General features: G+C 46.1%; 41 protein-coding genes, 1 pseudogene and 1 CRISPR repeat array (1 of these 43 running past the window's edge). Of the genes and pseudogenes, 17 read left to right on the top strand and 25 right to left on the bottom strand.

Features of this window, described 5'->3' with window-relative positions:
- The 3 genes from HC752_RS08780 to HC752_RS08770 all read right to left on the bottom strand — a co-directional run.
- Nucleotides 1–206: the beginning of a glycoside hydrolase family 88 protein gene (locus HC752_RS08780; RefSeq protein ID WP_190334768.1), read on the bottom strand. Its footprint begins 2,119 nt before the window's first position; only the first 206 of its 2,325 coding nucleotides appear in the window; the start codon lies at nt 204–206; its stop codon lies beyond the left edge, outside the window.
- A gap of 44 nt (nt 207–250) precedes the next feature.
- Entirely contained in the window at nt 251–2,641 is a 2,391-nt protein-coding gene (locus HC752_RS08775) for a BNR-4 repeat-containing protein (RefSeq protein ID WP_190334767.1), read from the bottom strand.
- Nucleotides 2,642–2,949: 308 nt separating this feature from the next.
- Nucleotides 2,950–3,651: a FadR/GntR family transcriptional regulator gene (locus tag HC752_RS08770; RefSeq protein ID WP_190334766.1), complete on the bottom strand. Its 702-nt coding sequence runs from the start codon at nt 3,649–3,651 to the stop codon at nt 2,950–2,952.
- Nucleotides 3,652–4,132: 481 nt separating this feature from the next.
- Here HC752_RS08770 and HC752_RS08765 point away from each other — a divergent pair, with 481 nt between their 5' ends.
- The 5 genes from HC752_RS08765 (at nt 4,133) to kduD (ending at nt 8,786) form a co-directional block, all read left to right on the top strand.
- A complete protein-coding gene (locus tag HC752_RS08765) occupies nt 4,133–5,128 on the top strand; it encodes a sialic acid TRAP transporter substrate-binding protein SiaP (RefSeq protein ID WP_190334765.1) in 996 nt (331 codons plus the stop codon).
- A gap of 70 nt (nt 5,129–5,198) precedes the next feature.
- A complete protein-coding gene (locus HC752_RS08760; protein WP_190334764.1) occupies nt 5,199–5,828 on the top strand; it encodes a TRAP transporter small permease in 630 nt (209 codons plus the stop codon).
- A complete protein-coding gene (locus HC752_RS08755) occupies nt 5,825–7,102 on the top strand; it encodes a TRAP transporter large permease (RefSeq protein WP_194717321.1) in 1,278 nt (425 codons plus the stop codon). The genes HC752_RS08760 and HC752_RS08755 overlap by 4 nt, the downstream gene beginning before the upstream one ends.
- Before the next feature lie 88 nt (nt 7,103–7,190).
- Nucleotides 7,191–8,021, top strand: coding sequence for a 5-dehydro-4-deoxy-D-glucuronate isomerase (gene kduI, locus HC752_RS08750; protein WP_190334763.1), 831 nt, complete (start codon nt 7,191–7,193; stop codon nt 8,019–8,021).
- A 9-nt stretch (nt 8,022–8,030) separates the two neighbouring features.
- Nucleotides 8,031–8,786, top strand: a complete 756-nt coding sequence (kduD, locus tag HC752_RS08745) for a 2-dehydro-3-deoxy-D-gluconate 5-dehydrogenase KduD (protein ID WP_190334762.1) — start codon at nt 8,031–8,033, stop codon at nt 8,784–8,786.
- A gap of 443 nt (nt 8,787–9,229) precedes the next feature.
- On the opposite strand, the gene HC752_RS08740 is transcribed toward kduD, so the two are convergent.
- The 3 genes from HC752_RS08740 to HC752_RS08730 form a co-directional block, all read right to left on the bottom strand.
- The gene (locus HC752_RS08740) at nt 9,230–10,882 is read right to left on the bottom strand and encodes a sensor histidine kinase (RefSeq protein ID WP_190334761.1); all 1,653 of its coding nucleotides are present in this window, start codon (nt 10,880–10,882) and stop codon (nt 9,230–9,232) included.
- A 5-nt stretch (nt 10,883–10,887) separates the two neighbouring features.
- Nucleotides 10,888–11,628: a substrate-binding periplasmic protein gene (locus HC752_RS08735; protein WP_190334760.1), complete on the bottom strand. Its 741-nt coding sequence runs from the start codon at nt 11,626–11,628 to the stop codon at nt 10,888–10,890.
- Between the two features lie 574 nt (nt 11,629–12,202).
- Nucleotides 12,203–13,150 (bottom strand): helix-turn-helix domain-containing protein, encoded by a 948-nt coding sequence (locus HC752_RS08730; protein WP_190334759.1) that lies wholly within the window; start codon nt 13,148–13,150, stop codon nt 12,203–12,205.
- Between the two features lie 182 nt (nt 13,151–13,332).
- On the opposite strand from HC752_RS08730, the gene HC752_RS08725 reads away from it, so the two are divergent.
- The gene (locus HC752_RS08725; RefSeq protein WP_190334758.1) at nt 13,333–13,728 is read left to right on the top strand and encodes a rhodanese-like domain-containing protein; all 396 of its coding nucleotides are present in this window, start codon (nt 13,333–13,335) and stop codon (nt 13,726–13,728) included.
- A 460-nt stretch (nt 13,729–14,188) separates the two neighbouring features.
- On the top strand, nt 14,189–14,398 hold the full coding sequence (locus tag HC752_RS08720; protein WP_190334757.1) for a cold-shock protein: 210 nt from the start codon (nt 14,189–14,191) through the stop codon (nt 14,396–14,398).
- 441 nt (nt 14,399–14,839) lie between these two features.
- Here HC752_RS08720 and HC752_RS08715 read toward each other — a convergent pair whose 3' ends face one another.
- From HC752_RS08715 to tssB, 18 genes are all read right to left on the bottom strand, one after another.
- Entirely contained in the window at nt 14,840–15,841 is a 1,002-nt protein-coding gene (locus tag HC752_RS08715; protein ID WP_238930470.1) for a S1 family peptidase, read from the bottom strand.
- A 1,863-nt stretch (nt 15,842–17,704) separates the two neighbouring features.
- Nucleotides 17,705–19,264 carry an EAL domain-containing protein gene (locus tag HC752_RS08710; protein WP_190334756.1) on the bottom strand — a complete coding sequence of 520 codons (1,560 nt, stop codon included), beginning with the start codon at nt 19,262–19,264 and terminating at the stop codon, nt 17,705–17,707.
- 655 nt (nt 19,265–19,919) lie between these two features.
- Nucleotides 19,920–20,249: a CRISPR direct-repeat array (repeat unit 30 nt; unit sequence GTTCACTGCCGCACAGGCAGCTTAGAAATT).
- A gap of 53 nt (nt 20,250–20,302) precedes the next feature.
- Nucleotides 20,303–21,304 carry a hypothetical protein gene (locus HC752_RS25415; RefSeq protein WP_446751429.1) on the bottom strand — a complete coding sequence of 334 codons (1,002 nt, stop codon included), beginning with the start codon at nt 21,302–21,304 and terminating at the stop codon, nt 20,303–20,305.
- Nucleotides 21,301–22,611, bottom strand: a complete 1,311-nt coding sequence (locus tag HC752_RS08705) for a type VI secretion system ImpA family N-terminal domain-containing protein (RefSeq protein ID WP_190334755.1) — start codon at nt 22,609–22,611, stop codon at nt 21,301–21,303. The genes HC752_RS25415 and HC752_RS08705 overlap by 4 nt, the downstream gene beginning before the upstream one ends.
- A gap of 202 nt (nt 22,612–22,813) precedes the next feature.
- Nucleotides 22,814–26,359 carry a type VI secretion system membrane subunit TssM gene (gene tssM, locus HC752_RS08700; RefSeq protein WP_190334754.1) on the bottom strand — a complete coding sequence of 1,182 codons (3,546 nt, stop codon included), beginning with the start codon at nt 26,357–26,359 and terminating at the stop codon, nt 22,814–22,816.
- A gap of 15 nt (nt 26,360–26,374) precedes the next feature.
- On the bottom strand, nt 26,375–27,829 hold the full coding sequence (gene tssA, locus HC752_RS08695; RefSeq protein ID WP_446751433.1) for a type VI secretion system protein TssA: 1,455 nt from the start codon (nt 27,827–27,829) through the stop codon (nt 26,375–26,377).
- Nucleotides 27,830–27,831: 2 nt separating this feature from the next.
- Nucleotides 27,832–28,461: a type VI secretion system-associated protein VasI gene (gene vasI / locus HC752_RS08690; RefSeq protein ID WP_190334753.1), complete on the bottom strand. Its 630-nt coding sequence runs from the start codon at nt 28,459–28,461 to the stop codon at nt 27,832–27,834.
- Between the two features lie 59 nt (nt 28,462–28,520).
- Nucleotides 28,521–30,071 carry a sigma-54 interaction domain-containing protein gene (locus tag HC752_RS08685; RefSeq protein WP_190334752.1) on the bottom strand — a complete coding sequence of 517 codons (1,551 nt, stop codon included), beginning with the start codon at nt 30,069–30,071 and terminating at the stop codon, nt 28,521–28,523.
- Between the two features lies 1 nt (nt 30,072).
- The gene (gene tssH, locus HC752_RS08680) at nt 30,073–32,670 is read right to left on the bottom strand and encodes a type VI secretion system ATPase TssH (RefSeq protein WP_190334751.1); all 2,598 of its coding nucleotides are present in this window, start codon (nt 32,668–32,670) and stop codon (nt 30,073–30,075) included.
- A 67-nt stretch (nt 32,671–32,737) separates the two neighbouring features.
- Nucleotides 32,738–33,517, bottom strand: coding sequence for a type IVB secretion system protein IcmH/DotU (gene icmH, locus HC752_RS08675; protein ID WP_190334750.1), 780 nt, complete (start codon nt 33,515–33,517; stop codon nt 32,738–32,740).
- 2 nt (nt 33,518–33,519) lie between these two features.
- Nucleotides 33,520–34,854 (bottom strand): type VI secretion system baseplate subunit TssK, encoded by a 1,335-nt coding sequence (gene tssK, locus HC752_RS08670; protein WP_190334749.1) that lies wholly within the window; start codon nt 34,852–34,854, stop codon nt 33,520–33,522.
- A 2-nt stretch (nt 34,855–34,856) separates the two neighbouring features.
- Nucleotides 34,857–35,318 carry a type VI secretion system lipoprotein TssJ gene (gene tssJ / locus HC752_RS08665; protein ID WP_194717325.1) on the bottom strand — a complete coding sequence of 154 codons (462 nt, stop codon included), beginning with the start codon at nt 35,316–35,318 and terminating at the stop codon, nt 34,857–34,859.
- Nucleotides 35,319–35,329: 11 nt separating this feature from the next.
- Entirely contained in the window at nt 35,330–36,931 is a 1,602-nt protein-coding gene (gene tagH, locus HC752_RS08660; protein WP_190334747.1) for a type VI secretion system-associated FHA domain protein TagH, read from the bottom strand.
- A gap of 80 nt (nt 36,932–37,011) precedes the next feature.
- On the bottom strand, nt 37,012–38,025 hold the full coding sequence (gene tssG / locus HC752_RS08655) for a type VI secretion system baseplate subunit TssG (protein WP_190334953.1): 1,014 nt from the start codon (nt 38,023–38,025) through the stop codon (nt 37,012–37,014).
- A 32-nt stretch (nt 38,026–38,057) separates the two neighbouring features.
- A complete protein-coding gene (gene tssF / locus HC752_RS08650) occupies nt 38,058–39,821 on the bottom strand; it encodes a type VI secretion system baseplate subunit TssF (protein ID WP_190334746.1) in 1,764 nt (587 codons plus the stop codon).
- Entirely contained in the window at nt 39,821–40,261 is a 441-nt protein-coding gene (gene tssE, locus HC752_RS08645) for a type VI secretion system baseplate subunit TssE (protein ID WP_190334745.1), read from the bottom strand. Before tssE ends, tssF begins: the two co-directional genes overlap by 1 nt.
- Nucleotides 40,261–41,739, bottom strand: coding sequence for a type VI secretion system contractile sheath large subunit (gene tssC / locus HC752_RS08640; protein WP_190334744.1), 1,479 nt, complete (start codon nt 41,737–41,739; stop codon nt 40,261–40,263). Before tssC ends, tssE begins: the two co-directional genes overlap by 1 nt.
- A gap of 35 nt (nt 41,740–41,774) precedes the next feature.
- Nucleotides 41,775–42,296 carry a type VI secretion system contractile sheath small subunit gene (gene tssB / locus HC752_RS08635; protein ID WP_190334743.1) on the bottom strand — a complete coding sequence of 174 codons (522 nt, stop codon included), beginning with the start codon at nt 42,294–42,296 and terminating at the stop codon, nt 41,775–41,777.
- Nucleotides 42,297–43,574: 1,278 nt separating this feature from the next.
- On the opposite strand from tssB, the gene HC752_RS08630 reads away from it, so the two are divergent.
- The 10 genes from HC752_RS08630 (at nt 43,575) to HC752_RS08585 (ending at nt 56,962) form a co-directional block, all read left to right on the top strand.
- Complete coding sequence (locus HC752_RS08630; RefSeq protein ID WP_190334742.1) at nt 43,575–44,093, top strand: Hcp family type VI secretion system effector; 519 nt, start codon at nt 43,575–43,577, stop codon at nt 44,091–44,093.
- Nucleotides 44,094–44,270: 177 nt separating this feature from the next.
- Entirely contained in the window at nt 44,271–46,319 is a 2,049-nt protein-coding gene (locus tag HC752_RS08625) for a type VI secretion system Vgr family protein (protein ID WP_190334741.1), read from the top strand.
- On the top strand, nt 46,319–47,806 hold the full coding sequence (locus HC752_RS08620) for a PAAR domain-containing protein (RefSeq protein WP_190334740.1): 1,488 nt from the start codon (nt 46,319–46,321) through the stop codon (nt 47,804–47,806). Before HC752_RS08625 ends, HC752_RS08620 begins: the two co-directional genes overlap by 1 nt.
- Before the next feature lie 77 nt (nt 47,807–47,883).
- Entirely contained in the window at nt 47,884–48,642 is a 759-nt protein-coding gene (locus HC752_RS08615; protein ID WP_190334739.1) for an ankyrin repeat domain-containing protein, read from the top strand.
- A gap of 110 nt (nt 48,643–48,752) precedes the next feature.
- Nucleotides 48,753–49,346 carry a hypothetical protein gene (locus tag HC752_RS08610; RefSeq protein WP_190334738.1) on the top strand — a complete coding sequence of 198 codons (594 nt, stop codon included), beginning with the start codon at nt 48,753–48,755 and terminating at the stop codon, nt 49,344–49,346.
- Nucleotides 49,346–50,347, top strand: coding sequence for a DUF4123 domain-containing protein (locus HC752_RS08605; protein WP_190334737.1), 1,002 nt, complete (start codon nt 49,346–49,348; stop codon nt 50,345–50,347). The genes HC752_RS08610 and HC752_RS08605 overlap by 1 nt, the downstream gene beginning before the upstream one ends.
- Nucleotides 50,340–51,278: a DUF4123 domain-containing protein gene (locus HC752_RS08600; protein ID WP_190334736.1), complete on the top strand. Its 939-nt coding sequence runs from the start codon at nt 50,340–50,342 to the stop codon at nt 51,276–51,278. Before HC752_RS08605 ends, HC752_RS08600 begins: the two co-directional genes overlap by 8 nt.
- A complete protein-coding gene (locus tag HC752_RS08595; protein WP_190334735.1) occupies nt 51,275–56,107 on the top strand; it encodes an RHS repeat-associated core domain-containing protein in 4,833 nt (1,610 codons plus the stop codon). The genes HC752_RS08600 and HC752_RS08595 overlap by 4 nt, the downstream gene beginning before the upstream one ends.
- A 12-nt stretch (nt 56,108–56,119) precedes the next feature.
- The gene (locus HC752_RS08590; protein WP_190334734.1) at nt 56,120–56,536 is read left to right on the top strand and encodes a hypothetical protein; all 417 of its coding nucleotides are present in this window, start codon (nt 56,120–56,122) and stop codon (nt 56,534–56,536) included.
- Nucleotides 56,537–56,767: 231 nt separating this feature from the next.
- A complete protein-coding gene (locus HC752_RS08585) occupies nt 56,768–56,962 on the top strand; it encodes a hypothetical protein (protein WP_190334733.1) in 195 nt (64 codons plus the stop codon).
- A gap of 215 nt (nt 56,963–57,177) precedes the next feature.
- Here the strand turns inward: HC752_RS08585 and HC752_RS08580 are convergent.
- Nucleotides 57,178–57,671 (bottom strand): annotated as a pseudogene (locus HC752_RS08580) (alpha-amylase family glycosyl hydrolase); the annotation flags it as partial.

Here is a 57,671-nt window from a genome sequence, read left to right as displayed (position 1 = left end):
TCGAACTCACCGATATGGTACGCACCATAAACCCAGTTTGTATCCGGTGTATATTGGCTATCATAAAACCCATTGTCTACCCAGTAGTCGTGAACCAACCTTGATGTATTTAACATATCATTTGGGGTGAATTTATAAGCCCCGAAAGCTGTCCCGCTTAGAAATAGCGCGCCGAGCAGGGATAACTTCGTCATCGTTGTTTTCATTTCAACTATCCTTAGTTAAAGATTTGTCGTAAGGTCCCAGCTCCTTAAAGCGCAGGATCACAGCGATCATCGATCAGGTTTCCATTTGCATCATCAAAGACGCGAACATGACGAAAAACGGACTCACCATTCCTTGCGCCATTGTCATGATCGGCAATGAGCACTAGGTATTTTGTCCTTTCAGAGGTCGCGAATTGACCGACAGGAATAGTGAAATGTTGAAATTCTCCACTTCCATCATAGGTCTTATAGCGTTCAATGGAATTGGCATCGCCTTGAGTTCCATAAAGGGAAAAGCGAGTTTCACCATTATTCTGAGTCTTATCTCTATCCAGAGCTATACCGTGAAATTCACCTTGCTGAGTACTTTTAAAATCAAATGTGATCACAGTATTGGGCGTGATGTCATACGGCAATTCGACCACCCGCCAAGCGTTGTTAGTCAGTGATAAAGTGCTACCGTCTGGGGATACCTGATATGTTCCACCATCCCCTTGATTTGGATCGTAAACATCAACCTGATTGCGGCTAAAGTAAACGTCACTGTAGTCTTCAAATATGGCGATATTTCGGAAGGTAGAATCACCTTGTGCAGTCGCATCATCATCGGCATTAACGACAAGATAGTTCGCATTAAAGGGCTGATTACCAATCGATTTTCCTAAAGGGGCTATAAAGCGAGAAAAAGAGCCAAGGGTGTGATAAGTATCGTACCTGCCTTCAATATAGGCGTCTTTCTGCGTACCAAATAAACGGGCTCGTAATTGGTTGCTTACGGACAGGTTGCTATCTAGCCCGATTGCGTGTTCTTCACCTTGAGTATCCGATTTAAATTCAAAAGAGACGGTGGTGTTCGGTGTCACGCGATAGTCAATATTGATGGCTTTCCAGCTATTCCCAGTCAGTGAAATACCGTTGTTCGCAAATGTCGCGGATCCCTTATCTTGGCTGCCACCATAAGCGGTCGTATTGGATGAGGAAGGAGAAACATTCACTGCTTGGCACGTTCTTGCTATGTAAGCACTCTGACTATTAATGTATTTCCCAACAATTTTCGTGTCATACCCTTTGAAATAATAGGGCTCTCCCGTGCTTTGAAGGTTTTTATACCCATTAATAAAAGACTCATACTTGCCAGTAAACCAAATAACGACCTGCTCACCCGCACTTTCCGCACCAAACGGGACAAACGGGCGGTAATTATTATCGGGAGAGTTTGAGGTTAAGGCTTCCCAAGTAAAACTCGTTCCGCTTAACACACCTTTATAGATTTCAAACTTATCCGTATCTAACCCCGTCGCTGGATTAACATTAGCGGAAATGAATATTTCGTTCGGGTTATATGGGTTAAGGGTAATACCACCAGCGTAATCTATTTGAGCCCCTCCGTACGTTGTTCCATCTGATGCTGTAATCGGCTGAGGTATCAGAGAATCTCCGGCGTCCGCCACCCAAATTTTATTCCATTGTTTTGTCGATGCATTCCATGTAGCCATGTAATAATCAAGGGTATATTTGTCTTGTTGATGGCTATAAAGAAGGACAGGGTTACCTGATGAGTCGTAGCGAATTTCATGATTCCATGGGGAACGGTTGGTTCCATCTTCACCTTGTTGATAAACCACCGTTCCATCCGACACAGAAAATGGCGCGTCACTCAGATTTCCGATTAGTGTGCCATCTGTTTTGTATGTTTTTCCGTTTTTGATATAGAGGTGATATAAGCTGGTTCGCTTTTGAGTCGGATGACCGTCGGTGAAGAAAAAGTCGATTCGATCCACACCGTTTGATGCGTATTTTGCGTACGCCCTCTCCCACCACCGACTGCCGTTTTGAATAAAGTGTTTTGCTTCAGTGGGGTTGTCACCATTGGCATCAAAGGTCACGTAGTACGGATCACGGCCACCAACACGGAAGAAATTGTAAATTTTTCCGTTTTCCGCAGAAAGCTGATACGCATTATTGTAAGTAGCGGATCCCGGAACAGAATAGGCTCTCTCTGCCCCCCAATCCTCTAATGTCAACGGCAGAGATTTGTTAGAAACTCGATAGTACTGTCTTCGCCTAGCGTCATGCAGCGTGTAAAGCGACATCATTTTTCCATTTTGCAGAGGAAGAATGGCGCCGTTGTTGTGATCATCTGCCTGCCGAAAACTGCTGAGATCGATGTCATCACCGATTCTAGAACCTGATTCCAAATCCAGTGTAGACATACCCGTAAAGCCATCAATTTTTACATAGGATGTGTAAAGCACACCGTCGTTGATTCTGGCTCGTTCGTCAATAAACCAGATATATGTGCCATCTTCTGTAATCACAAAATCGTAGTCATTCGATACTGGGGCAGCACTTAGGTATTGGGGTAGCGCAATCATCAAAGGAAAGAGCACAGCGCCACTAAACCTACGAAGAGTATATTGTATTGAGGAGTGCATCGTTGTTACCTCTCAATCATTTGATCCACCTAACTAAGGTAAAATCAAAGAACAAATCGAAAAGTAAACGACATAAAAAGAAGCCAAAACTTTCACTTTCTTTCTTTGTCGAATACCACATAGAACAACCTCAAAATCCATTGAAGTTGTCGACAAAGAATGAACAACGCATGACGATTCTTATTGGCTCACAGCTAAATCTGTCAATACAATCAAATAAAATAGTATTATTTATTTAGCACAGATCACAATTAGAAATATACTTGAAAGAAAAATAAAGAAAGAATGAAATAAAAACGGCTCAACGTCTAATTAATAGATTCGGAATCCAGTTTCTTATACCTTGAAATACCCTTCTCTAAATGGAAAGCCATTGTCTTACCTGCATTTTCACTGTCTCTTTCTGCAATATACTCATACATTTTCTTATGTTCTAAATATACACGATCAAGGAAGTCGGCTTCATCATCTGGCAGCTGATATAAATCAATACGAGAGTGGGGAATAATTTGAGGGCCTAAATGCTCCAGTAACTTTAGGAAATAAGGGTTTCCCGATGCCTCTGCAATCGCGATATGAAATTGAAAATCCGCGATGGACACTTCACTGTAGTCGTATTCCGCTTTTTTGAAGGCATCCAAAGCGGCAGCAATTTTAGCGAGCTGGATGTCCGTATGATGCTCTGCGGCTAGCTGCGCTGTTTTTGTCTCTAGGCATAATCTCAAATCGAGCACATGCAAAATGTCTTTTAACGTGGTCGGGTTAAATAACTCTAACTTACTCACAGGGTTTTCGGTTACAAAAGCACCGATGCCTTGACGTGTTAGCACCATTCCGTCAGCCCTTAACCCTGCAATTGCTTCACGGACAACGGTTCGGCTAACACCATACTGATTAATAAGACTTTGTTCTGATGGCAACTTATCTCCAGGTAGCAAAATACCGTCAACAATGTCTTTCTTTAATTTTTCAATAAGTTGAGATGCCAGTGTTTTTCTCTTGCCTAACATTTTAGTAAATAGCCTCCACCAACTTTCATTATTTCTATTTATGGTTCCGTAGCTTCAAGCGGTAAGCTGGTTTAACGTCGCTTGGCTGTATCATCCTAATTCAATTTCACAGCAATAAACAACACTCATTAAATCTAAAATGCATATGCTTGTATATCTGTCGTTTTATTTTGCCCTCTTAATCGTGTCTTAAAAAATAATAAATATTGATATTGCGCACAATAAATAGAATTCAATTTACCTCACACACCATTCAAATTAGGGGTTGCCCGCATTTTAAACCCCTTTTTTTTCAGAAAGTTAAATAGAGCCTCCACATCAAAAATGAAGTTCATTGCATACTAAACCCAGTCAAAATCGATCAAAAAAACAACTTGTATGATGACATACGTGTGTTAGATTTTTAGTCGAAAGGATGACAACGCATACAGTTCAAAACAGAAAAACAGCAAGAACACGTTTCAATTTTAAGGAGCAAAAAATGGACAAAAGGAAATGGCTAAAACGTGTAACCCTTAGCTTTACAGCGACCACACTGGCACTTTCTGGCTTATTCTCCCCTGCAGTCGTTTCGGCAGAAAAGCTGAAATGGGCACACGTATATGAAACGTCTACCCCGTATCATAAATGGGCGGTTTGGGCAGCGGAAGAAATTGGCAAGCGCAGCGAAGGAAAATTCGACATTCAGGTTTTCCCCGCCGCATCGCTTGGTAAAGAAAATGAAATCAACGAATCTTTGAGCTTAGGGACAATTGATATTATCTACACAGGCTCAACATTTGTTGGTCGCTCATACGGCCCACTTGCGATACCTAGTGCACCATTTATGTTGCGAAACTTTGAACATTTTAATGCTTACGCCAATAGTTCACTGTTTGCAGATTTGAGTAAAGGGTATGAATCGGTAACAGGACACAATATTCAATCTCTTACTTACTATGGTCAGCGCATGGTGACATCGAATAAGCCAATATCTAAACCTGCTGATATGAAAGACATGAAACTTCGTGTCCCGCCGGCCCCGCTCTTCCAGATGTTTACAGACTCCGTTGGGGCAAATGCTACACCTATCGCATTCTCTGAAGTTTACCTAGCGCTATCGCAAGGCGTGGTTGATGGACAAGAAAATCCCCTACCCACGATCCAAGCTAAAAAGTTTTACGAAGTACAAAAGTACATCAATTTAACGGGTCATATCATTGATAGCTTAGTGACGGTGGTTGGCGGTCCTACATGGAACAAATTATCTGACAGCGATAAAGCCATGTTCAAAAAGGTATTTGTCGAAGCTTCGGCTGGTGCCAGTAATGATATTCGCCAATCAGAACAAGATTTGGTTGCTTGGTTTATTGCGCAAGGTGTCAAGGTAAACGCCGACATTGATCGTGAAGCATTCCGCAAAGCTGCAATGGCAGTCCACAACGGTAAACACGCTTCTTGGTCGGAAGAAGTCTACAAACGATTCCAAGAACTTTAACTTCAAATCAAAATGGTTCGTTACGCATAAACATAGCGAACCATTTTGTATAAACCTCTAGGAGCGTGAAATGTTAGACGCAGAGAACACGGGTACCTCTCAAAATTTCCGAGAAATAAAAAAAGAAATGAATAGACCTGATAAACAAAATAAAAAACAAAACATCGCACAGACAGAAGAAGAGGTAAGCGGGTTCATAGAAGACGAAGATAAAAATTTTACGTGGAGCAGTATCGGCATACTCGAATGGTTTTGCATTCTGGCTTTCTGGATATTGGCTTTTGTTGTCTTTTACCAGTTTTTTACTCGCTACTTTCTTAACGATTCAGCCGTTTGGACAGAGGAAATTGCTCGAAATATTCTTATTATTCTCACCTTTTTTGGCGCTGCGTTAGCACTAAAAAGACACGCACACATTAGCGTGCAGTTTTTTGTTTCCAAGCTCCCAGCGGTTTATCAGAAAAAGGTGGTTTGGCTTAACTCGATATTACAGTCCCTCTTTTTTGCCAGTGCTATCTACTTGTGTTTAACGGTAGCGGACGCCATGAAATTTCAAAAGCTCATGGCTATCGATTTATCCAGAAGCGTTATATATCAATCCGTTGCTTTATCTTTTGTCGCGATGCTGATCATCGAAATCTATAGGTTAATCAAACGCCTAAAAAATAACGATGACCATTCTTCGGAGGATCCATCATGATCGCAATTTTATTTATTGCTGCCGCCATATTTATTTTAATTGGTTTGCCTGTGGCGGTTGCGTTAGCGGGCGCGTCTTTGTTGTTCATTTTGATCGACGCCAATTTACCAAGCATGGTGGTACTGCACCGAATGGTCAGTGGCGTGGACAGTTTCCCTCTTCTAGCGGTGCCGTTTTTTATTCTCGCAGGGAATTTAATGAACTCGGCAGGGATAACGAATCGTATTTTCGACTTTGCCAAATCTCTTGTGGGTTGGTTACCTGGTGGCTTGGGGCATGTAAACGTTGGCGGTAGTGTCGTGTTTGCAGGCATGTCTGGTGCCGCGGTTGCCGATGCTGGCGGCCTTGGCGCTATCGAAATAAAAGCCATGCGTGAGGCAGGATATGACAGTGAATTCTCTGTTGGAATTACCGCGGCATCTTCCACCATTGGCCCCATTATTCCGCCCTCTTTGCCTATGGTTATTTATGGCGTTTTAGCGTCCGCATCTATAGGTAAGCTGTTTGCCGCAGGGCTGATTCCCGGCCTTATGATGGCCGTTGCTCTGATGGTCATGATTGCATGGTACGCCAAGCGCCGGAATTACCCAGTAGACAGTGCATTCTCTATCAAACGAGTCGCCTCAAGCAGCAAAGGGGCATTCTTGTCCTTACTCACACCCATTATTGTTGTGGGTGGAATTACCACTGGGGTACTCACTCCAACAGAGGCCGCCATTGCTGCCGTAGTTTGGGCGCTATTTTTGGGTTCTGTCGTTTACAAGAGCTTGAACTTAAAAAGATTAGCGGTAGTTTCATTAAAATCGATAGAAACAACGGCTGTCGTGTTGTTTGTGGTTGCTTCGGCTTCGATATTTGCTTGGTTACTCACCAATTATAATATTGCGACCGCCATGGCTGATGGGCTCATGACCATCTCCGACAACAAGTACGTGGTTCTCAGCATCATTCTACTTTTACTGCTGGTGATTGGGTGTTTTATGGAAACCATTGCCGCCATGACCATCTTAGTCCCTGTGCTGCTTCCGGCCGTGACACAACTTGGGGTTGATCCTGTGCACTTTGGCGTAATTATGGTGCTCACTCTAATGATAAGCTTATTAACGCCTCCCGTTGGGGTCGTGCTTTATGTTTTATCAAGCATATCCAAACTGAGTTTCGAGCGCTGTGTTGTGGCTACCATGCCATTTTTGGTACCGCTGGTTTTCGTTCTACTCATCGTCACTTTTATGCCCGGTTTGGTGATGTGGCTCCCTAACCTTCTCTACCCTTAAAGCCATCAATTAAACAAAAAATGGTATTCAACCCATAAGAAATCTATGGGTTGGGTTCACTCGTTTCAAATTTAACGGATTAAGAAATATGAAAAGCTATTATTCGACTCATGCCGAGGATTACAGCAGTTACGATACACAGACGTTGCGCGACCGCTACCTAATAGAATCGATATTTGAGCAAGGAAAAGTGCTGCAATATTACTGCCACGATGATCGGCTGATTATCGCCGGCATTTCCCCTGAAAGCACACCGCTAAAACTCGCAGAGGGCAAAGAACTGGGAGGGCTGACCTTCTTTAAGCGTCGCGAAGCGGCCACCATCAATTTAGGTGGTAAAGGGCGGATCCGAGTTGGAAATGACATTTATTCTTTAGAATATAAAGATGCCTTATACATTGGCCAGGGAGAGCACCCTGTTTCATTCGAAAGCGTTGATGAAAGCCATCCCGCTCGCTTTTATCTATGCAGCGCACCCAGCCATCACTCTAAACCTACGACTCTAGTGAGATGTTCGGAAGCCATTCAAATTCATTTAGGCGATCCAAAAAACTCAAACGAAAGAATCATTAATCAATACATTCACCCAGAAATATGCTGCAGCTCTCAGCTCGTGATGGGGTTAACAGAACTCGTTAACACCTCCAATTGGAATACGATGCCTTGTCATACCCATGCTCGTCGTATGGAAGCTTATTTTTATTTTTCGGATTCCAAAGATTCTCAGGTTTTCCACTTTATGGGCAAACCTGACGAGACTCGTCATATCGTCATCTCAAACGAACAAGCCGTTATCTCACCGAGCTGGTCAATTCACAGTGGGGTCGGGACTCATCCTTACAGCTTTATTTGGGCAATGGCTGGGGAAAATCAAGAATTCAATGACATGGATTTTGTCGATCCACAAGACATGCGTTAAGAGGCCATCATGGAACTATTCAATTTGGAAGGGAAAACCGCTTTAGTCACAGGCGCTTCAAAAGGCTTGGGGCAAGCAATGAGTATCGCTCTGGCAAAAGCAGGCGCCGACATTGTGGGCGTTGCTCGAACGTCCACACTGGAGACACAAGCAAAAATAGAAAAGCACGGTAAAAAATTTATTGGTATCGAAGTCGATTTAGGTGAAAAAAATTCGATTAACTCAATCGTCGACACACTTGCCACGGTTGATATTACTCCAGACATCTTAGTGAACAACGCCGGCATTATTAGAAGAAATGACAGCATTCAGTTTTCTGAAGAGGACTGGGACAGCGTGATGAACATCAACCTCAAATCCGTTTTTTTCCTCAGTCAAGCCATGGTTCAACAGTGGGTTGCGCAAAAACGTCCTGGAAAAATCATCAATATCGCTTCCATGCTGTCTTTCCAAGGTGGCATACGTGTCCCTTCATATACCGCCAGTAAAACTGGCGTTTTAGGCTTAACGCGCATCGGCGCTTGTGAATGGGCGCCCTTTGATATCAACGTGAACGCCATTGCGCCGGGTTATATGGCAACCGACAACACCGAGGCGCTAAGAAAGGACAAAGTCAGAAACAGTGAAATTCTAAACCGGATCCCCGCAGGTCGATGGGGCGAATCGGAAGACATGGAAGGGGCAGTGGTATTTCTGGCATCTGGGGCGTCTAACTATGTTAACGGTACTGTACTCACCGTAGATGGCGGTTGGCAAGCGCGATAGCCATTACCACCTCAACGTTGCAGAGCAAAGCTGAGGTGGTGCGCTGTGTTCATACTATGTTAAAAAACAAGGAGGTTTAAAAACAAGGACGTAAGAGAAATAAAGTGACCTGTACTATCTGACTTCAAGTCATTGGAATATTAAGCGATTAAACATTTCCAAGTTTGCCCGATGACATCGGGCTTTTTTTTTAAATAAACCATCACACCGTGCACATCGAAGCCTTTTCGAAAAAGCGCGGGGAAGTCCTGTTTCGTGCTGTTGTTAATGTCGATTATCAGTACGAATCCAAAGACAGCTAGCCTGTCCCATTTAACGGCTCTCATTCAATCAACGCTCATAGGAAACAACAAATCCGACATAAAACGGACAAACCGAGCCATTAAGCTCGGTTTCTCTTCACGATGTTTTACCCATCACTGTGTGGCGTTCTTAACAAAACCTCAAGATTTCGACACCAAATCTAACGGAACGGAGATAACAAACCGCGCCCCAGATTCAATATCATTCATGCTTTCAATTTGCCCTTTAAGCAACTGCGTAACAAGGTTATAGACAATGTTCGCCCCCAACCCCGTTCCACCCTGACCCCGTTTTGTTGTAACAAATGGCTCAAAGATTCGGTCGTTTACTTCGCTTGAAATGCCTTTCCCCGTATCGCAATAATCGATAACCAAATTACCCATTTCCGATGTAATGGTCATCGAAATGCGCCTTTCCCCCTCCCAACCATCGAACCCGTGTTTCAAGCTGTTTGTAATTAGGTTCGTGAAAATTTGCACATAAGCACTGGGATAACTTTCGATACTTAAATGGTCTTCACACTGAACGTCTATTTTAGCGTCATACCGTTTAAGCTCATGCGAAAGCGAAACAATGAGCTTCTCTAAATGCTCTTTAAATAAAAATGGATAATAGGACTGATCGGATTGATCGACCGCCACTTGTTTAAAGCTCGAAACCAACGTTTCTGCCCTTTGCAAATTCGACGTTAAGATAGAAACTGATTCAAAAATGCCCTCCAACGATGCCGAGAACTTTGAACGCGTAAGCTTTCCAGACTCAAACTCCTCTGCTAACCTTTTTATCTGATTTTCAAGAAATGAGCTTGCCGTAATACTGATCCCAAGGGGCGTATTGATTTCATGAGCGACCCCTCCCACCAAGCCACCTAGCGACGCCATTTTCTCTTTCTCGACAATGCTTTTTTGCGCGGCTTTTAGCTCATCCAATGTCGATTCTAACGTGGCCGTTCTATCTTGAACCATCACTTCTAGGTTTTCTTTAAAGCGGATTTCTTGATCCAAAAGCTTCTGCTTATCGTCGAGAGCTTCGGCTAATTGTTTTCTGGATTCCATCACCACATCGTAGGAACACGTAAGTTCCGTGCACATTTTGTTGACGATGGTAACCATAAAATCAATTTCATCACCGTATTGCTTATTTCTGTCGATCACCATTGGCGGGTTAACTTGCTTAAATTGATACTCTCTAAAGTACTGGCTCATTTGGTTAAGGGGGTTGGTGACAAGGCGGCTCACAATAAAAATAATGAACCCTGCGACAAAGAAGGTTTTTAAGCCATTCGACATTAATATTAGTAAGCCTTTGTTTATCAGCTTTTGGTAGACAACACTCAAGTCGGACTGAATGGTCAATGTGCCAATATCGATCACCTTGCCGCCAATATACTCATGTTGCAAGACGACCGATTGTTTGATGACGTGCTTGTCCAAATGAGTGCCGGATCGCCAAACATCGCCATCTTTACTTTCAACCTGAACATACGTTATTTCAGGAATGCTCATAATCCCATTGACTTGAGATTCAATGAGATCACTATTTAAAACCCACAAGCTGGCTGCCAAGGCACTTTTGTAAGACGTAAATATATACTCTTGGCTAGATCTAATGTCTTTTTTATCAATCACATAGTCTGTATACAGCTGAAAGATCGTAATAAAAACAGTTACTAACGAACTAAACATCACGATCCTAAACGCTAACCGCTTATTTATAGATCGAACCCTTGGAAGACGAGATTGAACCGTCTCTTCTTTCGCTGTCCCTTCCTTCGCCATACCTTCTTTAGCCATAAAAGCTATCTGTAGTTATCTAACAGTTCATCAAGCGTCCCATCTCTTCTCATGCTGTCGAGGTTAGAAGAAATAAGTTGGATATACTTTTGATCGCGACCGACAACGTAAATGGCATTTTTTAGAGGGAATATTTCGTGGAAAACCAACCCTTCCATATTTTCCACGCCTGCCTGACGAGCGTAGTAATACGCCATACTTCGATCTAACAGAATCACCTGCGCACGATCTTTCATCAACATCTCAAATTGCGCCTGCTGATTTTCTATTTCCTTGTATCCTTCCCAGTTTTTTAGCTCTTGATTATAAAAAGTGCTAAACGGCTCTTTTAAGTGTTGATTGGCATTGTTAAACCCAACAATATACTTACCTTTCAGGTCAGAAATTCTGTCGATTTTGAGTTGGCTAGAAGCTTTAGAAACGGCCACATTATCAAACTCATAAATCTTTCCGTAAGAATAGTCGACTCTGAAGTTAAGTGGTGTACCGATAAATATATCAAGCTCTTCAAACGCGTTAAGAGGATCTTGATCGAACTGCTTACTTGGGAATTCATAATTCACGACGTTATACCCCGACCTCCCCAATGCCTGAGTCACCAAATCCACTAAAATACCCGAATTACCCACAACGAAAGGCGGGATCCCCACGACAAACCCGACGTTAACGGTGTTTTCCTTAGCCATACTCACATTGGTCAATAAATTGCATAATATTGCAAATACAATCACGGTCCACTTTTTCATTATTCTTATCTCTCTAATTGACATAAAGCGCTAACGTGCTCCATGTGCTCTTTTAAAGTGACTTCATGTTCAAAAAGTATAGAAGCTATACAATTTAGCTGCTTAGACAAGGAGTACATAAATCAAAAATGGGGCATATCATTTTGATATAAATAGATAAAAAATACGGGGGAGAAAGGGAATTTGACTAAATACCGACCACTCTAAGGCCATTTGGAATATGCCAGATATTCTGGGTTCGTACCTTTTGCAAGACTCCCCGTTACTGTACAGAACGTTCGCGATAGAACGTTCGCGATAGAACGTTCGCGATAGAACGTTCGCGATAGAACGTTCGCGATAGAACGTTCGCGATAGAACGTTCGCGATAGAACGTTCGCGCTAGCTCAATCACGTTGGTGCTGTCTGCGAGATTGACCATGGACCCCGCAATAAAGGCTCCCTTCCGGCTGCCGCCTACTCGGAAAAGAATTCATATAACATCCTCTCAACATGATTACCCATAGAAAGAAGCAAATACGATTTTACTTCCTCAAGATACACGCCAAGTATCATATTGAATGTAATAAAAATATTAGGGAGCGAAAAACTGGCTCCGATATTGATTCGGGGAAATGCTGAGCTGCTTTCTAAAATGGTGACGCATGGTAATGGCATTTTCAAACCCACTAAGCTCTGCGACTTTCTCGACACTATAGCTTTCGTTTTCCAATAACGCTTTGGCTTTCTCAAGCCGTTGCCGCGTAAGCCACGATTTAGGGCTTAAATGAAAACTGGTACGAAATTTACGGTCGAATGTTCGACGCGACATGCTAGCGCGTGATGCGAGATCATCGATCTCAATATGTTCATTTAGATGTGAAAGCGCCCAGTCTATGGCTTGCGAAAACTGATTGGGAACGGCCAAAATAGGGGTTTCCACAAACTGGGATTGCCCTCCCAACCGATGAGCCGATACCACCAACCTTCTCGCCACTTGATTCGCAATGGCGTAACCATAGTCCCGCCGAATAATTTCTAGCCCAAGGTCAATCGCCGATGCGCTTCCAGCGGAACACCCGATGTGCCCATCGTATACGTACAACACATCGTCAATATAATGAAGATGCTTGAAACGTTGCTGGAATACGTCGGCATATCGCCAATGCGTTGTCGTATTCCGTCCATTCAATACGCCTAACTCCGCCAATAAAAAAGCACCAGAACAGAAAGAGACCAAGCGCTTTCCCGCTTGATGACACTCGACAACAGAGGCCTTTAAAATGGGTGGGATCGCCACACCATGTACAGGCCAACTTGGCACCACCAACATATCGTAGTCTTGCAAGCTGCCCACCTGCTTGGCATGAAGAAGTAATCCAGCCGTAGAAGCAAATGGCTCAGGCTCAAATGACACAACATCACATTGATACCAGTCATCGAAATCCGGCCTTGGCAAACCAAACAACTCAACCGCACACGCCAGTTCAAACAACGCCACATTGGGATAACTTAATATCGCAACACGTATACCCTTCCGCATCCTTTACTCCCCTATTTTTGGGTTAAATAACCTGAACTCGGGATAAGAGATTAGGTTAAATATCATTTTGGCTGGAAATTATCGAACTATGACTTACAAGCCAATAGTAAGCCAACGGAAAGCAACTCACAATGATGACGACCTTGACACACTGGAAACAACCAATAAAAAAGGAGAGGCTTATGTCATCAGCGGTCACAAGAACACCAGCAGCACCAAGCAAAGACGCCCTAGCGCATTTCGAGTCGCTATTAAGGTTCGAAACAGATTGTTGGGATGTGCACCACGCCTTAACCAACAGCCGACAAGATTTTGTACTGCTTGATGTGCGCGGTGAATCGGTTTTCGACACTGGCTATATAAGTGGCGCCATCAATTTACCTCACTCGCGCATTAACCCAAAAACCCTATTAGAGTATCCAGAAGATACGTTATTCATTGTCTATTGCGCCGGACCACACTGTAACGCGACGGAAAAGGCAGCCATTCGACTCGCCAAATTAGGAAGACCAGTCAAGAAAATGATTGGAGGCGTAACAGGTTGGGTGGATGAAGGGTTTACTCTTACTCAGCCATAAAGCTATAAATCTATAAATCTATAAATCTATAAATCTATAAATCTATAAATCTATAAAGCTATAAAGCTATAAAGCTATAAAGCTATAAAGCTATAAGGGTACGTGTGTACCCTTTTGGGCTGCTTATTTCAGAGCAGAACATCCCCTACCAACTCGCCGGATTCGCCTCAATGCATACGGGTGTAAAACCACATCGACTTAATGCGCGTTCTCATACACACGACCAAAAAAAAGCGACTTGCCCAATACCTGAGCAACCTCAACCTGCATTCCAAAAAATAATGTCTTTTGTGTAAAAGCCATTGCTCTTTTTGGAGCAAATAAATATAAAGCAAATTATCACTAAAATATTTCAAGCAGTAATACGCGTTAATGTGATTTTGTCCCTTGCTACCTTTCTTTTTTATGGTAATTTCCTATTCAACCACACATAAACGAATCTTTTAACTAGGAAAACATCATGTCAGAAAAAGTAGTGGGTAGCGTAAAATGGTTCAACGAATCTAAAGGCTTTGGTTTTATTCAGCAAGAAAATGGACCCGACGTATTTGCGCATTTCTCAGCAATTACAGGTGACGGCTTCCGCACCTTAGTAGAAGGTCAGAAGGTCGAATTCAAAGTCACTCAGGGAAATAAAGGTCCTCAAGCAGAAGAGATTTCTGTTCTTTAATGCGTTGGATTTATAAAAAATAGCCAGATGATTCTGGCTATTTTTTTGGGGTCATAGGCTCAAACGCCCCTTCATGCTTTTCGTGCTTCAAACCTACCTTTCATGCCCTCAACCATGTAGAGTTGCCGTTTTTATTCGCAAAGAACGTGTAAAAAAGACACACCTACATTTTCGCCACTCTGCGGCATTTTCTCGTTGCATACCTAAGCCATTTTTACCTGAGCACCAAGTTTGATTGAATGCCCTTTAGCTTATTTTAAATATGAACTTAAGGTTATTTTAAATATGAACTTAAGGTTATTTTAAATATGAACTTAAGGTTATTTTAAATATGAACTTAAGATTATAATGAAAATCGGCTTCCGAAGAAGCCGATAACGTAAAGATCCGCAAGCCTTAAACATAAACTGTCTCGCTTGCGTATGTAAGAGCTAAGGCGACCTAGTTACAAGTTTTGACTAAGCTCCAGAAATTCCAGTGATCACTGAATGGATTCACACCCCAGTTAGTCTCGTTAGCCTCAAACATAGAACCTTCTGAAATCACGTTCTCACCTTGATTGTACACCTTGTAAAGATCCCAATCAGCCACGCCTGTACACGCATCCGCTGGCGGTGTTGTTACCCCCCCATCTGGAGAGATCCCCGATATCTTATTGATCCATGGGAGATATGTCGTTACATCAGTAAATGCTTGTATACCAAAGCATTCTCTTGGACCCCAAGCTACCACCCCAAATACATAAAAATTGTTATCCGATTGTTTAGCAAACGGACCACCACTGTCACCGCTGCATACCGATGCATTCACGTCGATAGCACATAAATGGTCGCTTGAAATGTCCTTCCCAGGAGTACCATAGTTAGCAAGGAATGCATTACACTCATCATAAGTGACTACCTTCATGTCTCCCTCTCTCATAACAGGACTAGATTTCCTAATTGAACGATCATATTGCCCCCAACCAGATGCTTTCAGGATACTGCCAGGTGAAGCGAATTGTGACTTCAACTCAGAAGTCGGCAATTTCGCTACTTGGTATTTAGAGTTCACAGGTGTAGAGAGTTTTATTAAGCCAATGTCGTATCCCGTTTTGGGTGCGTCAGTATAACCCTCATGTGCATAAATGTTGGATACGTTGTGAGTCTCCCCCTGATCCGTACGCAAGTCAGTTACACCAACTCGAATTTGTATTTGCTCTGGTGTCTTTTTAGCTAAACAGTGTGCTGCAGTCAGTACCCAATCTGGCGCGATCAATGTTCCACCACAAAACATTCTGCCCTTGCTGGTTAGCGCAACTTGATAAGGCACCGTTGAATGAGACGCCACTTCTTTGCCCCCAATAATCCTTGGTTGTGCGACATCTTCTGCTGCGTAAGCTTGTGATCCCCCCAGAGCTCCTAAAACTAAAGCGGTAAGCAATTGCATTTTACCTTTCATCATTAATTACCTTCTAATTAATTGTCTAATTGATTGTGCTCTTTCGAGCGTCTGGACAAGATTTAGGTCGCCAACCTCTTAGCGAAGCTGGCTCAGATAACTTAGTTACCGACTTAAATCATGCCTTGATAATCACATAATGCGTTGATACCTCAGTGGTAGACGTTTGCTTAAAATAAAGCGCTCTGAATATAAATAGAGAATTTCAGACATAAAAACGCCTTAAGAATATCAATGCTTAAGTGATTTATTACTGATTTATAGTGAGTGTTAATATAGAAAAAGTAACAAAAAGACCTAAAGCTCACCCCTAACAAGTTAAACTAAAAGAATATAATTGATACTTAAATCCATTGATTAATCACTTAAAGAAAACACTATTAAAATTTAACCACACCTCCTTTCATTAAATTTATAAATTAAATCCTTATTTAAATTATCTAAATTTAAATCTAAGTACATAAGAAAATCGTCACTCGTTAATTTGATGAGATCACCATCACATAATAATGACCAGCATTAAAAATAGGCGGAATACGAATCACATATTTTTGTCAAGCAGACCTATTCCTCTTTATAACAAAAAGAAAATAATGACCTTAACTTATTGTATTTTATGGATTTATTTATTTTATTTACTTAAAAGCTCAAAATATTAATAAAAATACAGCCTATTACTATACGAATAATCATAAAAGGAAAGCCCGACAAATCTGTTTAAATTTTGCGCGTATCGCTTTTAAATCACACTAAAAAAACCATTAGTTATTGAAATTGTTAGCTTTTATTGAAATTAGACCAATATCATATTATGCTATGAAATTTCATCGTTCTATCATATTTTTAAGAATGTAAACTATTACATTCATGTTTTACTCCCTATCTTTTTTTTTATGACTTTCCTCATAAATATTACTAATATCATACATATTAATCACATTAATCCGCATATTACGTCGCAATTTTCATTTATTAAACATGGAAATATAGAACCAAGAACAGACAAATGATAGCCGCATAGAATCAAGGCTATATAGACTCCGTCTCTATCTCCAATTGACTTCTATTGTTGTTCTTAAAAAAATGAGAGATAAAAAATATGATGATCATCCACTAAATAAGGAAACAAGATGAGAATTAAGTGATTAACATCTGAATTAATCGCACTATTTAGCTTCCCAGTATTTACTCATAACGGCTCAAGCTTTAGTAAATAAAACAACATATGAATGAAGAAACATTCAGAAAGACGGTAATATTTACAGCCCAATAAAATACACGGATGCCAATCCGTACCTATTTTTGGAAAAGCATCCCAGAATATCGTAAAGATCGACAACTGTATTACACGGCCATCCTCAGCAATTATTTAATAACGTCACATCCCAATGTATTCTTTCTGGCGATGAAATAACCCATTACACCGAGATAACCCAAACACTGTCTATGTCGCCAATAAAAGAGAAGGTCATCAGCATGGGGAGAAAGCGACGGATAGGACACTGAAGCGCCCATTTTCTGTAGAACATACCGAAACGTCTCTGAAAGCAAGTCGCCTTAAATTTGAAGAGGTTATTGATGGGAAGCAAAGTTCGATAGCGGTGGAAGCGAAATCGGCAACCACCTCACAGATCGAAGCGAATGCTATGGTGATACACCTATGGGGGGGTTATAGGCGGCAGAAACGTCATGGCTTACCTACCACCGTTAGAAGCTCGAATGGCTAGCCTTGCGCGCAAAAATAGCGATTGCGCTTTTAAAGTGCAGCTGACCTCAGCTTTCTACGACAAAGCTGAGGTTAAAGTTGAAGCTGAGGTTAAAGTTGAGGTTGAGGTTGAGGTTGAAGTTGAGGTGAAAATTGTTGAATCATGTTTGAGAAGCTTCCATGTTCAAATATTCAATCAATTCGGCTAATGGCAGTTCTTTTGAAAATGCCCAGCCTTGACCATATTCCACACCCATCTCTTTAAGAATCCGATGCTGTATGGTGTTTTCAATCCCCTCAGCGACCAACACCAAATTTTCCTGTTTGGCTATTGCCACAATATGCTCAATCAGTGATGAACGAATGGAAGCATCTTCCATTTCCTGAATGAAGCTTCGGTCTATCTTTAGGCAATGCGCATTCATCTTACGCAACTGGTGCAGGTTGGAATAACCTGTTCCGAAATCGTCAATGGCAATTTGCATACCGTTGTCTCGTAGTACACGAAGCTTGTGCAGCGCAGAACTGTCCTCTAGCTCCTCACTTTCCGTAACTTCAAGCACTAAAACACCCTTAAAACGATACTCACCTTCCTGCGTTGTAAGCTCTAAAATCGACTTCTGGTTTACATCGGTTGAAAAGATGTTCACATTCAATTTGAAATCCGGCGAAAGCCCTTCGATATGATGAAGCTCAGAAATCGATTTCTTCATCATATTCTGAGTAAACTTCCAAGTTTGCCCAGATTGAATAATGATCGGGATAAACTCTGCGGGGTAGATACAGCCCTGACGGTCAATAAAGCGAGCCAGCATTTCCACGCCAATCACCTTGTTGGTATGAAGATCGACAATAGGCTGATAAACGCAGTGAAAGCCGTCTTGTTTGATGGCTTTTCGAATGCGATACAGGTTAGAAAAAAGGTATCGAAGCCACTTAGAACTAATCATGTAAGCAAACAACCCAATTAATAGACTGGTGGCGATGGTAAACACGTTCAGCACCACGGTATCGCTATCGGTTTTTTCATTAGGGTTAAGCTGAAGTGCTAAACAAAACTGACTCACGTTATCACAGCGTTTAACAACGTTGCTGCTGCCCCCTTCTAAAAAATCGATAACATTTGGCAAGGGCTTGTCGTACAACCCTTCCAAACCATCAAAGTGAACTGACTCGTTATCTTGTAGATACACCAGTTCCCATAAGAATGAGTCTTCAATCAACTCGTGCAGTGCACCTTCATCCAGCACGACATTGTAATTGCCTTTTCGAATCACCAAAGAATCGTACTTATTATCTAGAATAATCAGCTTAACGTGTCGCCAAAACTTAAAGCCCGTTCTTGTTTCAAGGTAAGGCTCAGCTCCCCCAATAAAAGGGGGTAATAATTTTCCTTTTCCAGTAGTGCAAAACAATGTCTGCTTTTCTAGATAGCCAATATCTTTGATGTAATCAGAAGTGAACAGCAACTTGCGCATCAATAGATTATGTTCTTCAGAACACGTACGCAGATTGAGACGATTGAGGCGTGTTAAAACATCAATCACCTCGCTGTGAACATTGTCGATGGTTTCGAGCACATTGTCTGCATCGTCATTTTGTTCCAACCATAAATAGTAACTAACTGTACCTTGTATTGAAAAATAACTTAAAAGAGAGATCGCAGATGCTATCGCGAAAGCTTTTAAGACAAGGCGCTTCTCCCTTGAATTCGATTTCATTTTGCCAACTTAGCCCGTTGCTCAACATTTATGAGGCAGTCATATCTGCCATCACATCATAGGTATAGGCTTAGGCTCTACTGACCCAATCACCTATTCACCTATTCACCTATATATTTAACATAGCCGTGATACTTTATTGTTTAGTATGTTAACAAAATCTGTGGATTGATATGAGCTCAGTTCATCATTCTCACCATTGACACGCACTTGTCGGAATCTCATTTTTGATCGCCTCTCCCCGCGGCCGAAATCATCACATTTCCGCTGCATTTGAAGATCAAGATCACACATTGAACAAAACAATAACGGCTCGCTTTTCAGCCTAATTGGTATTTTGCCCGTATTAAAATAGCCGTTAGAAAAACGGCAATGGATCGCCCGCCACACAGGTGAAGTGTTTACCTCTCATCTTTAGTACCTCGCTCCATTGGGCTGCCCGCCCCCATTAGGGGCAAAGTATCTCCCCAGCAACGCAATCACACCGTATATAAGCGGGATAGACAAGAGCCACCGTTAACTCCCCCTATTTTTTAACCAAACAAAAAATAACATTAAAAGCAAACAGTTAAATAGATCGCATTTTTATATGGTCAAAACTGGATTTTTGCACTTTAGTGCTTGTTGTTTCTGGCATTTTTCGGCAATATTCACCGTTCACTGCCGCACAGGCAGCTTAGAAATTGGGATATCAATGATTGCCTTGTGCGCTCAAGTTCACTGCCGCACAGGCAGCTTAGAAATTCAATGTAAACCTTAACTGAATACTCTTTAGGTTCACTGCCGCACAGGCAGCTTAGAAATTAACCGCAATCGGCGCTGTGTAAATTGGATGGTTCACTGCCGCACAGGCAGCTTAGAAATTTTTCACCCACCTTCATATCTCTTTCCTCTTGTTCACTGCCGCACAGGCAGCTTAGAAATGCAATTGGGTAGTTGTGCCAAGATGTGCTGAGTTCACTGCCGCACAGGCAGCTTAGAAATGAAATACCAACGGGCAGAATTGAAAAATAGCGTTCACTGCCGCACAGGCAGCCATCACTCCATCGTGTATTTCCACGGCGATTCGAATTGTTTGACCGTATGGGAAGCGCGGTATGCCTGATGCAGCAAGTCGGCGGCGGCGATTTGCTCATCCGTGAGTGTCTCCTTCACGGCTAATTCTTCTTTTTCAATTCGTTTGCGCGTTCCGCTTAACTTGTCAGACCCTATCGCATCCAAGTAATTTTGGTAGTAGCTGTAAGACTTCACCAAATCGGCTTCTACTCTGGTTTTTGGGTAGCGACCGGCGTAAGCCTTAGCAAGTAACACGAGCGATGTGGCATCGCCTTGTTCTACGGCGCTTTCCATCCAACTGACCGCTTCATGGGTTTTGTCGGTATCAATCAATAACTGAATCGTCTTTTTTATGGCAGGGAGATACCCCAATTGGGCAAGCTGCGCATACCGTTTTTTCACTTCCAGCATCCGATTGCCCGGTAACACAAACCACTCTTCAAAGCCCAGTTCTAGCAACTCAATTTCAGCGTATTGGGCGGGCAAATAGCCTTGTTCCAGTGCTTTGCCAAGCCAGTACTTTGCCTGCTTATATTGGTCTTCTCTATATCGATAAAAAAGCGTCAGCATGGCTTTGTTATTCCCCTCTTCCGCCGCTTTTTCTAACGCGGTTAGGTAGCGGGTTTGCCACTTAATGCGCTGCTGCTCGCCACCCGCACGAGGGGTTAACGCCAACCGCTGCATCGCCCATACGTTGCCACTGTCGGCCGAGCGAAGGGTATACTCAACAATGTCTTCTTCACGGCGCGCCGCATACGGTAGGGTTGCCAGCTCATCGGCGTAAAGCAACGCGGCCATAGAGTGTCCGCCGTCTGCCGCGAATTTTAAATACTGTAATGCTTGCTCGTTGTGGTATTGCAATCTTAACGTGTTGCCTTTATCAAACGCGTCTTGCGGTGAAATATCCTCTATCTCATTAATGGCAGCGCTATTTAGGGAAACCCCAAGCAGCATCCCACACAATATGCGGATCCCCCTTTTCATTGCCCTACCACCGTCTCTTCTTGCCGCGCGACGTCAACATTTTTACCCGATACCGCAGGATACTGTGCCCTACCAGAAAGTGCGTTCTGGTACGAGGACAACTGCCAAACAATGCGTGCCACACGCTCTTGTAATACCACCAGCTCTTCCTTCGCGAGTTCGTAGTTCTGTTTATCGATTTGCTCCTGAATATACGCATTACGGCTGTATATCGGGGAAAGGCTTAAAATGTATTGTTCTAACCTTTCGGCGCTTTCTTTGTTCTTCGCCCGTTTAGAGCCATTCACTAAATTCGCGGCCAACGTTCTTGCGGTGTAAAAACGCTCCAAATCTCGCTCCAGCTCCTCTTTGTAGGATTGGCTTTGGGCTTCGACTCGTTCTATTGCGTCTTTCACCTCAACGCTATTTGGAAACAGCTCTTTCGCTTTTTCTACCAGCATAACGACATTGACGTACTGCTGATACACCGTAATTTCCAAGTCTTTGCTCATGGCACCAACAAGCGCCGAGCGAATAATGTATTGTTCATCCAACGGCAGTTCGGCGACCGATTCTTCCGTCATCTTCGACAGCAATTCTTCGGTCGGAGCAGACACCGTATTTTTCATGCTCTCTGTGGCATGACACACTTTTAACCGCTCGATGGAATAGTAATACGCGGCACCAAGGCTCAGGGCCCAAGCTAAAACAAACATAAACATCCAAATATTTCGGCTTGTTTTGCGGGAGTGATCGATAGGCAAATCCGAGACTGGCGCGTTCGGCCTTGTTACCGTTTCAATGCGATCAATGTGCTCGAAAATGGAGAACGCAATACTTTCGAACTTAGGTAACTCTTCAGGCTGAAAACGCTCACACAGCTCGTGAAGGTCTTGCAATGCACGTTCGCAGCGATACAAATCGCGGATCTGATCTTTATTCGGTTTGATCAGTTTTAAATCCGACGTGACCTTACTGGTCATCCACTGGATAATTTCTTGCTTGTGGCGGCTGGATAACGCCTTGTGCTCATTGTCTTCCACATACGCGGTAAGCATCAGTTCAAGGCCAGAGGCAAACCCTTTTATCCCTTCCACTTTAAAGCTAGCAACCGAGAAATAGCTGGTCAGCAGAAAGTCCATTCCCATCTCTGTGCCCAGCTTTACGCATTCATTAAACACCGATTCCCATTGAGTCGAACCAGAAAGAAACCCCATTCGACCATTAATTTCATTGCGAATTTTCTGATAGCGTTCGGAGTCCCTGAGCGACGGTTGATCGCTCAGTATGGTGAAAATTCCATGATCGATATAAATTCTGTTTGACACCAGAATACCTTTTATTTTTTGCGAAACTTATTGGTGTCGCAAATTGTTGATGGAACATATTGTTAACGGAGCAAATTGTTAACGAAGCAAATTGTTAACGGAGCAAATTATTGACGAAGCAAATTATTAACAAAGCAAATTGCTCGTGGCGCAAACGGCGGCGCCACATACAATGAAACATTCTAGGGGTTACCGTTCCCCCCTAGTACAAGGTTCCAGATAATCGGAACGAATCAAACAACCGCTCTTTGAACGGGTTAACCGATGCTTCGGAATACAAGCGATAAGACACATCGCCTCGGTCGATGGCGAACTTGTAATCCACACTGGTCAGGCTTCCCCCCACCACTTCGCTCTTATCCAGCAAACGGAACAACGCCCATGGCCCTTTTTTCTCTATGCTTCGTGGCGACAAATTGCTTTTGGTCGGTACTAAGGTCACTTTCGATACCGAGCTTCCTCGGAGCGTATTTGGCCAAACCAATTCCACGGTTTGTCTTGGGCCGTGACTGTACTCCACGTACTGTCCATCGATGTTGATCACCGCACGGCGCTTGTTCGAGGTTAAGCGCACTGGCTCCAATGAGAACGCGACATCCAAAATGCCTTTGCGGTTAAAGAACGCGCGTTGGATCTTCTTCGCTTGCTTTAACTGATCCAACACTTCTGGGCGAATCAGAGATTGCTGCGCGGAGTCTTCCGAAATCGAAATGCCTTCTTCAATGAACATTTTCAGCTGCTCGTTGTAGAAGCTGTCAAGCGTACCGTCGGGTGAGAAAAACTCTTCGAAATCTTCTAACGCCACGTCTTTAAGCGAGCCTTGATCAAACGGATAACGAGCGGCAAACTTCTCTTGGAATACCGAGTACACATCGCGCTGCCAGCGAATCTCTAGGTGTTTGATGGCCTCTTGTTTCACCACATACCAACTTTCATCGGCAATTTTGGTCACCATGTTGTCCAGTGGGCTAGGCAAGCCCGACGCAATGCGTTTTAAGGTATAGATGGGATCCGCATTACTCAGGCTGATACGCGCTTTGGTGGCATCCAACGCGGCGCGGCCAACATCTGGCGCGTCTTGTATGGCTTTCAAGTAATTCAAGAGTTGCACAATGGCCGTTTGCACTTCATCAAAATACGCGGGTTGCGCGCCTTGCGTGTGCAGCATGGCATTCAACTCGGAGAACGGCGCATGAATCATGGACGCCACTTTGTATTTCGGCGACTTCAGCAACTCTTCTTTGGCGTCTGCATTTTCTGGTAACTCGCTAAACAAGCGGGTGTTGTCCTCCAACGTTTGAAGCAAGCGCGTGAAAGGTTGCGTGCTGCCTGTTAAATTATCCAACACCAATACAGCGTTATTGATATCAACAAAGTACTTCACATCCACTTCGTTCAACGCGTTACGCCAAGTATTGGTGTAGTCAACGACGTACTGAGAACGAATTTTGTTTTTCAGGGCGATTTTGTCTGCCGCGCTGAATTCCGCCACTTGCGTTTGCCCCAATACCCAGCTGTCGATGAGGGCGAGCTCCGACACGGAGTCCGATTGCTCGATGAAATAGCTGTCGAAGCCTTGCTTGGACAACATACGCGGGATCATCAGGTTTTCGCTGTCGATCACGCGCTCTTCAAACACCACATCAAACACGGGGCCGACCTGATTGCGCAGGTTGATTGGCGCACCGAGATAAGTGGACGAATTGGATTTCAGGTTACGGTAAACACGTTGTTCGATAGACATGGCGCTCAAGTCGCGTTGCGCTTTGGCGATCATCCCTTCATAGGGGCGAACCGAGGCAATCGCCGTTTGGTTACCTTCCTTGTACTGGGTCGCCAAGTCGGTGTGGTTCATGGCGTAATCTAGGTGTTCGAGCAAACGTTCTTGCGTAACGCGATTGCCCACAAATTGCTTTTGCCAGTTCTTAGAAAAGTAATCCATCACGAATTCTTTATACCGACCGCTTTTGTCGATCATCATTCGGAATACACGCAATACTTCGAGCTGGCGCTCTTCGTTTTCGGCATTGGAAAGCTCTAACGCAATGTCTTTCATCAACGAAGGCAGGTAACGGTTTTCTAATAACGCCAGATACGTTTGTTCCACCTTAGGGCCAATCATGTGTCCTTGGTACAACCCCATATCGGAAATGTATTCCGGTTTTTCGCGGAAGAAACCAAATTCCAACGTCGCCTGACGAATGGTATCCAACGGCTCCAAGATCTCTTTTTGATTCAGTTGAGACAGATCTTCTGGGTACTTACTTCTAAACTCATTCACCTTAGCCAAAACCGCATCGGCTTGATTGACGTTTTTGATGTAGTAACCGTGCCAGCTCCCAAACAACATGAAGGTTGCGATCAAACATACCACGCAAGAAAGCAGCACAATTCTGCGCTTTTGCTTCGCGACTCGGAAGTTATCCGATGCCAAGCCCGCCTCGGGGTACACAATTCGGTTGAATAGCTTTTGCGTAAAGTAAACGGTGGAATTTTTGGCGTCCTGCGCTCGGTTAATGGCATGGGTTAACCCATAGCGACGAGACGCCGCATCATCAAACGCATTCGAAGGCACCCCTTGTTGGAACACCGAGGTAAAGTACACCCCCCGAACCAGCGCCGAGGTTGAAAACTGATCGCTCCCCAACGCGTCTTGCAAGAATTCGTGCAAGACGTCTTTCAAACCCGAAATTTGGCGAGTAAAGCCATAAATGCTGCGACGCTCTGCGTTGTCCATCGTTTCAAGCAACGACAACGGCAGCGAATCCTTAATGCGCTCAACAAAGCGGCTGTAATCTTCACTGAACTCGTGCAGCCATTTATCCAAGTTGTCGACCGAATCCAGTGAGAAGGTAAAGCCCATCACTTCGTCGCGCTTGCTTTTCGGGTAGTGGCGGAAGAATGGTTCGAAGCCGTGTAACAAGTCCATTTTGGTCAACGTAACGTACACTGGCATACGGGTCGATAGGGTTTCCATTAGCTCTCTAAGACGCGTGCGCAGCAAACTTGCGTAGGCTTTGCGGCTCGACGTCGTGCCCGAGGCTAACTGGGCCACATCAATGGCGATCACCACGCCGTTTAGCGGGCGACGGCTGCGAGTGCGCTCTAACCATTCAATGAAGTGCATCCATAAACGGCGCTCCATTTGACCATCGTTGTCTTCATTATTGTAACCCTGAGTAAGCAGCTCACCATCGGGGTCGATAAGAACGGATTCTTCACCAATCCACCAGTCAAAACTGTATGGGTTTTCGCTCTTTCTGCCTGAGGCACGCATCACGGTAGAGAACACAAAATTCTGACCAGATCGGTTGATCAGACTGGTTTTACCGGCGTTTTCCAAACCGATCACCAAATACCAAGGCAGCGCATACAAATAATTGCGCTTATTGAGGTTCTCCTTCATGTTGATCATGATTTGGTTCAGCTCAACCTCTTGCCTTTCTTCGTACTGAAGAATCGGATCGGCTTTCAACTGTTCGTCGCGTTTAATGCCCGCTTTAAAGCGATTCAGTGCTTTCCATTGGTACAAACCCCAAAACGCCACGCAGATCAGTGAGAAGATCACACTGGCGATCACGCGCGACATAACGGTCGAGAGTGGTCGAGTTTCCTGATATTCCAACATGGGACCCGCCCACCAAATGGCGACGATGATCAACACACACAATGCGACCATCAAAATCGGTATGGCCGACTTGAAGCTCTGACCCATTTTTTTAAGCAAGCCGCTGATAAACTTCCCCATGTTTCTTACCTTGTATTATTCCGTTACGACGAATTGTTGTAATTGATTGATGAGCGACGGTTCCCAGTCTTCCACTTTGGATTTGATGACCGTTTGGTAAAGGGATTGATAGTGCTGATGCGCCATCGCTTCTAGCCCGTTGTTTGCTAATAAATCGGCGGTTAGCAGCCGCCAGTAGAAAATGTCTCTTGGTTCTTTTGCTGATGCCAAACCCTCGTTTAACATTGCCATTGCAACAGACAACCCCGCTTCTTTTGCCATCACAAACGCTTCTTCACGTTTCTCATCCCAGCTGTTCACGGATGAAGAGGACTGAACCCGCTCATTCGAACGCAACCAGCTTTTGGTGTCGTCATTAATAAACGGCACACCCCCTTTAAAACTCATGGTGGCGAGTTCCGGAATGCGCGCAAGAAAGTGCTGTGACTCTTCTAATATGGCGGCGGCCCACGTCGGTTGCCCAAGTTTGAGCGCGATCTGGGCGCTTAAGTACTGACCATCAAACCAATAAGGTGCGATGGTGAGGCTTTGTTCTACCTTGCGCCATAACGCCAAATCGGGGTTACGTTGCAGTTGTTCTAAGTAATCGTTCACGCGTTCACCTACCATAGGGCGAAGTTGCGTTTCCCCTTTGTGGTTGGCATCCGGTGGCGTACTGATGGTCGACCAAACCGCAAAGCGACGAACGCGAATACTCAGCGCATGGCCGTATTCAAATTCCGTCAGAAAATCCGCCACTTTTTGCAGCGATTCTTTGGTGGCTTTGTCGCTTCCCGTGTCGATGGAAACGGCGCGAGGCGACGTCGACGAACCCGCCTCGGTCGCCGTGTCTTGTTGTGCAGACTGGCTCGATGATGACGGCAGATCTTGCAGCTTATTGGATTCCAGCCAGCGTTCTAACTTACGAATGAACGCCATAAAATTCTCATCGTCCAGCGACAAAGATTGCGCCGTGTGGCTCCACGCAATTTTGGCTTTCGCGATGGATTCGCTTTGCGCCTCTGTAACCGGAATCGAGCCTTTCACCAGCTTATCGAGTGCCGCATCAAATCGCTGCAAAATCTGGCTAAAGAACTTTCTTCTCGGCAACAATCCTCGTGCACCGGGCGCGGGAAAACACGTTTCCCAGTACGTCGCCATAAAATCCACGGTGACTTGAATGGAAAGGTTAAAACGCGAAACTGAGTTACTGTGATGGAAGCATTGGAGTAAATGCGTCAACAGTTTCAGATCCTTCGTCTTATTTTCCATCAAAGACAGAATGCCCGTTTCCACTTCTTCCCAGCGCACGTCGCCATGAGACAAAGAACCGACTTTCATCATTTGGCTTTCGACAAAATCGAACACCGGATCGTCGATGATTCGCTCCCCTACTGGGCTCTCTTCAGAAATCGGCGCACTGATCTTGGCTCGGATTGCTTTATCTTGCACAAAATTATCGTCCATAATGTCGGTGCGTTGCGTGTCCATCGCTACCATCGGCAAAGCTCCCTTAACTCGGCAAAGCTCTCTTTTGAATTCGTGGTTTCAAACACCAAACCGTCAATGCGCTTGGCGTTCGAACGAACATGGATTTGTTTTTGGTTAACCAATGGCTTCAAAATGCTGATGGCCGCCAAACCGCGCCCCGATCGCAGCACCATGCCTTGCTCATCAAACGTCCAACGTTGACGCGCCGATCCCAAAGAGACATCGGCACGCGCCCCTTCTTGCTGATCGGGGAAAATGATCTCCAAACGCGAGATCTTTTTAATGCAGCTCGCCATGAGGATCACCGGATCTTCTGTGCTGTCGGTTCTGGGCGTAGAGCTCAAGGTAAACCACAGCGCTTTGTCGCCATTGCCATCAATGGTTTCGTTACGGATCCACTGCGGCTCTGCACCGTTCTGGATGTCCGCTCGACGCGCTTCACTTTTGACGGCGCGTTGCCAAGGTTCTGGACGCACCAAGGCTTTCGTGGCAGAGGCCTCGGCAATCGGCGTGCCGAACAACCCATCGAAACACGCTAAACGGTCCACTTTGGATGAAATGGCACGGCAAGATTGGGCTTGCTTCAACAGTGACGTCTCGGTCACTTCCTGTGCCAACACGTTACCTGACAAAGCTAGGCTACCTATACAACTAAGCAAAAGACGGGGCATCGTGAGTGTGCGTTTAACCATCAGATAGTGATCTCCAGTTTGGAACATTTGTCGGCCAAGGTACGCTTAGGTATACCCAAGCTCTCCGCCGCACGTGATCGGTCGCCTTTGAACTGACGCAAGCGCAGTGCAATGATTTTGGATTCGTAGCTTTTCACTGCCGAACGCAAATCCGAAATGGAAAGCAACGTTTGCTCTTCGTCTGGCATGTCGTCCACGTTGTCTTCATTGGCGACCATTCCTGGGGCATCTTGTATATAGCGCCCCAGTGCATCCGCCATCAATTCATGGCCGTTGTGAAGGTGCGCGCAACCAAATTCAATCAAGTGACGCAGCTCTCGGACGTTGCCCGGAAAGGAGTATTGCATGAGCATATCCAACGCTTTGAAATGCAGGCCGCGAACGCGAGTACCATGGGTTTGGTTAAATTGACCGATAAAATGTTTCGCCAGCATTTCAACGTCGTCCATGCGCTCTTTGAGGCTTGGGACGTACAGTGGGAATTGGTACAAACGGTAGTACAAGTCTTGTCGGAAGCTTTTCTCTTCCATTTTCTGACGCAGCTCCACGTGGGTTGCTGCCACCAAACGAAAATCTGAGCTTTGCTCTTTTTCTGCACCCAATGGGCGGAAAGTTCGGGTTTCAAGCACGCGCAATAATTTGGCTTGAAGAAGGGGGGGCATATCGCCGATTTCATCAAGAAACAACGTTCCGCCATCCGCTTGCGCGATCAAACCCGGTTTGTTGGTGGTGGCACCAGAAAACGCCCCTTTGGTGTAGCCAAACAGTTCGCTTTCTAACAAGTTTTCGGGGATGGCGGCACAGTTGATCGCCACCAGCGGCTTATCACGACGAGAAGAAAGATCGTGTATGGCAGACGCCACCACTTCCTTACCTGCTCCCGTTTCACCTTGTATCAGCACCGTCATATCGGATTGTGATGCCGTGGCAATTTGCTCGCGCAGCTTTTTCATGGCCGTGCTGTCACCCACCAGCTTGTGCTTGATCGCGTCCGATTGCTTTAGAATGGTTTGCGTTTTTTCAACGTAAGACAGTGACTCTTTCAGGTTGCTCTTCGAGACGGAGGCTTCGTTTAATTCACTCAGCCTCTCCCAATGACAGGTAAATAACGCCAAAAAGCGGTTGTAATGGGATTGCCCTAGGGCGTTTTTCCAACGGTCAACGTGAACCAAGTTCACCGACAACGCGACTAAACCGCCGTGATGATTCAGCAAAGGCGTCACGACAATTTTTTGCTCCGCTCGGCAACCTTCAACCAACGAGATGAAATTGCGATCGCCTTGCCAATACACAAGGTGCTCGTGATTAATGATTTTTTGTCCACCGTTTTGCAATACGTGCGCAAATGGGCATTCAAAATCGGTGACGTTCCAACAAAGATCCGGCACGCGATTTAAAGTCACCAATTGGCGACCGTCGGGCGTGACGGCAATAAAGAAGCTTTTGTCGACCTGCAAGTCTTGCTCTAACGTGTCGAGCAAAACCTGCACCAGACCGGAGGCTTCTCTGGCATTGACCAGCTTGTCGGAAACGTTAAGCCAATCCGTCATGCTATTCCACCCTACCGATGAATTCGCCATCTTGCGCACACATGCTGATGTGCGTTACGGGTTCTTGATTGGCGAGTTTTTCCAGCAATGCGAGTGAAATCGGAGGCAGCATTTGCCCTTCGATGATGGCTTCAAGCATGCGTGCGCCATTTTCCGAACGAGTGGTACGAGACAAGATTTCGTCGATAACGCTAGGCTCAATGTCCACCGTCGCTTTATAGCGCTCGGTAAGAACGGTTTCAAGGCGAGCCAATTTGCCACGCACGATTTTGTCCATCACCTCTTCACCCAGCGGCAAGTAAGGCACCACTTCCATCCGCGCCAGCAACGCAGGCTTGAAGAACGCGGCGAGTTCTGGGTACAGCGCGTCGTCCATCTCATCGGCACGGTCGGCGTAATCGACAATGGTTTGGAATCCTAGGTTAGACGTTAGGAAGAACACGATGTTCTGGCAGTCAATCAAGCGCCCTTCCCCATCCGCCAATTCGCCTTTGTCGAACGCTTGGTAGAACAGGTTCAGCACTTCTGGGTGTGCCTTTTCAACTTCATCCAACAACACCACCGAGTAAGGCATCTTACGAATGGCTTCTGTCAGCACGCCGCCCTCACCAAAACCGACGTAACCGGGAGGGGAGCCAATCAAACGAGAAACGGTGTGCTTCTCTTGGTATTCCGACATGTTAATGGTGGTGAGGAAGCGCTTGCCGCCATACAACTCTTCAGCCAGTTGCACCACGGTTTCGGTTTTACCCACACCACTTGGCCCGACGAGTAGGAACGCGCCTTTGGGTCTGCCGGGTCTTCTTAAGTCGGCGCGTGCTGTTAACAAGTGTTTGTGAATGCGTTGAATCGCCACGTCCTGACCTTTAATGGCTTTTCCAAGAATGTCCGGCAGGTGAGTGAGCTTCGTTAGCTCATCGGTGTTCATTTGATCGATCGGCACACCTGTCCAGTCGGCAATGACTTCAGCCACTTGCTGCTCGTCGACCTCTGGGTGAATAAGGCGATCATTGAACGGTATTTGCTCAAGTTCTTCATACATCACTTCAAGCGATTGTTTGGTGTCTTCCAGCGCTTCTGGTGTTAATTCATCAGAAAGCAGCTTGGTGCGAAGCTCGATCATGTGGTTGATCAAATCTCGCTGTTTTACCCATGCGCGCTCGGTTTCGTGGAATTCTGCTTGGCATTCTTCGTCTTTGGCAATGAGTGTGGCAAGGCGCTCTTCATCGATGTTTTGCCCGATCTGAAGTTGGCGTTCCAGCATTTTGCGCTCTAACGCATATTGATGTTGAAGCGTTTCAAGTTCAGACATTCTGGCTGGCGGCGTACTGAGGTTAATGGAAATACGCGCACACGCGGTGTCCAATACATCAATGGCTTTGTCCGGCAGTTGGCGACCGGAAACGTACCTTGCCGACAAGTGCGACGCCGCTTTCAGTGCGCTGTCTGAAATCAGTACCTGATGGTTTTTTTCGTACACTTCGCACAATCCGCGAAGAATATCGACGGTTTGATCCGCAGAAGGCTCGTCCAGCTTCACCAATTGGAAGCGGCGGCTCAGCGCTGGATCTTTCTCGAAGTATTTTTTGTATTCTTTCCACGTTGTAGCCGCTACGGCGCACAATTCGCCCCTTGCCAAAGCCGGCTTTAATAGGTTGGCAGCGTCACCGCCCCCTTCCTGATTCCCTGCGCCGATCAAGGTGTGCGCTTCGTCGATGAACAAGATGATCGGCATAGGCGACGACTTCACTTCATCAATGATGGATTTCAGGCGTTTTTCGAATTCCCCTTTTACGGCCGCGCCAGCTTGCAGCAGGCCCAGATCCAAACTCATCAGCTCGATGTTTTTCAGCTTATCGGGTACTTTTCCATCAATGATGCGAAGGGCTAACCCTTCAACGACCGCACTTTTACCGACGCCCGCATCACCCACGACAATGGGGTTGTTTTTGCGGCGACGACACAGTATGTCGATCATCAAATTGATCTCTTCATCGCGGCACAGTACCGGATCCAGTTCTTGCTTGCGCGCTTGCGCCGTAACGTTAGCGCAGTATTTGTCTAGCGCTCGGTTGCCGTCATTCGATGCTGGCGCTTTCGCCTGTTTCCCAGACGCTTCTACTGGCGTCTCGGACGAATCTTTAAGAATGGTGAAGAATTCACGACGAATGGTTTCGCGGTTTAGGCGATCGAATCGCATGGATAAGGTTACGGGTAAGTAGCGATCGGGGCGCATGATGGCGGTTAAGAAGATCACGCCAGAACGGAGGTGATCAAGGTTCATCTCGGTGGATGCCAATAGCCACGAGTCTTGCAACAATTCAATCAAAAGTGGTGAAAACACAGGGTAGGTATCGTGGCCGGTTTCTCGTGGGAAAGCGCCGTGTACCATGTCCTGAATTTCATGGTGATCGGTGTCGCTGCTGCGCAAAATTTCGCGCACGTCGCTCAGTGGGTTGTCCAACAACACATGCAGATAATGCTCTAGCGTGACTTCAGAGTGTTGGTGTTCCAAACACAGTGAAGCGGCTTGTTCGAGGGCTAATTTACTCTGTTCGTTCAGTTTGCTGATTAATGTAGGAAGTTCGATTCGAATCACGGCGCAACCTTTGACGTTAAAAATTAAAAATGAAATCTATTGATATCTTTGGGTTATCGAATTTGTTTTATAAAATCTGATTTAGCTGGTTCAGCACATCGAGTGACTTACTGTTCAGCAAGTAGCGATAGACAAAAAACACCACCGCCCACAACCCAGCAAAGCCTGCAAAAATCAGCCAGATCGGCATTTGACGGCTTAAACGGTATTTGGTAGCCACCACATGGTCTGTGGCACTGGTGAGCTCTTCTGGCTCTTTGTCATCCAGCCTTGATAACGTTTCGTACAACTTGATCGCCACACGCTCGCGTTCTTCTTTTCCGCCTTCCACGACTTTGTATTTGCCTTCAAAGCCCAGCATCAAGCAGAGGTAAATGAACTCCAGCAAGACGCGATACCTTGGCGGATCGCCTAATAAGCGATTCAATATGGTGAAGACCTTTTCCCCACCCCAAGTTTCGTTGTGAAACCGCGTCAGCAGGGAATGCTCTGCCCACGAGCTGTCGGCACCCCATGGCGTGCTCATGACGGCTTCATCCAAAACGGCGCACAACACATAGCGGTACGCCATGATCATGGCGTGTTCTATGTCCGCTTGAACCAATTCCATTTCGATGGCTTTGATTTCTTCTTGCGCTTGTTTGTAGATGGTTTCGATGTTTTCACATTGCGCTAAAGAGCGGATACGAAGTGACAAACCCAGCAATGGGGTGGCCGCATCGATCATTTTGTTTTGGTTGTCACCACGCAGCTTGAACCAGTAATCCTGATCCGCATCGATGCTTTTAACTTCATCAAACAGCAGTTCGTCGTAGCGGTCTTTGTTGAATTCTTCAGTGACGATCATGATTAACTCCTAATGGCCCAGAACTGCAGATCCAGCTCATCAAATTCACCGGCAACATGGAAAGCAAACCCACTGGCGTTTTGCAGCATGCGCCACGCTTCGCTGGTTTTGTCCAATTGGTAGTAGGTGTAACCCGCGTGGTAAGGCAACTGCCTTGGTGCCACGGGCAATGGGCTGACGGGGACGCCCGGTAGCTGCAATGAAATCAGTTCGCGAATTTTTTCCACTGAGGCAACTTTGGTTTGCTGCACAAACAGGCGGCGTAAATCTTCCAGCGGCATGCGTGCTCGTACGGCCAAAATGAAGTCGGCCGATTCCAGCAAGCTTTGATCTTGGATTGGGGCAACCATCAGCCCGTAGCGGCGTTTTTGCAACTGAATCGACACCGCTCTTGGCTCCAGCACAATGCTGAGAGATTGGCGTAGCTTGAGCATTAAAGATTGAAACGATTCCGTCGGCATTTCATGTTGATACACCGTAAATTGTGGCGGCATGCGGCTTTCGTCGGTGAAGGTCGCCAACTCACCACAGATGGCACTGAGCGATTCGTATAAACGCTCTGGGTGCAGGCTTCTTAATGACGACAAATGCTGAAGTTGTGGCTGCAATCGGTTCAGTGATTGCAACAGCATAAAGTCGGACACATCGGCCACGCCGCCTTGGCTTGGCGAACCAATCCGCTGGGCGATGTTTTTTGCACGTTCACGCATTAAGCCCGACATTTCACTGATGAATCGATGCAAATGCGGCACGCCCACTACGTTGAAATGACAAGGGACGAAATCCGCATCCAGCATCACGCTGCCATCGGGTCTCTTTTCAAGAATCCGCGCAATGGCGATAGAAGCAAACGCGCTGCGATCTTGTTTTTCGAGCATTAAGCGAGGTTGGACAGGCGACACATCCAATACCGTGCTGTCCCCTTGTGGTGTATGCACATCGCGCACTTCTTGTTTGCGAGCGGTGTATCGCCCTGTCCCCTGCGAATCTGGGAAACTGATTTCGGCTAAAGAGTCACTGCGAAGTGGAAGCGCGAGATACACGATCTGGTTAGCGAGAGAATCGTCACTGATTTCCAGTGCTTCGGGCATGAGATCTTCTTGCGGAATGCGAAAAACGGTGCCATCCGGCATGACGCCAACCGCACGTTCAATGGCAATACGGCCAAAGCTTAAATATTCCGGATTCAGCGACAGCTCTGATACCCCAAACAGGTATTGGCTGGAAGACGAAATGCGCTCATCTAACGCATACTCCATATAACGTTGTTGTTGCTGGAAATGCTGTGGCTTAATGAATAATCCTTCGCTCCAAACGACTCTATTCCGTGAATACATACTCACTCAACCTTATCTAACTTAATGTCGTAATCTTTAAACAGCATCAGCAAATGGTACTTCCGACCTAAATTGATGATCTTTACTGCTTTTTTCCATTCGCTCAGTTCTGGCTCGGCAAACTTTGCTAACACGCCGATGTAGCGGGTGTTGTTGTCCACCACGACGTCATCGACGTATTTGAATTGACCCGGCGTCAATACGTAGTCGTAAACTCGTATATAGTTGCTTTTTAATACCTTTTTGTGGTCTTCATTGATCTGATCAAAATCCGCGGACATGAACATGGAGTCGTCCACCAGCTCAAAGACCTGAATTTCAACAGGGGACGCCTCACCAAACACATTGGGGTTCACCCCTTCATCCGCCACCATGCTGAACGACACGACCGACGGCTGCTCTTTGACATCTTCGCTAGAGCTGCACCCTGCTAACAGTAAAACGCCCAACACTATGGACAGCATTTGTCTCACGATCACGACTCCATCTGTTTCTCACGAAGTAAGCGGTCATACGCTTGATCGAACACTTCCCAAAACAGCTTCTCAAAACCTTGCTGACGATCGGAAGTCAGCTCTTTGTAGTAGCTTCGGTACATTTCCCACGCCCACGCATCGGTGTTTTGTTCTGGCGTTTGGTAGGAACGGCGGTAATTTTCGAAACGCTTCATCAACACTTCAGGTGAGAAGGCGCGCACAATTTGCCCGAGCGCCAACGTGGTGGCCATTTGCACCACATCGTTATGATCTTTCTGATTTTTCAAACTTTCAGAAATGGCGGAAGGCGCAGACAAATGCACCGCCCCGGGACTGGTGTTGAACAAGGTTTTCACCGTGTCTTCATACGACAACCCTAAACGAAGTGGGTTGTCTTCAATCGGTTGTAGGTTTTTATTGATCACCCCGTAGCGGCTGTTGTCCACGTGTTGGTGTAAGTCCAGCAACCCTCTTACTGCGGCTTGCAGTGCAGCGCCCATTTCTTCCGACGTCATTTGCACATCACCAGACTGGTGTGAAGGGGTCACCGACACACCTAACCCACGAAATAGTGGACCAGACAATAGGTGGTTGTGTTCATCGCCAAGCGGCATGTCCGCTTTAAATTGTTCATTTTGGGCGATTTCTTCTTCTAATAAATCTAGGGTTTTATCGTCCATCTTGTAGCCCTCTGTTCTGAACGCGTTTTGTGCATCAGTCTCTTTTGTTGAGAGCTGATCATAGGTGTGAGTTGAAGGCTGAGATTGCTCAACCTGCTGAGATTGGGTTGGCGCTTTCGTAGGATCCGTCACCGTGACAGGCTCGGATCGTGAAGCGTCGGGTACTGATTTTTCTGCCTCTGGCATTGACTTAGCCGATGCCGGTTTTGATGATGCAGATTCTGGTTCTGATTTCGAAAAAAACGAAAACGGGTTAAATCGGCTGCGCTTTTTCAGCTTTATTGCGGACGAAATTTCATATTCGCTGTCCGCTTGAAGGGTCGGTTTTTCACGGCTTTCTGGCTCTTCATCCGCCAGCAGCCGATTCGCTTCAATTTGATCGTCCGACAGTTTTTCTTCTTCATCGGCATACAACCGTTCGCTTTTCGCGGCGGTGTCTCCACCGTCGAGCACATCGAGCGGGTCGACGTAAGTAATTTCTTCTGGCACGGATAGGCTTTCTTCGGAATCTGGGTCGCCTTTTACTAGAGCGGCATCTTCAGTGAACAATTGCTCTAGAGATTGGTTGTGCGACGCGATGCTCGCGCGGTCATTTCCGCTGACCACCATCAGTTCATAAACCCCAATTTTTAAGGAATCTTTGGTGGTGATTTGCGCCATTTTCCCTACGCCAACGGGCATGGTTGCCCCATTCACATAGGTTTTGCCACTGAGGTCTTTTACGCAGAAATGGTTGTCGTACACCAAGATCTCACAATGGCTGCCTTGCACATCTCGTCTTTGATCTTGCAGCACCCAGAACGCACTCGGGCTAGAACCGATCACGCCACCCTCTTCTGTAAATTCACAGGATGGTGTGAGCCCTGGTTCCAATTCTTTGGTGTTGGATACCATCAAATTCAGACGTTTATTTTGTTCCACTTCCTATGCCTCTAATGCTTAACCTACGCAGTTGTCTAACCTGACTGCTCTGTTTAACCGGACTGCTCTGTTTAACCGGACTACTGCCTGACCTGAATCGTGACACTCTGTTTGGTGTTGCCTTCACCCAAGAACGTCGACCACCCCAAAGGCATGTCGACCTTGCTGTCTAATACCATGGCGGAGACAGCGCCCTCTTCAAGTTGCAGCTCTAGGTCGTACGCCATTTGCTCTCGCAGAACGAATTCCACCACTTTGCACAGCGGCTGGTACTCTTTACCTGTCGGCAGAAAGTCTCTGAACCTTTCTTGGCTCAACCCTTTCAATACCAAGGTGAATTTGCCATTACACTCTGTTACGCGTTCGCCGATGACGGTGTTGTCACCCAAACTCATGTTTGCCATCCCCAACTGCATTTGCTGGCTACGGCGTATATCCACTTTCCTTTGTACCCACTGGCGAATATCAACATCTTCGATATCGAAACAGTGGGCAATGATGCCCGAGACCACCTGAGGTGAACGGCTGCGCCCCGCCAGCATTCCGGCGTAAGACAGCATCTTGCACCAGTTGATGGGCGTTTCGCCGCGCATGTCTGGATCCGCCAGCCCAACCAACGCAAACAACTGCGCAGAAAAATCGTCGCTCGCGCCTTCTTGGAATCGAATGTAGTAGCGGTACTTTCGCCAAATGCGATACACCAGCGTGATCAATCGGTTATTAAAGAAGTCGAGAAACGCGCCTCTTAAACCAAATTCTCCCTCGGTCAGTACTTGCTCTAGCAAGTAACCAGGCAACGGGGATTGCGCTCCGGTTAATCCTAAAAACGTGGTTTCCAGTTCCAATCGGTCGTCGTGTTTTCGATCCAACCCAGATACGTCTGACGTCGAAAAACCCAAGCTCGGATTCGACTTGAATACAAATTGGCATTGCCTTTCCCAATCTTCTTCTTCTGGGTCGTGGTCACTCAGTTGCAGTAACAACTCCACCAATTGGTAGAAATTGAAACTTTTCACATCAATGCCTGCTAGATCGACGCTTGCGATATCCGCGCTTGCTAAATCCATGTCTGTTGCTTCATTAATGTCTGTCATCTCATCCCGAATTGACTCAACCATTGTCGAACTCATATCAGTGGCTGCATTCCATGCTGATTACCCCAGCGGTACTCTTCTCGGCTTTCTGCATTCACCACCACCAATTCATGGAATGAGTTGATGCTGGCGTACAAGGCAAAAAACTGGCTCAAGACCGTGCCAAACAAGTACAAATCGCCTTCCGATCCGAACGCATTAGGATCCATGGTGATGGTTGACAGCAAACCCCGAACGGGCATGCCTTTGATCAACTTATCGAGCGGTTCCGACTTGATCGATACAATGCCTTCCATGCGCTGACGCGAAATGCGTGCGGCCTGTTGATCCACCAACGAACGAAAATCGTAGGCACGAAGCACCGAGCACAACGCCTTTTTATCAAGCAACGATAAGTAGTTGAGAGACAAGTTTGAGATCAGTGTCCACAGCAAACTGCCGTCCAATACCGGACGTAAGGTTTGCGTAGGGATCGTCATGTTTTCGAAATCGGCAAACGGCGGCGACGTGTCGGTACTGATGCATATGTCGCCCACCCCTAACTCGGCGGGTAACTGGCGGTTGGTACACGTTAGCTCCAAAGTGACCGCTTCATCCTGCAAGAAGCCCGTGGTTTCATCCCCACGTACAAATGAAATGAAGTGATCAAAGCCGTCTTTGCGAATGCTGTCTTTGACTCGGACGCGGTAATACAGTGCGAGACGTTGACGTGCCAATTCGATCTCGTGCTGAAAACTTTCAAATGGGGTGTAAATACGGCGCTGCCCGCGGATTCGTCCGTCGGAGGTTTCTTGCCAACCTTCAACATGGTCGACACTGAAAATTTCATAATGCCTTGGATAACGGCTAGACGGTGCCATTCGATATTCAGGGCGTTTGCCCGTTAAATCGATCGGATCGGCATCGTGTTTAAACAGGTTCACAATGGGCGTGGCGTACAGCGTAAAGCTGTCATTGCTGACTTGCGTGCTGCCGGGCAACGTTTGGGTGAAGTTAAAACGAACCGTAAATTTGCCAGTCACATGATCGGGAATGTAGCGTCCAATGTGCTTGAGATCGAAGAAGTGAAACGACTCTGGAAACGCCAGATATTCTTGAAAGATGCGATACCCCTGATAAACATTTTTTGGGTATGGCAGTAATCCATCGTTATCAAACCCGACCACATCGAACACGTCTGTTGGCACCTTAACACTGCCACCTGCGTACTCCACTTCGATGGAATCGAGGTAATGCCCAAGCCACAAATAGAGATTTTGTGCACTATAAGTGTCGCCACCCAAATAAAAACGCAATGAATCCAGCTCGATGGATTTAACCGAATCGTCTTTATTGATCATCGACATGTCCAGTGCGACTCTGCTGGCGTCTTTGGTGTGTACAGCAGACACGCGATCGCACACTAATGGGTAAATCTCCACATCTCGGCAGGTGCGAAATTGGCACGCCGTCTCCAATACGGGAATGGAGTCCACCGTGGTGGCTTTTTTGATGATTTGACGTGTACTGAAATTCCCTTTCGGGCTGAACTTTAAGATGCTTAGGCTCGGAATGGGACGAAGGTAGTTCGGCCAAAGCATGTTGATGATGGAGTGCGTTAACTCGGGAAATTCATCTTCAACTTTCTCTCTCAGCTTGCCAGTTAGAAACGCAAAACCTTCGAGTAGGCGTTCGACATCCGGATCGGTGTTCCGCCCATTCAAAAAGCGAGAAAGTTGAGGGTGAATCTCAGTAAATTGTTTTCCTTGGTCTTTTAAAAACGCCAGCTCATCTCTGAAATATTTGTCTTGTGCCACTAGCTTACTACTCGGTATTTTCTATTATTATCAAGGAGTAAATTGATTTTTACTCTTTCATGAACGGCGGATGTGTCGATGGTTGCTGCCACGCTAAATCGCAAATTCAGCGGCTCTGCCTCGTCTTGGATCACGGTAACATCAACTTCTTTCAGCCTTGGCTCAAATTCTTCTAAGCAGCGTTTGATCGACAGCTTTACTCGAATGGAAAGGTCCAGCATGGCCATGGTGGCATCGTTAAAATCCACTAAGCCCAGATTCGGAGAGCTTAATGACTCTCCGATTCTGGTGTTCAGAATGTTAGACACATTCCGTTTAATGGAACGAAGCACCTCAGCGGAATCGGGTCCTTTCGAAAGTGACATGGGTTTAGCGTCAACCTCTAAACGCTCAAAGAGGCTGACACCATAAACACTTTCTTCTGGGGCGATGTATCCCATTAGGCTTGATCCAGACGACCTACTAGAGACAGCTCAAAGTTCGCACCCATGTACTTGAAGTGAGGACGAACCGACAGCGACACCTGATACCAGCCTGGTTCGCCTTCCACATCATGCACTTCGATAGCGGCGGCACGAAGTGGGCGACGGCTGCGCACGTCTGCTGGTGGATTTTCCTGATCCGCAACGTATTGCTTGATCCAACCATTCAGCTCACGCTCTAGATCTTGGCGCTCTTTCCAAGCACCAATTTGCTCGCGCTGTAGCACTTTGATGTAGTGCGCGAGGCGGTTGATGATCATCATGTAAGGCAGCTGAGTCCCCAACTTGTAGTTGGTTTCGGCTTCTTTGCCTTCTTTGGTGTTCGGGAAGATCTTCGGCTTCTGGATAGAGTTCGCGGAGAAGAATGCCGCGTTGTCACTGCCTTTACGCATCGTTAGCGCGATAAAACCTTCTTCCGCCAATTCGAACTCTTTACGGTCTGTGACCAGAACTTCGGTTGGGATCTTAGATTGCAGAGCACCCATGGATTCGTAGACGTGAACCGGCAAGTCTTCAACTGCACCACCGCTTTGCGGACCAATGATGTTCGGACACCAACGGTATTTCGCGAAGCTATCGGTTAGGCGCGTCGCAAAAGCAAACGCCGTGTTACCCCATAGGTAGCTTTCATGTGAGTTGCTGACATTTTCTTCGTAAGAGAAAGACTTAATCGGGTTCTCTGTTGGATCGTAAGGCACACGAAGTAAGAAACGTGGCGCTGTAAGACCGAGGTAACGAGCGTCTTCCGATTCACGAAGCGAACGCCATTTGGTGTACTTAGGTCCTTCAAAAGTCGACTTAAGATCTTTCAAGTTTGGTAACTCTTCAAACGAGTCGATGCCGAAGAATTCCGGTCCCACACTTGAAACAAACGGCGCGTGCGCCATGGCACCCAACGAACCCATATATTGAAGTAGCTTCATGTCGGGTGTGGATGGCGTGAATGAATAGTTACCAATGATGACGCCTGTTGGCTCACCACCGAACTGACCATAACCTGAAGAGTACACGTGCTTGTACAGGCCAGATTGCGTGGCTTCAGGTGCGAATTCAAAATCCTCCAGAAGCTCTGCTTTCGTGACGTGCAGTAAATCGATTTTGTTGTTTTCATTAAAATCGGTGCGGTCTACCATTAATTTCAGACCACGCCATGAAGATTCTAGGTTTTGGAAAGCCTCATCATGAAGAATTTCATCCACTTGGGCGCCAATTTTTTTATCGAGTTCAACCAACATTTGGTCCACCAGCGCTTTGTTGACTGGTTCTTCTGTGCGGTTTGAACCAACGAGGTTCTCGATAAACGCTGCTACGCCTTTTTTCGCAATGTCGTAGGCTTCTTCGTTCGGTGCAATGCGCGTTTGCGCCATGATTTCATCAAGTAAATTGCCTTGCTGCTGCTCAATCGTTCTTTCTACAGCGACTTCATTTGTTGTCATCGGAATTATCCTTTCGTTCCTGTTTTTCACGCTGGTTATTCATTTCCCTGATCAGACGTTTCTTTCTCATCAGCGGCCACAAGATCAAGTTCTGCCAACAACTTCTCTCGTGAATCATCAGAAGCAAGAAGCTCTTGTAAACGAGAACGGAATGCAGGCACGTTACCAAGCGGACCTTTAAGAGCCAGCAGTGCTTCACGCAATTCGATCAGTTTGTTTAGCTCAGGAACTTGCTTAACGATGGAGTCTGGCGAGAAATCGGCAAGAGACTCAAATGATAATTCGACGGGTAAATCTGCGTCGTCTTCATCCACCAACTTGCTTGAAACCGAGGTAGAAAGCGTTAACTTGCTCTCTTTCATAACGGATTCGAAATTGTTTTTGTTGATGCTGACGGGTTTACGTTCCTCTAAAGGGGTGTCTTCACTGTGCCCTTTAAAGTCACCTATCACCAATGTCTTCAATGGCAATTCCACTTCCGCCTGAGCGTCGCCCGTCGCAGGAATGTACTTGATATTGATTCTTTCTTTCGGGGCAACACTGCCTTCTTTGGACATATTACGGTCTCCTTCGTCTGTCCCAACTGCTGTTTAATGTTGAATTTATTACGAGCAAACGCTTATCTGCGAACCAGCACATTGTTGAGCCAACCTGACGCTGCACATAAAAATGGCACACCAGCTCTTGCTCAAAAATTGGAATTGACCACTGCTTTTTCATTTCCAAAGTACTTCAGTTCACAAACAGGCAAAATAGCAATAAACAAACACCATTTTGCTCTGACAATCAGAGCAAAAATCATTAAATTCTTCTTTGTGATGTTCTAATTAGGAGAGTCAAGATTGACGGGATGACGTATAAGAAAGGAAAGATAGAACACATACATAATTATGTACGGTATATCTGTATACACCATTAAAAGCCTAATAGAATCAATTTTTAAATTGTTAGTCTAGAAATTCACTAGCCAAAGTGAAAAATGTAATTGAAATCTCATTTTCAAGAATGCTTTTTATATTTTTAATATCAATCAGTACTTTTTAGTACTTTTTAATTCTCTGTGATTAATCTTCAATTTACTTATTTAACCTACTATATCAGGATAAAGTAAAACTGTTACTATCATCACAAAAACAAGATGACAAATTTCTCATTTAAAAGACACCGATCACCCTAAGTGGTTAAAATATAATCATTAATCATCAAACCTAATCGCTGAATGTCACTGCAATAAATGCCAGTAAATTTCATTTAATATCAGCAACTAACCACCACATCAATTCGCCTTAGTTTAATATGAAACACTCAATATTTTTATTCTCATGCACTGTCGGCGGTATTAATTTTCAATGATGAAATGCACACTTTTCATCCATCATTAATCTAGGTAAAAGGACTATATTTTTATGGGCGTGTATGAAATCAAAAATGAGACATTCGCGTAAACAAAGAAATGGATACGTCTATTAATTCTTGTATTAACATCACAAAATAAAAATATCCATTAATAGCAATGAAATATATATTATTGTGACTATGATCCAGGCATTAATTCGCTATGCGAGCAATAAATTGCCCGGAAAATAGCAATCTATTGCCTAATAAGATAATTCAATCGACTTAATTATCTGTTTTTAAATATAATTATTAATTGGCATATTGCTTGCTCTATACCTCTTGTCTATCGACATTAATTCGCGCAATAAGCGCTTCATCATTTATTGTTATTTATTTGTTGCTATATAAGGATTTAGCCGCTGATCTAGGTCAACCCGCTTAATTTAGGCAGGGAAGCGACTGGTCCCGTAACATTCAACTCTACAAGAGGATTAAATATGCCAACTCCATGTTATATCTCCATTGAAGGTGAAACACAGGGGCTTATTACTGCTGGCGCACTGTCTACCGATTCTATCGGTGATGCGTTTGTTGAAGGTCATGAAGACCAAATGCTGGTTCAACAGTTCGACCACAATGTTACCGTCCCTACTGACCCTCAATCTGGGCAGCCTTCGGGTCAGCGTGTGCATAAGCCGTTCAAATTCACAGTGGCACTGAACAAAGCGGTTCCGTTGTTGTACAACGCATTGGCGTCTGGCGAAAAAATGAAGTCGGTTGAGCTGAAGTGGTATCGCACATCTATTGAAGGTAAACAAGAGAACTTCTTCACCACCTCTCTTGAAAGCGCTTCTATCGTAGATATCCACTGCGAGATGCCACACTGCCAAGATCCAGCCAATTCTGATTTTACTCAGAACGTTACCGTGTCTCTGTCTTACCGTAAGATCAACTGGGACCACATAAACGCAGGTACATCGGGTACGGACGACTGGCGTAAACCTGTCGAGGCATAAGCGTCATCGAATAGATGACCAGCATCACGCTTTGTCAGTGCATGCTCTCGCTTGTACTGGCAGGCTCCCCAAGATACTGGTCATCAACGATGCAGCAAAGCCACATGGGGTGGCTTTGCATTTTCATTACTAAATCAACGCGTTGGCGTGGTCTAGATTGCAAAACGGAAGGAATGCATGAGCACCTTAAATTTCACCCTAGATGTTGATGGGTTGGCTCCTGAGACCCTGATTGTTCGCGAGTATGAAGGGCAAGAATCGCTGTCTGATTACAATCAATGCCGTGGATTTCGATATCAGATTGAGCTGGCAAGTCGCCAAACCAATATTTCTCCCGATCAAATCGTCGACAAAAACGCTTGGTTGAGCATTATTCAAAATGGGGAAGTGACGCAAGTTGTCCATGGCATCGTTCGCGCTTTTTTTAAGGGGGATACGGGTCGTCAACACACGTTTTATTCTCTTACTTTGGTGCCGGCCATCGAGCGTTTGTCGCTGCGCCAGAATAGCCGAATTTTTCAAAACCAAAGCGTACCCGATATTTTGTCGGTGTTGTTTCAGGAAATGGGCATCAACGACTATGCCTTTTCCCTAAAACGATCCTGTCAGCCTAGGGAGTTTTGCGTTCAGTACCGCGAAACCGACCTAGACTTTCTGCACCGTTTGGCGGCAGAAGAAGGTTTGGTGTATCGCTTTACTCATGAAGTAGGCAAGCACACCATTATCTTCAGTGACGACAGCCAAACCTATGATGCCCTCCCGTTTTCTGTTACTTACAATGCACTGGCGGGTGGCCAGATAGATACGCCCTATGTCTTTGGTTTAAATGAAAGGGTTCGTTCAGACATTACGAACGTTACCTTTCAGGAATACAGTTTTAAGAAGCCCACCTATTCCTTCAAACAAGAACAACTTGGCAAGGACATGGCATATCAGCGCGATGGGTATGAGCATTACGATGCCCCTGCTCGCTATAAAGATGATGAAAGTGGTCACGCGTTCAGTCAATATCGCTTGGAATACCTTCGCCGTGAATCTCATGTTGCCTATGGGCAAAGTAACCACGCTGGCTTACAAGCTGGGGTGAAATTTACGCTCACCGATCACCTAGATCCAAAATGCAATCGTGCTTGGATTGTCGTGCACGCTGTTCACTCAGGCACTCAGCCTCAGGCGCTTGAGGAGGAAGGCGGCAGCGGCGCTACCACCTACAGCAACCAATTCACTGTCATCCCTGCGCAAACGCAATGGCGAGCAAGACCTCTGCCTAAGCCTCAAGTTGATGGGCCGATGATCGCCATGGTTGTGGGCCCTGCGGGAGAAGAAATTTTCTGCGACGAACACGGCCGCGTAAAAGTGCATTTCCCTTGGGACCGAGAATCGTCACAAGACGAACACAGCTCGTGCTGGGTGCGGGTGTCTCAAGGCTGGGCGGGCGGTCAATATGGCATGATTGCCATTCCACGGATTGGGCATGAAGTGATTGTTTCTTTCTTAAATGGCGACCCTGACCAACCCATCATCACTGGCCGTACTTACCATGCCACCAATGTGACGCCTTACATTTTGCCCAGCCATAAAACGCGAACGGTACTCAAAACCCAAACACACTTGGGTGAAGGCTTCAATGAATTGCGATTTGAAGATGAAGCCTCTCGTGAACAAATTTATGTGCATGCTCAAAAAGACAAAGATGTGGTGATCAATAACATCAGCCGCGAATCGATTGGCCGCGATTTCCACCAAAAAATTGGGCAACACTTTTTCCAAATGGTAACGGAAAATACGCACCGTTTGGTGGGTAAAAATGTCACCGAAGAGTTTGGCCAGGATCACCACTACAAAGTGGGTCGTAACCTCGTTCAGCGGGTTATTGGCGCGGTGAACCGTTTTATTTCTGGCGGTATGGTCACCAAAATTGAAGGGGGCAGCGTCACGTCGATGTCGGCATCGGAAGAAAAAGAGATCGGCGCCAACCAACGTATCGCAGTGAACAACGAAAGTTATCTGAACGCCACCAATATCGTGCTGGAAGCCAAGCAAGAACTGACCATCAAAGGCCCCGGTGGCTTTGTCAAAATCGATGGCGGCGGCATCACCATTTCAGGCAACGTGGTGAAGATTAATGAAGGCGGCTCGCCAGGCAGCGGCACCGCGCCCAAAGCCGTGGAGCCACAACCGCCTGCGAAACCGCAAGAGCCGGATGATCCGGACAGGAGAACCTAATGCCAGCCGCCGCTCGACTTGGAGACAGCTGTGCAGGGCACGGGTGTTTCCCCGCCACCCCCATCGTTGCAGGCAGTAGCGACGTGTTTATTAATGGTAAGCCCGCAGCAAGGCAAGGCGATACGGTTTTGCTGCACGCTTGCCCATGCCCTAATATGCCGCATGGCATCCATGGCCGAAGCATTTCGGCAGGCTCGTCTACCGTTTCGATCAATGGCAAGCCGGCCTCTCGAGTCGGCGATGCAATTGGATGTGGCGGTTCCGTTGCCGCAGGCTCTGGCAATGTGTTTATTGGGGACACCCCCTACTCCTCACCTGCCCATAAATGCGCAGAAGGCGCGGCTGCCAGCAAGTCGCCGTTTTTAAAGATTACGCCATTGGCAGAGCCGCTGGGCACTGGCTGGGGGAGCTCCATCTTCACGCCGGAATTCTACAAATCTGCTTTGCAGAAAATGGCAGTGCAAGCCGATATTGCCTTGCTCAACAAAGCATTAGAAATGCAAGAATTGAGCTCCTTGGCTCAGTCCATTATTACTGCGGTCGAGAATGGCGCAGACAAACAAGCGATGCTTGAGGTACTTGAAACCAACACCACAAAAGCGGAGCGAAGAAAAGCGCGTGAAGAGCTGACAGCACGAGGCAAATCCGCCCATCCAGATCAGGCAGACCGCTTTGCTATGGATATGGATGCTGCTGAAAAGGCCATGCTTTCGTCCCATATCTACACACTTGACAAGAAAGACAGTGAACTTAATGCCCGACAGCTCAAGCTAAAAAGAGATATGACAGATGATTCTGGATGGTCAGAAGCTTCACCTTCTGATTTAAAAAGACTTGGGATTCGTGAAGAGTTACTGGTTGATCCCGACTCTAATTACAGAGCACAAGTATACATGCCCGATAAAGATGTGTTTGGACCAGACGCAAAACCTACCGTAGTTTTTCGTGGCACTGAAGGAAAAACTGATTGGTTAAAAGCCAATGTACCTCAAGGGATAGGGAAAGGTTCTTCCTACCACGAAAAAGCGGTAAAGATAGGTCAAATATTGTCCAAGAATGGAGACTCTGTTGAGTTTTCTGGTCATTCATTAGGCGGAGGTTTAGCATCAGCAGCTTCAAAAAGTGCAAAAATGCCTGCGATCACTTTCAACTCTGCCGGGCTTCATAAGAAAACCTTGCCAAAATATGGTATCGACTCATCTAAACAAGGGACAGATACAGCCATTATAGGATACAGACTCAACGACGAAATATTAACCTATGTGCAAGAAGATATGTTCTTGACAAAACGTTTTTTCCCGGATGCCGTAAGAAACGCAGATTTGGATACAGACTTGGAAAAACCAAGTTCGCTATCGCAATCGATTAGCTCTAATCCTAGCTTGAAGGACAGATTGGAACTACATGGTATTGACCACTTACGTGATGCACTTGAAGAGCGTAAAGTAAACGATCTCTTTGAGCTGTCGAAAAGCAATAGATTATGAAAAGTATTATACAAACTATCACTTTGCTACTAGCGATATTAGTAACGCCATCACATAGCAACGAAGGAGCATTCACTGTGTCTCTCAGTAAACCAAACCCCGCAACTTTTTTTTCAGGCGAGATGTTAGATGTCGCAAGGGCAATAAAAAACGGCGACATAGAAAAAGTTTTACTCTTAGGAAAAAGACTCGAAAACATAGATAAACTCGGGAAAGGGGATCTTACACTGCTGGCATTTTCAGTATACGACAATAATGCCCCAGCGATTAAAGCATTGATGTCCTTGGGAGCTGATCCTAGTGTAGAGATCCCAAATCAAGGAAATATTGCGTATATCGCCCTCTGGAGAACATCAACCGAATCGCTGACAGCACTTTTGGAATCTGGCATGAGCCCAGATATCACTCAAACTGACACACCTATTATTTTCTTAACACCAAAACTCGAAGAATCTGAAGCACTGAATATTCTTATTAAGAATGGAGCTAACATCAATATTCGTGACTCCGTTGGTGGTACCGCATTGGATGAATTTATATCGGTTAATCGCTTAGATGAAGCGCTTTTACTGCTGATAAACAGCGCAGATGCCACAACCATGAAGGACAATGGTCTAAGTACTGCGTATACACTCCAGTACGTCATGCAGGACCTATCTTCAAACGACAAAAACTACGCAAAGTTATTAGAGATTAAAGAGTACTTTTCAAAGCAAGGGGTCAAGTTCCCTGCTCTATCTCCTGAAGAAGAACGAAAGAAACATGGAATCATCTGGTGCGATGAACCAGAGGGCTGGGTACACCATTCAAAGTGTAAATCCGAAAACTCAAAATGAAGATGATAAGATTATGCCGACCGGTGAAATTGATGACAATAAAAGTACCAAGACGAACAGAGCCTCAAAGAACGCTTTGGCATAGAGCATCGATTTTAAGGACATCACACATGACATGGATGAAGTTTTCACTACTTGCTACTGTATTCGTACTCAGTTTAGGACACACCATTTCGGCTCACGCCACCAGTTTTACCTTTAAAAATGAAGCCTACATGTTGCGCTGGAATGATGGGAAACTGTTCGAGATGACTCCTGAAGGTCAGGATGACCTTGATGACTGGCAAACCATGGTTTCCTTCATCCTATTCCAATCGATCAATGATGGCGATGCCCTTGCTGACATCGCCAACCAAACACTGGCGCGTTATCAAACACATAAAGGCATGGTAATGGCAACCGATTCGGTACCCGCCAGCAAGGACCAACCCGCAGAGCACTTCATAGCGTACTTATTCATTAGCCCAGATTCGTTTGAATTTGCGGCGAATCGTGTGGTGCTATCGGAAGGGATAGGGGTTTCCGTGGTTTATTCAAGACGCTTTTACAACAAAAAAGGGGAAGACGGACAGGTTGTGAGTGATTGGATGGAAAAGCATGGCCCCGAGATTGAAGCCTCTCTGATGGCAATCCCGAAGGAAGAGATTAGGAAAGCCGTCCAGAAGTTGTTAAGCCTAAACGCTGCGAAAAAGGGCAATGTGTGATGCCAGAATCTCCCCACAATGAAATGAGCACTGAGGCCGAAATGAACGCTGAAGCCGTATCGCTATTCGATGTGATGTCGGATACATCTGGCACTCTGTATCTGCTGGTCGACAAACAGTTGTTTCCGACATTGGATGAATTCTGGGGAGCGTTTTCTGGTCGTCACGATGCTCGATGGGTTCCGCTTTACCAAGGCACGGAATATCACCAGCTTCTTGATTTTTCCCCCTTGTTGATTGAGATAGAAAACGGCAACCCCGGAGAAACCCTGTTTCACTGGCTGCTCGAACAGGGCGAATCGTTTCTTCGCTTTGGGCTGGTTGGGGTTTACCCGGGATCACTAAAAGCCATCCAAGCGCACTGGGCTAAATGGCTCACTTGTATTTACCCTAATGGGGATCGGGCTCTCTTGCGTTTTTACGACTTTTCAGTGCTTCAAAAGCTGTGGCAAGTCTTTACTCAGCAGCAACAGGCCGCGTTGTGCGGGCAACACCTCTCGCTCTATGCCCCATATTCTTCAGAAAAAAATCAAGCGCTGATCAAAATATCGGATCAAACTTGGTTGAGTGAACAACAACTCGAGTCCCAAAAAGCGTTTACTCAACTAACGCTGACACAAACGCAATACGACACCCTCTTCTATGAACAGCGCGTGAACGCTTTAGCTGGCAAACTCCATGCAGAGCTTGCCCCCCAATACGGTTGGCTGCTGCCTTATGTGAATGTCAAAGGTCGATTCTGGGAAGGGTTAACCATCGCCGCCGAGAAATACCCCAATGAGTCTTCTTTGGCGCACGAAACCTACGCCATGTATCGGTTTTATTTAAGCAGCCACTTCGATGATCACCCCGATTTTCACACGCTGCTTCGTCAGTATCCGCTGCGTGAATCCATCAAACATTTCCATGAACGGTTTCAACGGGAGCCCGATCTACTCAACGAATACAGACAAGAAGGTTGGTTGGGTATTGAAGGTCGTGCGGAGCTCATCAATGACTGACTCTTCCCTACTACTCTATGACACCGTTCCGCTTGTCGATTGGCAAAAAGGGATTGAGGGTACCCAAGTGTTTGTGCTCGCGGAATCCGTCATCAACCCTTTGGTCAGAACGTTGGCAGACAAAGCGCGAAAACAAAGCCCTTCAGGTGACGATGAAAGCCGTTTGTATTGGGGAGAAATGGGCAGAGTTCACGCCTCCATTTCACCCCACTTACTGGCATTGGATGACTGGAAGACCTTTGAAGAAACCGTCGCATTTCAACCAAGTTGGGGGGTAATTCTCACCCTGCGTGATGAAGCGCAAAAACACAAAAACCCTCAATTTGGTCTCTTAAATCACTTGCGTGAATGGACATTCATTGAGCCGCCAAAAGAGCGTCATGATGAAGGGCCAATGCTTCTGCGCCTTTCCGATTGGGATGTGTTGCAAGTTTTATTGAATGCCAGTAACGAGGTGGAACTGACCTCTCTATTCGGCCCGATCGCCACCTTCGCCTACTGGCACAAAGATCAACAAGACGTTCAGCAAGTAACGTTGAAAGCCAGACAAAAACACACGCTGCCCCACCGTTCGCCGCAGCGGATTAGTACAAATCAATATGCCGCATTGAGGGCATTGGCACACCGTCACCAACACAAGAAATACGCCGATCATTTAAAGCAGCATCACAGTGAAGTGAAAAGCTGGAGCGATGAAGCCCTCTCCACGTTTTTACTTCGCACTATCGATACGGCGAATCGGCTCAAGTTCACTACCGAAAAAGACGTGGTGCGTTACTTAAGCTTAGCCACGGTGTTCGGTGAACAATTCATAGACACCCCATGGGCAAAGGAACAGCTCAAGAAGCCCGCAGTAATGGGGACTCAATCGCGCATGGATAGGCTGTATCAACGAGCCATAGAAGAATTGGATAAGGAGCCGGAAGGATGAGTCAGGACAGGAAAACCCAGCTGATGAGCAGCGCTGAAGCTGCCGAGCAGAATTTCTCGACCGACAACGTGCTTTCTGGCGGCTGTGTCGAGTGTGGCTGTGAAGTGTTCATTCGTTATCACTACGACAACGAAAAGCCCGTGCCCAACGCCCCGTTTATTCTCAAAGACAGCAACGGCACCGAAATTGAAGGCACCACCGACGATAAAGGGCTTTGCAAGATTGAAAACATGGGCTGTGGCGGCTTTGAATTGTTGCTGGATGAAGGCAGCGATGAATTCAGTCCGGCGAAGGCCATTGCCAATAACCCGTCGCTTCAACACAACCCAATTCATGCCGCAATTGCGGGGGAATACTTTTCGCTTTACAGCATTCTGAGCCGAGAAAAAATCCTAACGTACGACAAGGATGACAGCTCCGATGCCTTTATCGATATTGATGATGAAGGTTGGTTTGGTACGTGGAGCGTGGAAGACAAATACGACCCTGCTTACAGACGGTTTTGGGCACTGAACAAGAAAATCAATGAAGGACCGAGAGATCTTCGTGTTGCGGTTAAAAACATCCATACCAGCCTAGCCGCAGAAGTCGCGGGGCAATCTCAAGATAACTCCACCATTTTGCTATTTTGCCAAATTGCCCTTGGGTTTGTGCCCGTGGTTGGGCAAGCCATGGACTTGTATGACCTAGGCGATTGGGGCTGGAAAACCTACGAAGGCAAAGGCCTTGATACTTGGCACTGGGCGTCTGGCGCATTGATCGGCATTGGCTTTGTGCCGGGTTTAGGTGATGCAGTGAAGAAAACTGGTAACGCGGTGATTGATGCGCTGCGTAAATCCGATTCTGCGGCCATTCAACTTGCCATCAAAACCATTCGGAGCTTGTCGAACGGCAATGTGGTTAAGTACCTATCTAACTTCGGCTCCAAGCTTCAAGAATACGGTAAGAAAGCGGTCGATCTGATCAACAAGATCATCGCAGGTCTTATGCAGGCACTGAAAGACGGCGCGTCGTGGATTATCCGGCTAATGAAAGACGCCTTTCAAGGCATGATCAAGGCCATGAAGAAACTGTCGGAAAAGGTGGCCGACATGGTGGCGTGGCTCACCAATAAAGTGAAGGAGTTCATTGGCAAAGTCGTGACGCGCGTGACAGGTACGGCGAAGAAAAAAGGATCGGCTAAGAAACCAAACAACACCAATGCGGGGGTGAACCGAGACGGTAAAAACGGGCAAAGCAACAGTAATAAGAGTAGCGAAGCCAACAAGAAGCAGAGCTGCAACTCGGACGGGCCGTGCGTGGACGACCCGATCAGTACCGCGACAGGTAAGGTGATTGAACAACGGGACGACTTCGCCCTACCCGGCTTTTTACCCCTCACGCACAGCCGGTATTATCACTCGGTTGGGCGTATGGAGCTCGGGTTACTTGGCTCGGCGTGGCGAAGTGCTTGGGATGCTTCTCTCACGGTTGAAGCGGGCATGGTAACCTTTGTCGATCACGATTACACCGTGGGCATTTTCCCAACCCCAACCGATGAGAACCCCACTCGATCAGAACTCAAACCGCAATGGCGGCTCTATCGCACCAATGAAGAGTTCATTCTCCAAAATAAAGCCCGCCAACGCTTGCATTTCGCCCACGCGATCGGCAACCAAATCCGTTTGACCAAAATGTCGGACAGCTACGGCAACGAAACCCACTTCTTGTATGAAAGAGGCACGTTGAAGTGGGTGGTGTTGTCGGATCAAAAGCTGATTCAGGTACACACTCAACACCGCCGTATTCAGAAGCTCGATTTATTGGAAGCAGACAAGCACTTCATCCAAACCTTGGCGACGTACCAATACGATAAGCGCGGACGACTGCTATCGGTTAGAGCCAGCGAAGGTCGCAACTTCGACTATCAATATTCCGATGAAGGTTGGCTGACCCGTTGGGATGACCTGTCCAATACGTGGGTCGAACACGACTACGACGAGAAAGGACGCGCCACCAAAACCCGCTGCTCTGGGGGCTATTGGGAAGGGCAGCTTCACTACGACGATGACAACAACATCACCTCGCACAAAAGTGCGTTTGGTGGGATCTCCCAGTATTTCAAAGACGACAAAAACCGCATCATTGCCATTGTCGACCCAGAAGGCAACCGAACCGAGCAAGAGTGGGAGTTTGATAATTTAACGGCTGTGACCGATCCGTTAGGGCAGCGCACCGAATACGCCTACGACGACTGGGGTAACGTGACTCAGGTAACCCTACCTAATGGACAGGTGCATACCTATTCCTACGATGAAAACGGGCAACTACTGAGCTACTGCGACCCGCTGGCAAGCACGTGGCAGTATGCTTATAACTCGGCGGGCTCTCTGGTGTCGGTACAAGATCCCGATTCCCGTGAGTGGCGACACGAATACAACGCGCTAGGACAGCGGACACTGACGGCTTCGCCCGATGGCTCAGAAGCCCGCTATGGCTATAACCCACAAGGGATGCTAGAGCGCATTTCCCCCGACAACGGCGTTGGGTTTACCTTTTACTACGATAAACAATGTCGGTTGGTGAAACGCACCAGCGATGAGCACCTCACTCGGCGCTGGTACTATAAAGGCAATAGCCTATCCCCTTACCAAGTGGAATATGAAGACGGGTCGAAAACCCAATTCGAATACGACATTGAAGGCAACATCACCGCCATTACCGATGCCCTTGGCAACGTCTCTCGCTATGACTATGGCGCCTTCGATAAATTGGCCTCGGCCACCGACCCACTGGGAGCCACCACCCACTACCATTACAACGCAGAAACCGAATTTGCGGGCGTGACCAACAGTAAAGGGCACCAATGGCGTTACGAGTTTGATGCCTTAGGGCGGGTAAAAACCGAACATCACTACGATGGGCGCAAGCACCATTTCGGCTACGATGCCGCGGGTCGAATTGTGTCTCAAACCAAACCTAATGACCATGTGCTGCACTACGACTACCACGACGGTGGTCAGCTTGCCGAGATACAAACGCTCGACCACGAAGGCAATGCCACCAGTAAAACATGGTTTGAGTACGATGAGGCTTCTCGCCTTCTTAGCGCAGAGAATGGCGACGCTTGGGTTGGGTTTGAATACAACGCTTCCGGACAGGTCATTAAAGAAACGCTGAATGGGCACACCCTGACACACCGCTACGACAGCGCGGGCATTCGCGAATCGCTAGAAGGAACAAACACACCGTTAGAGTTGCTATGGCAGAAAGGACAACTCCAACAATTAGGCATTGGCAGCCACCAACCTCTGAACTTCAGCCACAACAAGGCGGGCTTTGAAACCTTAAGGGACAACCAAAACGGATTCAGGCTACACCATCAGTGGGGCAAAACGGGCTTACTGGAACATCAGCAGCTTGGCTTTTTGAACGAGCAAACCGCCGACCTTGCCGCGCAGCCCAGAGACCGATATTTACTGCGCAAGTATCAATACGACGCCCTCGACCGCTTGGTCGGCATTGATGAGTCTTACTTCGGTAAAACCGATCTTCGCTTGAATCCGAATGGTCAAATCAGCGAAGTGCGGCAAACCAAATCCTGGAAGGATAAGGCGACTCAGGTTCAACTCTTCGGCTACGACAGCGAGCTTAACCTCAACCAGCAAAGCACCCTACCGTTAGCCGACAACGTGATTGACCTCGCTCAAAAGCGCGAAGAGAAGCACACGCATCAATACGACCGTGCTGGCAGAGTTGAGAAAAAAGGCCCCTACACCTATCGCTACGATGAATGCGGTCGGGTTATAGAGAAAATCGAGCAACAGAACGGTTACCGAGCGAAAAGCACCAAGTTCGTCTGGAACGCCTTTGATCAGTTAATTAAAGTCGAACTGCCCAACCAAGAGCGCTGGCGCTACCGTTATGATCCTTTTGGAAGGCGAATCGCGAAAGAGTGCGAGCAAAGCCAAACCGAACACGCTAACCTGCATTACCTGTGGGATGGCGACAACCTGATTCAGCAGCAGAAAGTGTGTGCGGATGGCACGGCGCTCAGCACCACTGAGTGGGTGTATGAACCCGACAGTTTCCGACCGCTGGCGCAAATCAACACCGATAACGTGCTTGGCACCTCGGCACTCAGCTATGTGGTGACCGACCACGCAGGCACGCCGCGTGAGCTGTGCAGCGAGCAAGGCGACATCATCTGGCGAGGACAGCATGAAATTTGGGGCAGCTATAAGCAGCAACACCAACAAGGCTTATTAAAGAAATACGCCAATGATGCGGCTAACGACCCAATTGAATGTGACTTGCGTTATCAAGGGCAGATTTATGACCGAGAAACAGGGCTTTACTACAACCGGCACCGCTACTACGATACAGACAGCGGTCAGTATTTAAGCTCAGACCCTATCGGTTTTGCGGGTGGTTTAAGACCACAAGCGTACGTGCACAATCCGATGGACTGGGTGGATCCGCTGGGGTTGGCAGGGTGTCCAGTTCGTGATGAAAATGTTAGAGATATTGTAGAAAAGCATGGAGGAGTCAAACTAGAGGATGGGGGCTATCAAATGCCCAACAAGCGAGCCGCTAAGCAAGCTGCGTCCGAGATAGCTGGAGATTTAGGGTCTGATGTACAGAAAGTGAGGCGCAGTGACTATATAGACCCATTAAACAATTTTGGTCATAACCAGTCTAATAGAGTCATTGGGAAAACCTCTAGAGACTATTCTTCGGGGTATTACGACCACAGTATAGGTCATACGTTTGATCGTAGGCCACATATAAACGCTTGGAGTGACCGACTAGGTGCAACTTCGAAAGACAATTTTCACTTGTATTATTAATAAGAAGAGCATATGAAAGAATGGAGAGTATATTTTTCAGATTTAGATGGTCATTGGGAGATACTTATAGACTCCACGGCAGAGGAAGAAACCATTCATACACTTTCGGAGAATGGTAATGAAGCTACTATGTCATCTAAAAGAGCACCTGGTGATGTAGTCTCTGTTTCGATAATATCTGCATCAAAGGAATTCGATACTGTTACAGGTCGAATCGGGCTTGAAAAACATTATTATTTAAAAATCGAGTCACTTCGAGAGAACTGGTATTGCATTTCCTCAAAAACATACCTTTCAAATGATGCCATAAAATTGGCATCTTTGTTTATGGACAAGAACTCTAATCTTGCTAAAAAGCTCTGGAAGATGAAAAAGCTTGGTAAAGAATATAAGTATAGTAGTAGCTATTTGAGGAACGATGGAGTGTAACAGCATTTTGAACTTTAAATTCGCACCTATCGGATAAAGATATTCCCCAAATAAACAATTATGCGTATATCAGAAATAACGGGGACACACACTTTAAGAAAAATCTAGAAGTATTTTTCTGTCGCTCATCCAAGCGCTACTCGTATTGATGAAATTGAGTTCAATACATGTGAGGTATCCCGGTCAGAAGCAGAACTAGATGAATATGCTGTTGGGAATGCCGTAAACTATGTGAATAGATACCAAGATGAAGCATATTGGCAAATCCGTGGACGTGAACAGCAAAATATCGACTATTTCGGTGGTGCGATAAACGATAGAGATAGCCCTGGTAAGTCAGGCAATAGAATTCGTGGCGTGGCCAAAGATAACCCGAACGGAAGAGCTTTCCATGAAAATAACGGGGACACACACTTTAAGAAATAAAAGTAAGGAGGACAGGCACTTTTTGAAAAATCTGAGATTCCTCTTGTTGTCTATCCCAAGCGCTACTCGTATTGATGAAATTGAGTCCAATACATGAAGTATTTGCCTAGAAAGTGGCAAATATCCCTTATCTTTTTGAATTTTAGGTAAGCAAAACCACCAATGTGGTTATTGGATTAGGAGTTTAAGATGTTTTGTCTAGCTTGAAAGGAATATTAGCTATCTGGTAACCGAAAACCGGATATGCGCTTTCTGTTTAGTTTCGGCATCGCGTGTTTGATGGTGGTTTCACAGCCAACGACCGTACCTTTTTCCAGTTGAGTACAAGCGCTCATCCAAGTGGCTTGGTCAATGCCCAATCGATTTAGAACGGAAGGTAGGGACGAGTGAATACTGCCACGTTTGTCTTCACGAATTTGCCGTCCCGTCCAATCCACCAATTCTAGGTAATCCAGCAGCCGAAAAGGAATGCCCGAAGGGATATTCTTTCTGGGGTAGCCCACAAAAGGGTGTAAGCAAGGTGCCGTAGTTTTGTTGTTTTTCAGTGCTTCAATACGCGCTTTTACAGAGGTGTATTCCGACGCTTCAGGGGTATTTGCCATACTAGCTCGAACTGGGTTCAAATCGACGTAGGCCATCGCCGCCGCAAGGGCTTGTTCATCCAATAAAGCTTGGCTTTTGAATCGCCCTTCCCAAAAATGCCCAGTAC

The sequence above is a fragment of the Vibrio sp. S9_S30 genome (assembly GCF_014694455.1).
GTDB lineage: Bacteria > Pseudomonadota > Gammaproteobacteria > Enterobacterales > Vibrionaceae > Vibrio.
The sequence above is the reverse complement of the archived record's forward strand: the minus strand, read 5'-3'. Positions and strand labels throughout refer to the sequence as shown.

What these genes read in the sequence shown, in the direction of transcription:
- HC752_RS08775 (WP_190334767.1), bottom strand. Translation starts at nt 2,641, where the DNA reads ATGCACTCCTCAATACAATATACTCTTCGTAGGTTTAGTGGCGCTGTG.
- HC752_RS08770 (WP_190334766.1), bottom strand. Translation starts at nt 3,651, where the DNA reads ATGTTAGGCAAGAGAAAAACACTGGCATCTCAACTTATTGAAAAATTA.
- HC752_RS08765 (WP_190334765.1), top strand. Translation starts at nt 4,133, where the DNA reads ATGGACAAAAGGAAATGGCTAAAACGTGTAACCCTTAGCTTTACAGCG.
- HC752_RS08760 (WP_190334764.1), top strand. Translation starts at nt 5,199, where the DNA reads ATGTTAGACGCAGAGAACACGGGTACCTCTCAAAATTTCCGAGAAATA.
- HC752_RS08755 (WP_194717321.1), top strand. Translation starts at nt 5,825, where the DNA reads ATGATCGCAATTTTATTTATTGCTGCCGCCATATTTATTTTAATTGGT.
- kduI (WP_190334763.1), top strand. Translation starts at nt 7,191, where the DNA reads ATGAAAAGCTATTATTCGACTCATGCCGAGGATTACAGCAGTTACGAT.
- kduD (WP_190334762.1), top strand. Translation starts at nt 8,031, where the DNA reads ATGGAACTATTCAATTTGGAAGGGAAAACCGCTTTAGTCACAGGCGCT.
- HC752_RS08740 (WP_190334761.1), bottom strand. Translation starts at nt 10,882, where the DNA reads ATGGCTAAAGAAGGTATGGCGAAGGAAGGGACAGCGAAAGAAGAGACG.
- HC752_RS08735 (WP_190334760.1), bottom strand. Translation starts at nt 11,628, where the DNA reads ATGAAAAAGTGGACCGTGATTGTATTTGCAATATTATGCAATTTATTG.
- HC752_RS08730 (WP_190334759.1), bottom strand. Translation starts at nt 13,150, where the DNA reads ATGCGGAAGGGTATACGTGTTGCGATATTAAGTTATCCCAATGTGGCG.
- HC752_RS08725 (WP_190334758.1), top strand. Translation starts at nt 13,333, where the DNA reads ATGTCATCAGCGGTCACAAGAACACCAGCAGCACCAAGCAAAGACGCC.
- HC752_RS08720 (WP_190334757.1), top strand. Translation starts at nt 14,189, where the DNA reads ATGTCAGAAAAAGTAGTGGGTAGCGTAAAATGGTTCAACGAATCTAAA.
- HC752_RS08715 (WP_238930470.1), bottom strand. Translation starts at nt 15,841, where the DNA reads ATGATGAAAGGTAAAATGCAATTGCTTACCGCTTTAGTTTTAGGAGCT.
- HC752_RS08710 (WP_190334756.1), bottom strand. Translation starts at nt 19,264, where the DNA reads ATGAAATCGAATTCAAGGGAGAAGCGCCTTGTCTTAAAAGCTTTCGCG.
- HC752_RS25415 (WP_446751429.1), bottom strand. Translation starts at nt 21,304, where the DNA reads ATGAAAAGGGGGATCCGCATATTGTGTGGGATGCTGCTTGGGGTTTCC.
- tssM (WP_190334754.1), bottom strand. Translation starts at nt 26,359, where the DNA reads ATGGGGAAGTTTATCAGCGGCTTGCTTAAAAAAATGGGTCAGAGCTTC.
- tssA (WP_446751433.1), bottom strand. Translation starts at nt 27,829, where the DNA reads ATGGACACGCAACGCACCGACATTATGGACGATAATTTTGTGCAAGAT.
- HC752_RS08685 (WP_190334752.1), bottom strand. Translation starts at nt 30,071, where the DNA reads ATGACGGATTGGCTTAACGTTTCCGACAAGCTGGTCAATGCCAGAGAA.
- icmH (WP_190334750.1), bottom strand. Translation starts at nt 33,517, where the DNA reads ATGATCGTCACTGAAGAATTCAACAAAGACCGCTACGACGAACTGCTG.
- tssK (WP_190334749.1), bottom strand. Translation starts at nt 34,854, where the DNA reads ATGTATTCACGGAATAGAGTCGTTTGGAGCGAAGGATTATTCATTAAG.
- tssJ (WP_194717325.1), bottom strand. Translation starts at nt 35,318, where the DNA reads ATGCTGTCCATAGTGTTGGGCGTTTTACTGTTAGCAGGGTGCAGCTCT.
- tssG (WP_190334953.1), bottom strand. Translation starts at nt 38,025, where the DNA reads ATGACAGACATTAATGAAGCAACAGACATGGATTTAGCAAGCGCGGAT.
- tssE (WP_190334745.1), bottom strand. Translation starts at nt 40,261, where the DNA reads ATGGGATACATCGCCCCAGAAGAAAGTGTTTATGGTGTCAGCCTCTTT.
- tssC (WP_190334744.1), bottom strand. Translation starts at nt 41,739, where the DNA reads ATGACAACAAATGAAGTCGCTGTAGAAAGAACGATTGAGCAGCAGCAA.
- tssB (WP_190334743.1), bottom strand. Translation starts at nt 42,296, where the DNA reads ATGTCCAAAGAAGGCAGTGTTGCCCCGAAAGAAAGAATCAATATCAAG.
- HC752_RS08630 (WP_190334742.1), top strand. Translation starts at nt 43,575, where the DNA reads ATGCCAACTCCATGTTATATCTCCATTGAAGGTGAAACACAGGGGCTT.
- HC752_RS08625 (WP_190334741.1), top strand. Translation starts at nt 44,271, where the DNA reads ATGAGCACCTTAAATTTCACCCTAGATGTTGATGGGTTGGCTCCTGAG.
- HC752_RS08620 (WP_190334740.1), top strand. Translation starts at nt 46,319, where the DNA reads ATGCCAGCCGCCGCTCGACTTGGAGACAGCTGTGCAGGGCACGGGTGT.
- HC752_RS08610 (WP_190334738.1), top strand. Translation starts at nt 48,753, where the DNA reads ATGACATGGATGAAGTTTTCACTACTTGCTACTGTATTCGTACTCAGT.
- HC752_RS08605 (WP_190334737.1), top strand. Translation starts at nt 49,346, where the DNA reads ATGCCAGAATCTCCCCACAATGAAATGAGCACTGAGGCCGAAATGAAC.
- HC752_RS08600 (WP_190334736.1), top strand. Translation starts at nt 50,340, where the DNA reads ATGACTGACTCTTCCCTACTACTCTATGACACCGTTCCGCTTGTCGAT.
- HC752_RS08595 (WP_190334735.1), top strand. Translation starts at nt 51,275, where the DNA reads ATGAGTCAGGACAGGAAAACCCAGCTGATGAGCAGCGCTGAAGCTGCC.
- HC752_RS08590 (WP_190334734.1), top strand. Translation starts at nt 56,120, where the DNA reads ATGAAAGAATGGAGAGTATATTTTTCAGATTTAGATGGTCATTGGGAG.